This is a genomic window from Pseudomonas sp. NPDC012596 (genome assembly GCF_042902325.1).
In the GTDB taxonomy this organism is placed as follows: domain Bacteria; phylum Pseudomonadota; class Gammaproteobacteria; order Pseudomonadales; family Pseudomonadaceae; genus Aquipseudomonas.
The window spans coordinates 1-57,465 of record NZ_JBIBEB010000009.1; the positions used below are offsets into that span (position 1 = coordinate 1).

Sequence of the window (57,465 nt, forward strand, 5' to 3'; positions counted from 1 at the left end):
CTGACAACTATGGCCTATCAGGCCATGGCACGTTGCAACAAATGTGGGAGCGGGCTTGCCCCGCGAAGCGCCGCGCGGGCGGCGCTCGATCTCAAAGGCGCTCAAGATCCCAAGGCAAGCGCCCCGCGAAGCGCCGAGCGATTTGCGCACCCCCTCAAATCTCCAGCCGAGCGCTTTACCCCCCCCCCCCCCAATCCCAACCCTTGACGTCAATTTTTTGTTTTGCCGCTTTTGCCACTCGGCAATTGCCGCTTTGCCTTCCCCAGGCGGAAGCACTTTGCCGCTTTTCTGGCATCACTCCCGCAATCATCCGCCGCCCAGCCCAGTGTTTCCGGGGTTTCTGAACATTGGCACAGCCCTTGCTATAGCTTGGCCAACGATCTTCCGGTCAACCTTCGAAGGTTTCCCCGACATGAGCATCAGTTTCGACAAGGCGCTTGGCATCCATGAAAAGGCCCTGGGCTTCCGCGCCCAGCGCGCTGAAGTGCTGGCCAACAACATCGCCAACGCCGACACGCCCAACTACAAAGCGCGTGACATGGACTTCTCTTCGGTGCTCGCCGCCGAAAGCCAGAAGCAGCAAACCGGTGGCCGCTTCGCCATGGACCGGACCAACAGCCGTCACATCGAGGCTGAAGGCCTGGCGATGGCCGACGACACGCTGCAGTACCGCACGCCGACCCAGCCGTCGATCGACCAGAACACCGTGGATGCCCAGATCGAGCAATCGAACTACACGGAAAACGCCATCGGTTTCCAGGCCAGCTTCACCTTGCTCAACAGTAAATTCAAAGGGCTGGTTTCGGCCCTGCGCGGAGAATGACCATGTCCCTTTCCAGTGTCTTCAACATTGCCGGTAGCGGCATGAGTGCGCAGAACACCCGCCTCAACACCGTTGCCTCCAACATCGCCAACGCCGAAACCGTCTCGTCGAGCATCGACCAGACCTACCGCGCACGTCATCCGGTGTTCGCCACCACCTTCCAGAATGCCCAGGCCGGTACCAGCCAGTCGCTGTTCGAAGACCAGGGCGAGGCGGGGCAGGGCGTGCAGGTCAAGGGCATCATCGAAGACCAGAGCAACCTGGAGGCGCGCTACGAGCCCAACCACCCGGCGGCGAACAAGGACGGCTACGTCTATTACCCGAACGTCAACGTGGTTGAGGAGATGGCCGACATGATCTCCGCCAGCCGGGCGTTCCAGACCAACGCCGAGCTGATGAACACCGCCAAGAACATGATGCAGAAAGTCCTGACCCTGGGTCAGTGATAAGGAATCCAGACCATGGCAGTCGATAGCACCAGCGGTGTAAACCTTAATGATGTCCTCACGGCATCGGGCGTCGGTGGCACCACCAAGAAAACCACGGATACCGCCTCCCAGACGGGCACCGATACGCTCGGCAAGGATGCATTTCTGCAGTTGCTGGTTACCCAGATGCAGCACCAGAACCCGCTGGACCCGCAGGACAATGGCGAGTTCGTGGCCCAGCTGGCGCAGTTCAGCAGCCTGGAAGGCATCACCACGCTGAACGATTCGGTCAGCAGCATCACCAACGCCATGGCTTCGTCCCAGGCATTGCAGGCTTCGTCGCTGGTCGGCCGCTCGGTGGTCGTGCAGAACGACAAGGCCGTGGTCGATACGGCCGAGAGCTTCAATGCGCAGTTCGTCGTACCGCAGGCGATCAGCGAAGCGAAGATCACCATCAAGGACAAGGACGGCAACACCGTCAAGACCATCGAGTTGGGCGAGCAGAAAGCCGGTTATGCCGACTTCATCTGGGATGGCACCAACAACAGTGGCGAGAAGGTCGACCCGGGCACCTACACCTTTACCGCCAGCACTACCGTGGACGGGCAGGCAGTGCAGATGAACACGCTGCTGCCGGCCAAGGTGACCAGCGTCAGCTTCAATGCAACCGGCGAAATGGTGCTCAACCTCGCGGGTGTCGGTAAGGTTTCCCTCTCCGACGTACAAACTATCGGTATCTAAGGCCCGCCAGCGCGGAGCAGGAGCGAATTCATGTCTTTCAATATCGGCCTTAGCGGTCTGTACGCAGCCAACAAGCAACTCGACGTTACCGGCAACAACATCGCCAACGTCAACACCACCGGCTTCAAGTCCTCGCGCGCCGAGTTCGCCGACGTTTACGCAGGCGCCAACCGCCTGGGCGTGGGCAAGAACCAGGTCGGTAACGGCGTGCGCCTGGCAGCTGTTTCTCAGCAGTTCACCCAGGGTGATGTGAACACCACGGGCAACGTGCTGGACATGGGCATCCAGGGGCAGGGCTTCTTCGTGCTGTCCGACAATGGCTCGAAGGTCTATACCCGAGCCGGTAGCTTCCAGGCCGACAAGGACAACTTCGTGATCACCTCGGACGGCCTGCGCCTGCAAGGCTACGCGGCCGATTCGTCCGGCAAGATCCAGAAGGGTGTACTGACCGATCTGCAGATCGATACGTCGGCGCTGCAGCCCAAGGCTACCAGCCTGATTGATCAGGGCATCAACCTGAATTCCTCGTCCAAGGACATCCCGCTGGAAGTCGACGATGGTACCGGCGCCATGGTCCCGAACCTGCCGTTCGACCCTACTGACGAGACGACCTACAGCAAGTCGTTCCCGACCAAGGTGTACGACAGCCAGGGTAACGAGCACACCATGGAGCAGTACTACCGCAAGACCGGCACCAACGAGTGGACGTCCTACACCCTGATCGACGGTCGCAACCCGTTCGACCCGTCTTCCACCGCGCCGCTGACCGGCACCATCAGCTTCAACAGCGATGGTTCGGTGAAGAGCATGGCGGCCGACAACACCGGCCACCCGGCAGGCTCGTCGTTCACCGTGACCAACAACACCTTCACCATGACTGGCTGGGTGCCAGCAGTGGAAGATGCCTCGGGCAACTGGGCGTCCAACGGGGCGGCCGGCAATGCCGATGGCATCAAGCTGTCGATGAACAGCACCACCTCCTACAATACCGAGACCGCGCGCATGTCGCAGTCCCAGGATGGCTTCGCCACCGGTATCCTGTCGAGCCTGAGCATCGATGCCACGGGCGTGCTGTTCGCCAGCTTCAGCAATGGCCAGTCGCGCGCCATCGGTCAGGTTGCCCTGGCCAGCTTCGCCAACGAGCAGGGCCTGCAGCAGATTGGCGGTACTCGCTGGACCGAGACCTACAACTCGGGCATTCCGGGCATCGATGCACCGAAGACCGGTACTTTGGGTAGCGTTGAGTCCAACTCGCTGGAAGGCTCGAACGTCAACCTGACTCAAGAGCTGGTCGAGCTGATCAAGGCGCAGAGCAACTACCAGGCCAACGCCAAGACCATCTCTACCGAAAGCACCATCATGCAGACCGTCATCCAGATGGCCTGATGGTCGCGGGTTGATGGCGTGAGGACGAACCCCTTTGTCGTGAAGGGGTTCGTCGTTTTTGCGGGAGTGTTCATGAAAAGGTTGCTTGTCGCGTTGCTCGCCGCCTTGTGCCTGTATCAGGCACAAGCCGGCACTGCGCCCTGGTGGCGCTGGGAGAGTCAGGTAGATGGACGCCTGGTGTGCTCGCAGTGGTCGCCGGGGGAGGGCTGGAAGCGGTTTGCCGGGCCTTACAACAATGGTGGGTGCCGGGATCGTTGAATCTCGTGCCGGTCTCTTCGCGGGGCAAGCCCACAGGGAGTTGTGTTGCGCCCTCAAACCTGTGGGAGCGGGCTTGCCCCGCGAAGCGGCCGGTACAGGTTTGCCGCAATCGGCAATCCGGCGCCGGATAACCGGCGTCCCCCTCACCACTCTCACCCGCAAAAGCCCGTAATCACGGGCTTTTTCACGATTTCCAAAAGTTGGTTCGGAACTTGCTTTAGTGCCTGCACAGCAACGGCGAGCGGCAAGCGATCGCCAGTGCAGCGGAGGATGACTGTGGACAAGATGCTTTACGTGGCCATGACCGGCGCCAGCCAGAACGCGCTGGCGCAGAAGGCCCACGCCAACAACCTGGCGAACATTTCCACCAATGGCTTTCAGCGCGACCTGGAGCAGGCGCGCTCGATGCCGGTGTTCGGCGACAGCTTTCCGTCGCGGGCGTTTGCCATGACCGAGCGTCCCGCCACCGACTTCAGCGAAGGGCCGATGGTCGAGACCGGGCGTGACCTGGACGTGGCCGTGGCCGGTCAGGGCTTCATTGCCGTGCAGGCACCGGACGGCAGTGAAGCCTATGTGCGCACCGGCAGCCTGAACATCGACGCCCTGGGTGTGCTGCGCGCCGGCAACGGCATGCCGGTGATCGGCAACGGCGGCCCTATCGCCATTCCGCCAGAACAGAAAGTCGAAGTGGGCGCGGACGGCACCATCAGTATCCGCTCCATGGGTGAAGACCCGCGGGTGATGGCCGAAGTCGACCGCATCAAGCTGGTCAACCCGGACATCAAGGGCATGACCAAGGGCCTGGACGGTTTGATCCACACCAGCAACGGCCAGCCAGCGGCGGCCGACGCCAACGTCAAAGTGGTGTCGGGCTTCCTGGAAGGCAGTAACGTCAACGCCGTTGAAGAGATGACCTCGGTGCTGGCGCTGTCCCGCCAATTCGAACTGCACGTGAAGATGATGAACGCGGCCAAGGAAGGCGACGAAGCCATGGCGCGTGTTTTGCAAATCGGCTAACCACACTTGAACGGGTGCCGTAAAACAGGCGCACGAGGAGAATACTGATGCTTCCGGCTCTTTGGGTCGCTAAAACCGGCCTGTCCGCCCAGGACACCAACCTCACGGTCATTTCCAACAACCTGGCCAACGTTTCGACCACCGGCTTCAAGCGTGATCGCGCCGAGTTCCAGGACCTGTTGTACCAGATCAAACGCCAGCCAGGCGCGCAATCCACTCAGGACAGCGAGCTGCCGTCCGGCCTTCAGGTCGGTACTGGTGTGCGCATCGTCGGCACCCAGAAGAACTTCCAGACCGGCAGCCTGCAGACCACCGAAAACCCGCTGGACATGGCAGTCAACGGGCGCGGCTTCTTCCAGATTCTGCAGCCGGACGGCACTGTTTCCTACACTCGTGACGGTACTTTCCACCTGAACTCCGACGGCCAGATCGTCAATGCCGATGGCCTGGCGCTGGAGCCGGCAGTGGTGGTGCCGAACGACGCCCAGACCTTCACCGTCGGCCAGGACGGCACCGTGTCGATCACCACCGCCGGCAACCCGGCCGCCCAGGTCATCGGCAACCTGCAGACCGCCGACTTCATCAACCCGGCCGGCCTGCAGGCAATCGGTAACAACCTGTTCCTGGAGACGGCCGCCAGCGGCGCGCCACAGGTCGGCACCCCTGGCCTGAACGGCTTCGGCACCACCCTGCAGCAGACCCTGGAAAACTCCAACGTCAGCACCGTGGAAGAGCTGGTGAACATGATCACCACTCAGCGCGCCTACGAGATGAACTCCAAGGTCATCTCCACCGCCGACCAGATGCTGTCGTTCGTCACCCAGCAGTTGTAAGCCCTAGCCCTTGTTACACCGTGAGGTAAGCGTCATGAATCGTCTGTTGTCCGTATTCGCCCTGGGGGGGGCGGTGTTGCTGGCTGGTTGCGTCGCACCGACGGCCAAGCCCAACGACCCGTACTACGCGCCGGTATTGCCGCGCACCCCGTTGCCGGCAGCGGCCAACAACGGTTCGATCTACCAGGCCGGTTTCGACCAGAACCTGTACAGCGACCGCAAGGCGTTTCGGGTGGGTGACATCATCACCATCACGCTCAACGAGAAGACCTCGGCGAGCAAGAACGCCGGCTCGCAGATCCAGAAGAACAGCAAGGCAGACATCGGCCTGACCTCGCTGTTCGGCGCCTCGCCGAACACCAACAACCCGTTCGGCGGCGGTGATCTTTCGCTCGAGGCTGGCTACAGCGGCGACCGCACCACCAAAGGTGACAGCAAGGCCACCCAGGGCAACACCCTGACCGGCTCGATCACCGTGACCGTTGCAGAGGTGCTGCCCAACGGCATCATCGCCGTGCGCGGTGAAAAATGGCTCACGTTGAACACTGGCGAGGAGCTGGTGCGCATTGCCGGCCTGATCCGCGCCGACGATATCGCCACCGACAACACCGTGCCGTCCACCCGTGTGGCCGATGCGCGCATCACCTATTCGGGCACCGGCTCGTTCGCCGATGCCAGCCAGCCCGGGTGGCTGGATCGTTTCTTCCTCAGCCCGCTTTGGCCTTTCTGAGTACGGATGAACATGTTCAACGTCAGGCAGCTGATTGCCGCAACCTTGCTTCTGTCCTGTGCGTTCGGTGCCCATGCCGAGCGCCTGAAGGACATCGCCAGTATCTCTGGCGTGCGCTCCAACCAGTTGATCGGTTACGGCCTGGTGGTGGGGCTCAATGGCACGGGTGACCAGACCACCCAGACGCCATTCACCCTGCAGACCTTCAACAACATGTTGTCGCAGTTCGGCATCAAGGTGCCGGCAGGCTCCGGCAACGTGCAGCTGAAAAACGTCGCTGCGGTGTCGGTGCATGCCGACCTGCCGGCGTTCGCCAAGCCCGGCCAGGTGGTGGACATTACCGTTTCGTCGATCGGTAACTCCAAGAGCCTGCGTGGCGGCAGCCTGCTGATGACCCCGCTCAAGGGTATCGATGGCAACGTCTACGCGGTCGCCCAAGGCAACCTGGTGGTCGGCGGTTTCGATGCCGAAGGCCGCGACGGCTCGAAGATCACCGTCAACGTTCCGTCGGCCGGTCGCATCCCGGGTGGTGCTTCGGTGGAGCGTGCCGTGCCGAGCGGTTTCAACCAGGGCAACAGCCTGACCCTGAACCTCAATCGCCCCGACTTCACTACGGCCAAGCGTATCGTCGACAAGGTCAACGAGCTGCTCGGCCCAGGTGTCGCCCAGGCCGTGGATGGCGGTTCGGTGCGCGTCAGTGCGCCGATGGACCCGACCCAGCGCGTGGACTACTTGTCGATCCTCGAAAACCTCGAGATCGACCCCGGCCAGGCGGTGGCCAAGGTCATCATCAACTCGCGCACCGGCACCATCGTCATCGGCCAGAACGTGAAAGTTTCGCCGGCGGCGGTGACCCATGGCAGCCTGACCGTGACCATTACCGAAGACCCGATCGTCAGCCAGCCAGGGCCGTTCTCCAATGGCGAGACCGCCGTGGTACCGCGCTCGCGGGTCAACGCGCAACAGGAAGCCAAGCCGATGTTCAAGTTCGGCCCGGGTACCACGCTGGATGAGATCGTCCGCGCGGTGAACCAGGTCGGCGCGGCGCCCAGCGACCTGATGGCGATCCTTGAAGCCCTGAAACAGGCCGGCGCCTTGCAGGCCGACCTGATCGTGATCTGAGGACGCCACCCATGAACTCGAAAAGCCTGGTGTCCAGCGCCGCCGACAGCGGCGCCTACACCGACCTCAACCGCCTGAGCTCGCTCAAGCACGGTGACCGCGACAGCGACGCCAACGTGCGCAAGGTGGCCCAGGAGTTCGAGTCGCTGTTCATCAGCGAGATGCTCAAGGCCTCGCGCAAGGCCAGCGATGTGCTGGCCGACGACAACCCGATGAACACCCAGACGGTCAAGCAGTACCGCGACATGTACGACCAGCAGTTGGCCGTGAGCATGTCCCGCGAGGGCGGGGGTATCGGCTTGCAGGACGTGCTGGTACGCCAGCTGTCGAAGAACAAGAGCACGCCGGCCAACACCAGCCCGTTCCCGCGCAACGAGGGCAGTGCGCCGGCGTTGTGGGGCAACAAGGTGGCCGAGCCGGTGCATGCCGCTCAGTCGGCCAGCCGCAACGATGTCGCCGCGCTCAATTCGCGGCGCCTGGCCTTGCCGGGCAAGCTTACCGACCGCCTGCTGGCCGGTATCGTGCCGTCGGCAACCCACCCTGCAGCCACTACCAATACCGCCGCCGTGCCGGCCCGTGACGGGCAGCAGGTCGCGCAGAGCTTCGCGGTGCCCGAGCGCGGCCTGCGCATCACCGGCCGCGCCGTGGCGCAGCCGCCCCTGGCGCCGAAGAAGGCCTTCAGCGACAGCGACGAATTCGTCGCCACCATGCTGCCGATGGCCGAACAGGCGGCCAAACGCATTGGTGTCGACCCGCGTTACCTGGTGGCCCAGGCGGCCCTGGAAACCGGCTGGGGCAAGTCGGTCATGCGCAACAGCGACGGCAGCAGCAGCCATAACCTGTTCGGCATCAAGGCCTCCGGCAACTGGGAGGGCGATTCGGCGCGGGCGATCACCAGCGAATTCCGCGACGGCCAGTTCGTCAAGGAGACGGCGGCGTTCCGTTCCTACGACTCGTATCAGGACAGCTTCCACGACCTGGTCAGCCTGCTGCAGAACAATTCCCGCTATCAAGAAGCGGTGAAGGCGGCCGATAAACCAGAACAGTTCGTGCAAGAGTTGCAGAAGGCCGGGTATGCCACCGACCCGAATTACGCCAGCAAGATCTCGCAGATCGCAAGACAGATGAAGTCGTACGAGAGCTACGCAATGCTCGGTACCACAACGAAACTTTAAGGGCATGGAACCATGGCGAGTCTGATCAATATTGGTATGTCGGGGCTTGGCGCCGCGCAGTCGGGGATGTACACCCTCGGTAACAACATCGCCAACGCCGACGTCGAGAGCTACTCGCGCCAGCAGAACGTGCAGAAGACCAAGGGCGGCCAGCAGGTCGGCCAGGTCTTCATCGGCAGCGGCACCACGCTGGCCGACGTGCGCCGGGTGTACAACGCGTTCCTCGAGAACCAGTTGCGCACCACCACTTCGCTGAGCAGCGAGGCTTCCTCGTACCTGAATCAGATCACCCCGCTGGATACCTCCCTGTCCGGCAGCGACACCGGCATCACCGCCGCGCTGCAGAGCTTTTTCAGCGCCATGCAGGATGCCGCCGCCAAGCCGACCGAGGACGCCTCGCGCCAGCTGCTGCTGACCAGCGCCCAGTCGCTGGCCAAGCGCTTCAACACCCTGTCGGCGCAGCTCAATCAGCAGAACAGCAACATCAACAGCAACATGGCGTCGCTGGCCGACCAGGTGAACAGCCTGACCAAGACCATCGCCGACCTCAACGAACAGATTTCCCGCGTAAGCGCCGTTTCCGGCCAGCCCAACGACCTGCTCGACCAGCGCGACGGCGCGGTGCGCCAGCTGAGTTCGTTGATCGGCACCGATGTGGTCGAGCGTGAAGGCAACTACGACATCTACCTGAAAAACGGCCAGGCACTGGTACTGGGCAAGACCACCCAGACCCTGGGCGTGCAGGCCAGCGCTACCGACCCGACCCGCATGAGCCTGATCCTCAACCGCGGTTCGACCAAGATGGACGTCACCAGCAGCGCCACCGGTGGCGAGCTGGGCGGGTTGATCCGCTATCGCAGCGAAACCCTCGACCCTGCGCTCAACGAGCTGGGCCGCGTGGCCCTGGTGGTGGCCGATGCGATCAACAGCCAGCTGGCCCAGGGCATCGACAAGAACGGTGACTTCGGCGCCACGCTGTTCGGCGACATCAACAGTGCCGCCGCGATCAGCCAGCGCAGCATTGCCAAGACGGGCAACAGCGCCGGCTCCGGCAACCTCGATGTAACCATCAAGGACACCGGCAAGCTGTCCACCAGCGACTACCAGGTGACCTTCACCAGCGACAAGCAGTACACCGTGCGTAAGCTGCCCGACGGCACTGACATGGGTAGCTACAGCCTCGACGACGACCCGGCACCGGTGATCGACGGTTTCAGCCTGTCGCTCAATGGCGGTGCCTTGAGTGCCGGCGACAGCTTCAAGATTACCCCGACGCGCAACGCGGCGGCCAGCATCGATACCGTGCTCACCGACCCCAAGCGCCTGGCGCTGTCGTCGCCGCTGACCGCCACCAGCGGCTCGGGCAACAAGGGCACCGGCGTGATTACCCAGCCGACGCTGACCTCGCAGCTGGACATCTACGATGCCGCCCAGCGCACCCAGCTGCAAAATGGCCTGAAGTACTCGACCCCGGTCAAGCTGGTGTTCGGTGACGAAGCCATGTCGCCCCAGGCCTACAAGATGTACGACGCCAAGGGTACCGAGATCGGCAGCGGCACCATCGTGCCCGGCCAGGAAAACAAGCTGCAGCTGTCGGTGCCGATGGTCGATGCCAACGGCAACTCGCTGGGCGGTAACTTCACCTTCGAGATGAGCGTCACCGGCGCCCCGAAGAACGGCGACAGCTACACCGTGGCGCTGACCGCCGCGGGCTCGGCGGACAACCGCAACGGCCAGTCGATCATCGACCTGCAGACCAAGGCCACGGTCGAGGTCGGGGCCGACGGCAAGGGCATCAGCATCACCGATGCCTACGCCAAGCTGGTGTCCAACGTCGGCGGCAAGGCCGGCCAGGCGCAGATGGACAGTGACGCCACCACGGCCTTGCAAACCTCTGCACTGGACAGCCGCAACGGCTTGTCGGGCGTTTCGATCGACGAAGAGACCGGCAACCTGATCAAGTTTCAGCAGTACTACACCGCGTCGTCGCAGATCATCAAGGCGGCCCAGGAAACCTTCGCCACCCTGATCAACAGTCTTTAAGGAGCCGTAGATCGTGAGCGTACGCATCTCTACTTCGCAGTTCTACAACACCAACAGCGCCAACTATCAGAAGAACTTCGCCAATACCGTGAAGACCCAGCAGGAGGCCAGCGATGGCATCCGCGTGCGGTCGGGCAAGGACGACCCGGTGGGCGCGGCGCGGTTGCTGCAGCTGGAGCAGCAGCAGAATATGCTGAAGCAGTACCAGGGCAACATCACCAGCGTACGTAACGCCCTGGGCACCGCCGAGAGCACGTTGAATTCGATCGGCACCATCCTGCAGCGGGTCAACGAACTGGCGGTGAGCTCCGGCAACCCCTCGTTCACCGACCTGGACCGTAAGGCCAACGCTGATGAGCTTGCCTCGCTTGAAGACCAGCTGTTCACGCTCATGAACAGTAGGGATGAAAACGGCAAGTACCTGTTCTCTGGCTCCAAGGGTGATACCCAGCCCTATGTGCGCAATGCGGACGGCACCTACAGTTACCAGGGTGACCAGAGCCAGCTGAAGCTGCAGGTCGGCGACATGATCAGCCTGGCGTCCAACGAGACCGGCTACGACGCCTTCGAGCAGGCACTGAACACCAGCCGCAGCGAGACGCATCTGACCTCGCCGGCTGTCGATGATGGCCGTGTCACCTTGTCGAACGGCCAGGTTTCGGGCAGCTCGACCTACAACGACCGCTTCCGCAGTGGCGAGCCTTACAGCGTCGAATTCACCAGCAGCACCGAATTCAAGATCACCGATGCCAGCGGCAACGATGTAACCCTGGAAGCGACCCAGAGTGGCAAGTTCGACCCGAACGGCGAGAACACCATGATCAACTTCCGCGGGGTAGATCTGCGCCTGGATATCAGCTTCAAGGCCGGCGACGAAGCCGACCCCGATGCAGCCATCGCGGGCCATACCTTCACCCTGGGTTCCAAGGCTGACGAAATCACCGGTACTCGCAGCCCGGGTAATGCCTCTTCGGCCCAGGTGGCTGGTGCTAAAATCATCGACCAGGACGTGTACAAGGCAGCATTCCCGGAAGGGGCGGTGCTCAAGTTCACCAGCGCCACCGATTTTGAGTTGTATGCCTCACCAGTCAGTGCCAACAGCAAGCCGATTTCCACCGGTACCCTGAGCGGCAACACCGCCACGGCCATGGGTGTCGAGTTCGAGTTGTCGGGCGCGCCGACCGCCGGCGACTCCTTCGCCGTCAAGGTCGATACGCATCAGACCCAGAACGTGCTGGATACCATCGGCCAGCTGCGCGCTGCGCTCAATACCCCGGTCGATGGTGATCCCGAGGCAAGTCAGAAGCTCAAGGCTTCGCTGGATTCGGCAATTGGCAACGTTGCCAGCGCTACCAACCAGGTGACGTCCTCCATCGCGGCGATCGGTGGGCGTGGTCAGGCACTCGACGTACAGGCCGAAACCAACGAAGCCCTGAGCACCGAGAATCTCAAGACACAGAGTTCGATTCGCGAGAGCGACCCCGCTGAAGTCATGGTGCGCCTGCAGTTGCAGACCAACATGCTGCAGGCCTCGCTGCAGGCTTACGCCAAGGTTGCCGGGTTGTCGCTGGTCAACTACATCTGATAGCGCCCTGTGCGTATTCAATCGTGCGCCGCCACCGTCAGGTGCGGCGCACTTTTTTTTCAAGGTCGTCAACGTGAACGAAAAGCCGCTCGTCAGTATTGTCATCCCTGCCTACAACCCGCGTTTCTTTGCCAAGGCCTTGCACAGCGCATTGAGCCAGACCTGCGAGGACCTGGAGGTGCTGGTCTGTGATGACAGTGAAGGCGACGAGATCGAGGCTATCGTGCGCACAGCACAGGCGCAGGCAGCTGCGCGCCTGCGCTATGAGCGCAATGTGCAGCGCAGGGGCTTCGTCGATAATTTGCTGCACGGCGTGACCCTGGCAAGCGGCACCTTGGTCAAGGTGCTGTGTGACGATGACTGCCTGTTCCCGCAGTGCGTGGAGCGCCAGGCCAACGTGCTGCAGGCGCACGATGAAGTTGGCCTGGTACTGTCCCAGCGGGTGATGGCCGACGAAAACAACTTCATTCTGCCGATGCGCTTGGCCAACGCGCGTTTCGCCAATGTCGACAGCTTGTTCAAGGGTGAAGACATGCTGGCCCTGCTCGACGGTCGGCCTGTCAATTTCCTCGGTAACTTTTCTGCCGCGCTGATGCGTCGCGAGCAGGCGTTGCAGTGGCTGCAGGCGCTGACCGCCGAGGGCCAGAGTTTTGTCGCGTTGCTTGACCTTGCGCTGTTCGCCTGCCTGATGCGCCGTGCCAACATGGTCATGCTCAGCGAACCTGGACTGCTCGAGCGCTTGCACCCGCAGCGTATGAGCAAGCAACCAGGGGTGGCTCAGGGCGCACCGCAGGAATGGCGCTGGCTGTTGCAAATGGTCGCGGCGCGGAGTGGCGAAGCGGCGCCGGCCAGTGGTTGGGTGCGCTATGTGCCGCTCGTCGAGGTGCAGCAGCAACCCCGGCAGTGGCAGGAGCTTTGCGTGGCGCGCGTCCTCAGCAACTGGGTAACGCGACTCAATGGCCGGGTTGGCAGCGACTGTGAAAGTTACGCCGAGCTCTACCAGCAGTGGTTGGCGGCGCGCCAGTTCAGCCAGACGCAACGCCGCTTGTTGCCGCAGACCGTGGCCGCTTGGCCGCGCCAACCACGCATCGTGCCGGTGGTGCTGGATGCCCAGGGCGATGACCAGGCGCTGGGGCGGACGTTCGCCAGCCTGGCTGAGCAACTGTATCCGGTGCACGCCTGCGTGCTGCTGGGTGACCGGCTGCCAACCACCGATATTCCGCTCGTTCATCAGCCGCTGCAAGCGGACTGGTCGCGCCAGCTCAACCAGCTGTTGCCCTCACTGCACGATGCCGACTGGATCTACCTGCTGCGCTCAGGGGATCGTTTGAGCGAATCAGCAGTCTTGCTGCTCGCAGAGCGAGTGGCCGTATTCCCTGAGGTGGCTTGCGCCTACAGCGATGAAGGTGCATGGCTCGACGACACGCCAGGTGAGCCGGTGTTCAAACCTGCGTTCAACCTCGATCTGTTGCGCAGCTATCCCTACGTGGGGCGTAACCTGGCCTTCGCCCGTCAAGCCGTTTTGGAGTTGGGCGGGTTCGACCCTGCATTCGGCGAACTGGCTTCGCATGACTTGCTTTGGCGACTGGTTGAAAGCCGTGGCCCGCAGGTGATCGACCATATTGCCGAAATCCAGGTGCAGTCGGCGATGAGCTTCGCCCAATGGCTCTCGCTGCCGGACGTGATATCCCAGAGCGAGCCGGTATTGGCTGCGCACTTGAATCGGCTGGGTGTTGCCCACCAGATACGTCACGACGAGCTGGCGCTGCTCAACCGTGTCGATTACCTGCATGGCAGCCAGCCGCTGGTCTCGGTCATCATCCCGGTGGGTGAGGATCTCGAACGCCTGCAGGCATGCGTCCAGAGCCTGATCGAGCGCACTGCCGACAGCCGCTATGAGCTGTTGTTGGTGGCGGGGGCAAGGGTCCAGGCAGGTATTGCGCAATGGCTGCAGGCTATGGCGGAGTTGGGCGCAGGCATGCTGCGGGTACTTCAGCAGCCTGGCGGCCAGCGTGAACAGCTGATCGATGCTGCAGCGGCGCAGGCCCGCGGCGAATACCTGCTGCTGCTGGACCCATCACTGCAGGTGCTTGACGGCCAATGGCTCAACGAACTGCTGCAGCACGCCCAGCGTCCGGAGGTCGCGGTGGTGGGCGCGAAGCTGGTCGATGCCCAGGGCCGCGTGGTCGAGGCCGGTCGCGTGCTGGGCGTGTCCAGTGGCGCAGGCCCGGCTTTCGCAGGTGAAGACATGCAAGCGCGCGGTTACCTGCAGCGTCTGCAGGTGGTGCAGGATTGGAGCGCCGTCGGTGGTGACTGCCTGATGGTGCGCAAGGCCGTGTACGACGGTGTTGGCGGGCTAGCAGGGCAGGAGCTTGGGCATGGGCTTGCCGAGCTGGACCTGTGCCTGCGCGTCGGGCGTCAGGGTTACCTGGTGGTCGGTACGCCTTATGCGGTGATGCTCAAGGCCGAACGAGTGGTGGCCGAGGCGCAACCGAGCCATGAGCAGCAGCTGGAACAGCAGCAGGTGTTCTGCGAACGCTGGCTGAGCAAAGTCATACGCGACCCGGCCTACAACCCGAGCCTGGGTTTGGCCAGTGCCGACTTCAGCCTGGAGCCGAGCCTGCGGGGCAGTTGGAATCCGTTGTGCGCCCGGGCTTTGCCATCGGTGCTGGGGCTGCCGCTCAACGACACTGCGGTGGGTCATTATCGAGTCAGTGAGCCGTTCAGCCAGCTCGAGGCTGCCGGGCGGGTGGTCGGGCGCATAGCCTTTGAATCGCCCAGCGTTGTGCAGCTGGCGCGAATGGACCCTGACGTGATCATTCTGCAATTGCGCCATGCCGAAGACTCGGTGCGGGATATCGAACGCATCAAGCGTTTCTCCAACGCCCGTCGTATCTTCGAGATGGACGATTACGTGCTGAGCGCGCCGAAAAAAAATACCCATGCGCGTAACAAACCTGCCGATATCGAACAGCACCTGCGCCGCGGTATCGGGTTGTGTGACCGGCTGGTAGTGACTACCCAGGCACTGGCCAACGCACTCTCGGATATGCATCAGGATATCCGGGTGGTGCCGAACATGCTGGCACCGCGCCTGTGGGCCAACCTGCCGCCAAGCCGCCGCGGCACGTCCGGCAAGCCGCGTGTTGGCTGGGGCGGGGGAACCAGCCACAGCGGCGACCTGGAAATTATTGCCGAGGTGGTGCGCGAGCTGGCCGGTGAGGTGGAGTGGGTATTCTTCGGCATGTGCCCGGAAGGTCTGAAACCGTACATTCACGAGTATCATCCAGGTGTCCCGCTGCACCTCTATCCGGCCAAGCTGGCAAGCCTGAACCTCGACCTGGCATTGGCGCCGCTGGAGTTTCATATCTTCAACGACTGCAAGAGCAACCTGCGTCTGCTGGAGTATGGTGCTTGCGGCTATCCCACCATCTGCACCGACACCGAAGCCTACCGTGGCTACCTGCCCTGCACGCGGGTCTACACCAACAGCACCGAGGAGTGGCTGCAGGCGATCCGTTCCCACTTGGCCGACCCGGCTGCCAGCTATCGTATGGGCGATGACTTGCGTGAGGCCGTGATGCGCGATTTCGTGCTGCGTGACGACAACCTGCGGCACTGGGAGTGGGGCTGGTTGGCGGATTAAGTTTCACCCGGGCCGCTTGGTGGCCCCTGTTTTTTCTGGCCCGCACAGGTTGGCGCATTTCCTGCAGTACCCCATCGATATCGCCATAAAACCTTCGCCCTGGCGGTGCCGGAGGCGCGAAGTACATGAGGAAATCGATGAAGGCAGTCATTCTGGCGGGTGGTCTCGGTACGCGAATCAGCGAAGAGTCGCACCTCAAGCCAAAACCGATGATCGAGATCGGTAGCAAGCCAATTCTTTGGCACATCATGAAGCAGTATTCGGCGCACGGTATCCACGACTTCGTGATCTGCCTCGGCTACAAGGGCTACGCGATCAAGGACTTCTTCGCCAACTACTTCCTGCATACCTCCGACGTGACGTTCGACATGCGCGCCAACCGCATGGATGTGCACCAGAACTACAGTGAGCCATGGCGCGTGACCCTGGTTGACACGGGTGATGAAAGCATGACCGGTGGCCGCCTGCGCCGTGTGGCGCGCTACGTGGAGAATGACGACGCGTTCTGCTTCACCTACGGTGATGGCGTGTCGGACATCAATATCGCAGCACTGGTCGATTTCCATCACAGCCACGGCAAATTGGCTACCGTCACTGCCGTACAACCCCCGGGGCGCTACGGCGCGCTGCAGCGCGAAGGCAACCTCGTGCGTGGCTTCAGCGAGAAGCCGCGAGGGGATGGCGGCTGGATCAACGGCGGCTTCTTTGTGTTGTCACCCAAGGTCATCCCCTACATCGCCGATGATGCCATGCCGTGGGAGTCCGAGCCGCTGAACACCCTGGCTGAAGAGGGTCAGCTGATGTCGTTCGAGCACGATGGCTTCTGGCACCCGATGGACACCCTGCGTGACAAGAACCACCTGGAGCAACTCTGGGCCAGTGGGGAGGCGCCATGGAAGCAATGGGACTGAGCCCCGCATTCTGGGCCGGCAAGCGCGTACTGGTCACGGGCCACACAGGCTTCAAGGGCAGCTGGCTGGTGCTCTGGCTACAGAATATGGGCGCCCTTGTCACCGGATTTGCCCTTGACCCGTCCACCGAACCTAGCCTGTTCGAACTGGCACGTGCCGGGGAAGGTATCGATGATCGCCGAGGCGATGTGCGTGATCTGGGGGTGCTGCTGGAACTGGTTGCCGAAGTGCAGCCCGAGATTGTCCTGCACCTTGCCGCCCAGCCGCTGGTGCGCGAAGGGTACCGTGACCCGCTGGGCACGTATTCAACCAACGTGATGGGCACGCTCAACCTGCTTGAGGCCGTGCGCCAGGTCGGTGGCGTACGCGCTTGCGTGGTGGTCACTACCGACAAGGTCTACGCCAACCAGGAATGGGCGTGGCCTTACCGCGAAAATGAAGCACTGGGTGGGCATGACCCCTACAGCAGCAGCAAGGCCTGCTGCGAGATCCTCGCGCAATCCTACGCAGCGTCGTTTTTCCCCCCTGAACGCTTCGCCGAGCATGGCCTGAGCCTGGCCACGGCGCGCGCCGGCAACGTACTGGGTGGGGGTGACTTCTCGCCTGAGCGGCTGATCCCTGACGTGCTCAAAGCCTGGTCCGAAGGCGAGGCGGTGACCTTGCGTTTCCCCCAGGCTGTGCGCCCTTGGCAGCACGCCCTGGAACCGCTGGCCGGCTACCTGCAACTGGCGGCCAGTCTCTATGAGCAAGGCCAGCGCTATGCCGGTGCCTGGAACTTCGGCCCGGGCGAAGATGACATGTGCAGCGTCGGCGAAGTGGTGCAGCTGCTCGCCGGGCAGTGGCCGCAAGCGCCTGGGGTGAATATCCAGCCAAGTGACTTGCACGAAGCCGGCCTGCTGCGCCTGGACAGCTCGCGCGCCCGCCAGTTGCTGGGCTGGCGCCCGCGCTGGTCACTGCACGAATGCCTGGAGCGGACCCTGGGCTGGCACCTGGCCTGGCGCAAGGGCATGGACATGCGTGCGGTCAGCCTGACCCAGCTGAGCCTGTATCAGGAGGCGCTGTGAGCCAGTACACATTGCACCCCTTGCCACTGCAGGGATTGGCCCGGGTCGAGCATCGTCACCACGCGGATGCGCGTGGCGCCTTCTCGCGCCTGTATTGCGAAGACAGCCTCGAGCGCTTCGGCGCGCCGTTTCACATTCGTCAGATCAACCGCTCGCTAACCCGCGAACGCGGCAGCGTGCGTGGCCTGCACTACCAGGCCGGGCCGCAGCCGGAAAGCAAGTACATCACCTGCCTGCAGGGTGAGGTCTGGGATGTGGTGGTCGACGTGCGTGCCGGTTCCCCGACGTTTTTGCAGTGGCATGGAGAACGCCTCAAGGCCGGAGAGGGGACCAGCCTGCTGGTGCCGGCCGGTTTTGCCCATGGCTTCCAGGCGCTCAGCGATGACGCCGAGCTGCTTTACCTGCACAGCGCCGACTACGCCCCTGAGCACGAGGGCGGCCTGTCGGTCATCGACCCGCGCTTGGCGATTGCATGGCCGTTGCCTGTGATCAACCTTTCGGCCCGGGATGAAGTGCATCCTTGGCTGGATGACCGCTTTACCGGAGTGACCTTATGAATTGCCGAGGTTGTGGCAGTGCCTTGCACTTGCCGTTGATTGATCTGGGTACATCGCCACCCTCCAACGCCTACCTGTCTGCTGCTCAATTGGCTGAGGCCGAGCAATGGGTGCCGCTGAAGGTGGCGGTATGCGAGCAATGCTGGCTGGTGCAGACCGAAGACTACACGCGCGCCGAGCAACTGTTCGATGCCGACTATGCCTATTTCAGTTCCTACTCCAGCTCTTGGTTGGCGCATGCCCAGGCCTATGTGGCAAGCATGGTCGAGCGCTTCGGGCTGAACGCGGACAGCCGAGTGGTGGAAATTGCCGCCAACGATGGCTACCTGCTGCAGTACGTCGCGCGTCGCGCCATCCCGTGCCTGGGTATCGAACCGACCCGCAGCACCGCTGAGGCGGCCCGGGCCAGGGGCCTGGACATCCGCGAGGTGTTCTTTGGCCGCGAAGTGGCCGTGCGCCTGGTGGCAGAAGGTTGGAGTGCCGACCTGATGGCGGCGAACAACGTGCTCGCCCACGTGCCGGACATCAACGACTTCCTCGGCGGTTTCGCTACGCTGCTCAAGCCGGCAGGGGTGGTGACCTTCGAGTTCCCGCACCTGCTGACCCTGATGGCCGAGCACCAGTTCGACACCCTTTACCACGAGCACTATTCGTACCTGTCGCTGACGGCAGTGCAGATCCTCTGCCAGCGCAACGGCCTTGAAATTTTCGATGTGCAGCAGCTGCCGACCCATGGCGGATCGCTACGGGTGTTTGCCCAGCGTGCCGACGGCGAGCGCCGCGCAGTGACTGCAGCGGTGGCCGACCTGCTGGCTGTCGAAGACGCTGTCGGTGTGCGCACCGCCGCGTTTTACTCAACCCTGGCGCCGGCTGCAGAGCGCATCAAGTTGCAACTGCTGCGTTTTCTGCTCGAGGCCAAGGCCGCCGGCAAGCGCGTGGTGGGCTATGGCGCGGCCGCCAAGGGCAACACCTTGCTCAACTATGCCGGGGTCAAGGCTGACCTGTTAGCCTGGGTCGCCGATGCCAGCCCGCACAAACAAGGCAAGTTCCTGCCGGGAAGCCGCATCCCGGTGGTTGCGCCCGAGCGCCTGGCCGAGGAGCAGCCCGACTACGTGCTGGTGCTGCCGTGGAACCTGCTGCGCGAAGTGAGTGAACAGCAAGCCGGCATCCGTGAGTGGGGCGGGCGTTTCGTGATCGCCGTGCCCGAGCTGACCGTGCTATGACAGGGCGGCAGCATGTGCTGGTGACTGGCGCCACCGGTTTTGTCGGGCGGCATCTGGTGGCCGAGCTGCTGGCGCGCGGCTGTCGTGTGCGGGCGTTGGCCCGTGATGCGCTGCGGGCGCAGGCCATGCCCTGGTTCGACCAGGTGCAGTTTGTGGCCGCCGACCTGCAGCAGGCTACGCCGGGGCAGGTCGCCAGCTGGGTCGAGGGAGTCGATGCAGTGGCCCACCTGGCCTGGCCAGGGCTGCCTAACTACCAGGGGCTGTTCCACCTGGAGCAGAACCTGATGGCCGACTACCACTTCATCAAACAGGCCGTGTTGGCGGGGGTGCCCCAGGTCCTGGTGACCGGCACCTGTTTCGAATACGGCATGCAGAGCGGGCCACTGGACGAGCAATGCCCAGCCCGGCCCGCCAACCCCTACGGGCTGGCCAAGCACAGCCTGCACCAGTTTCTCCAGGCATTGCAGCGCCATCATCCGTTCGCCCTGCAATGGGCGCGGCTGTTCTACCTGCACGGGGAAGGGCAGAACCCCAACAGCCTGCTGACGGCGCTCGATCGCGCGATCGATAGCGGTGCGACGTCTTTCGACATGTCCGGCGGTGAGCAATTGCGCGATTTCCAGCCGATCACGCAGGCCGCCAGCCAGCTCGCGGGGGTGCTTGGTTGCGGGCATTTTTCGGGGGTGGTCAATTGCGCCAGCGGCCAGCCGGTTGCCGTGCGTAGCCTGGTCGAGCAACGCCTGCACGAGCGCGGCGCGCGCCTGCAACTGAACTTGGGCCATTACCCGTACCCGACCCATGAGCCGATGGCGTTCTGGGCGGTAACCGACCGTTTGCAGAACTTACTGCAATCCACTATCGAGCCCGCGCGCCACTAGGGGCGCCGGGTCATCACTTTCAAGAGGCTTCACATGAGCGACAAGACGCCACAGCAGGTATTTGCCGAAGAGAGCCAGGCCGAGATCCGCGCCCAAGGCAACGATACCGCACTCTGCGAGCTGGCCAAGACGTTCTACAACGAGTCCGCCAGGCATAAGTACACCTACCACTTCAGCTGGATGGGCCGCCCGATCATCCAGTTGCCCCAGGACATGGTCGCCATGCAGGAGCTGATCTGGAAGATCAAGCCCGACCTGATCATCGAATGCGGCATCGCCCACGGCGGCTCGATCATCTATTACGCGTCGATGATGGAGCTGGTAGGGCATGGTGAAGTGCTCGGCATCGACCTGGACATCCGTGCGCACAACCGCGAGGCCATCGAAAGCCACCCGATGTTCAAGCGCATCAGCATGATCGAGGGCTCCAGCATCGATCCAGCGATTGTCCAGCGCGTGCGCGCCCTTGCCGAAGGCAAGAAAGTCATCGTCGTGCTCGACTCCAACCACACCCACGAGCACGTACTCGGCGAGCTGCGTGCCTATGCCCCGCTGGTGTCGCAAGGCAGCTACTGCGTGGTGATGGACACCGTGGTCGAGGACATGCCCGAAGACGCCTTCCCGGACCGCCCATGGGGTGTCGGCGACAACCCGCGCACGGCGGTCTGGGCCTATTTGAAAGAAACCGAGGACTTCGTCATCGATGCCGAGGTTCACGACAAGCTGCTGATCACCGTGGCCCGTGATGGCTACCTGCGCCGCGTGCGCTGAACCCTCGAACCAGCCGGACAACGGGCAGGAACACATATGCAGGCTCATGCACAGCACCCGGGCGATGCGTCGCTCAAGGATCGCCTCACCCTGGTGGTGATCACCCACAACCGCCCGGCGTTCCTGCGCCGGACCTTGTATTACTACCGCAACTACCCGGCGACCATCCTGGTGCTGGACTCATCGTTGCAGGCCGACGAAGAGGTGATGCGTGACTACCCCCAGGTCGATTACCGCCACCTGCCGCAGTTTTCCTATACCGGGCTGCAAGACAAGCTGACTTACGGCGTCAACGAGGTGCGTACCCCGTTCATGACCTTTGCGGCGGTCGACGACTTTTTGCTGCATGACGGCATGACCCGCTCGGTGGAATTCCTCGAGCAAAACCCTGACTACGGGGTGTGCCACGGCTACGGCATGATGTATCTGGGGCGTGGTACCCAGGTGGACTTCTACAAGCGCGACAACCGCGTGCAGGAGGACTACTGCGCCGAGCAGCCCGAGCAGCGCCTGCTCGAATTCATGGGCCAGTTTCTGCCGCCATTCTACGCGGTTACCCGCACCGACCTGTTGCAGCAGTGGTATGCCTTGCTGCCGCCGGGCACCAACTTCGAGTGGCAGGAAATTGGCCACACGTTCTACCTGTTGGTCAACGCCAAGGCGCGGATCCTGCCGATCCCCTATGCGGTGCGAGAAATCAACTACGGGGGCTCCGAGCACAACACCAACGTGCTCACCGTACTGGCGCTGCAGGATGAAAAATCACGCCAGGATCGCGAAGCCTTCGCCGAGTTTCTCGCCTCGATCCCGACCGCGCTGAGCGCGCAGGGGGCAGAAGCGGTCAAGCGCATCGCCCTGGAAAGCTTCAAGGCGATGGCCGAAGGCCTGCTGACCGGCGTCGCGCTGCAGGGTTGCCTGATCGTGCGCTCACATTGGAAGCTGGCCGAGCCTGAGCCACGACGTGTGTTTGGCGAACAGCAGTTCGTCGAGATGCCGTTCTACAACAAGCCGATGTTCGACGTGTTGGCTGAATGCGAATTCCTCATCCACACCATGCCTGCCGGGCGTCAGCAGCTCATCGAGCTTGAGCCGATCCTGCTGCGCCAGTGGCAACTGATGCAGGTGCATGCCAATGACGATGCCCGTACCCAGCGCAGCCGTTTGTGGGAGGCGTTGACACTAAGCCCGTTCAACCGTGCGGTGGTGGAGCGGCTCCTGGCTTCGCTGGAAGAGGCAGGTGATGAAGCCGAAGCAGCGCCGTTGCGCGGCTGGTTGCAGCGCCTGCAATCGGTGCCGGGCTTCGATAGCCAGGTATTGCTCGACAGCCTGCCATCGGGGCGGCTGCTCAAGTGGTTGCAGCGCCGTGAACCGGATGCCGAGCAGGCCCGCGCGGCCGCCGAGTTCCTGGCGCGGCAGCAAGGTGGCCCGACCTTCGGCATCCTGCTGCTTGACCTTGACGCCGATATGGCCAAGCTGCAGGCGACCTTCGACAGCCTCATGAGCAGCCATTGCCGTGCCTTCAAGGTGGTGGTGCTGACCACCGGCGACCTTCCGGCCGTGACTCGCCCTCAGCAGACCGTGCACTTCGTCAAGGTCACGGCGCAGGATTACGTTCAGCGCATGAACGAGGCGGCCAGGCAGCTTGATACCGACTGGGTCATGCTGGCCGAAAGCGGCGACCGCTTCACCGGTTCCGGTCTGCTGCGTGCGGGCTTGGAGTTGCTGGGCGTCGACGGTGTGCGCGCGGTGGCGATGGATGAGCTGCAGAGCCAGGCCGATGGTTCGCTGCGTGAGGTGTTGCGCCCGGGCGTCAACCTGGACTTGCTGCAGAGCGTACCGGGCAGCATGGCCCGCCATTGGCTGGTGCGTCGCGACTTGTGGCTCGACGCTGGCGGTTTCGATGCAAGATACCCGCTGGCACTGGAGTTCGATCTGTTGCTGCGTTTGATCGGGCAGGCCGGTACGGCCGGCTTCGCCCATCTGGCAGAGCCCTTGCTCATCTGCAAGGCACCGGGTACTGACAGCCACGATCAGGAACGTGCCGTTTTGGCTCAGCATATTGCCCAGCGTGGCTATGGCGCTTCAGTCGGTTCGGCACACCCTGGCACTTTGCAGATCGATTATCGTCACCCGCAACGCCCGGTGGTCTCGATCATCCTGCATTGCCAGGACAACTTCGATGAAATGCAGGCGTGCATGGTCAGCGTGATCCAGCGCACCCGCTACCAGAACCACGAGATCCTCATTGCTGACAACGCCAGCCGCTCGCCCGAGCTGCGCGACTGGTTGGGCAGCTTGCAGGCGGCTGGCAGCCGGGTACGGGTGATTCGCAGCGAACAGCCGTTGGTTCCCGTTGCCATGCTCAACTACGCCAGCCGCGAGGCCCGTGGCGAGTACCTGGTGCTGCTCGACAGCTCGGCCGAAGTGCTCAACGCCAACTGGCTGGAAGGGTTGCTCAACCAGGCCCAGCGCCCGGAAGTCGGCGTGGTCGGTGGCAAACTGCTGGGCGCCGATGGCAAGGTCGTCGAGGCGGGCCTGGTGTTGACGGCGCAGGCCGGTGTACGCCCGGCGTTTGCCGGTGAGGCCAAGGAGGCGCCGGGTTACATGCAGCGCCTGCAGGTAGAGCACGGTGTTTCAGCGGTGTCAGGGTGCATCATGCTGCGTGCCGAGCTGCTGCGCGCTGCGGGTGGCCTCGATGAACAGGCGCCGAGCGTGCGTGCGGCGGAGGTCGACTTGTGCCTGCAGGCGGCTGCGGCCGGGCTGTTGGTGGTGTTCACGCCGCAGGCACAAGCCGTGCGTCATGCGCAGGCCAGTGATGATGCAATGGCCTGTGCGGCAATGCGTGCGCGCTGGGCGCCTGTGCTGGCCCAGGATCCTTGCTACAACGCCAGCCATAGCCGCGACGGCAAGCTGTTCAGCATCGACGCTCAGGGCAGGGTCGAGTGGCAGGCATTGATCGGCTGACACCAACCCGCCTGCTGCGCCAAGCCATGACCGCCGCCTGGTGGTCATGGCTTTTTTATGGGTGGCGCTGTGCGCTTTGCCGAATCGACAAAAAGAGCGTGACTTGAGAGTCAGAACGCGCATCTTCACTGTATATTGTCGAAACCGGGAACCGCCGCGTCGCACCCGGGCAAGCCGTCAGGGATCGGAAGCCACCGTATCGCCTGGCGTTTTGCCGTTTGGACCATGGCGGGTATTGCGCTGTTACTGAATTGGGAAGCCATATGATTGGCATTAAAAGCATCGCCAGTTACGTGCCGACTGAAGGCGTGGACAACTACGCCCAGGGCGCGAAATTCGGCAAGGACCAGGATTTCATCTTTGGCAAGATCGGCTCGACCTTCTTGCCGCGCAAGGAAGCCGCCCAGGAAACCTCCGACCTGTGCGTAGAGGCCGCAAAAAACCTGTTCGCTGCCAATCCATCGTTGGACCCGGCAACCATCGATGCGGTCATTGTCGTCACCCAGAACGGTGACGCAGAAGGGCTACCGCACACTGCTGCGATCGTCCAGCACAAGCTCGGCCTGCCAACGGCGATCGCTGCTTTCGATATCTCGCTGGGCTGTTCCGGCTATGTCTACGGCCTGTACGCAATGAAGGGCTTCATGGAAGCCGCCGGCCTGAAGAACGGCCTGCTGATTACCGCCGACCCTTATTCGAAGATCGTCGACCCAGAAGATCGCAACACCACCATGCTGTTTGGCGATGCCGCCACTGCCACCTGGATGGGTGAAAATGCCACCTGGCAGCTGGGCAAGTCGCTGTTCGGCAGCGACGGTGCCGGCGCCGAGCACCTGCGCACCACCGACGGCAAGTTCTTCATGAATGGCCGTCAGGTGTACAACTTCGCGCTGGTCAAGGTGCCTGCACACCTGCAGCAACTGCTCGAGGCCAGCGACCTGAAATCCGATGACATCGACCTGTATTGCCTGCATCAGGGCAGTGCCGCGATCGTCGATGCCGTGTCGGCGCGGTTCGATGAAGGCGAGCACAAGCAGAAGTTCGTCAAGGACATGGTCGAGACCGGCAATACCGTGTCGTCGAGCATTCCCCTGCTGCTGGAAAAGCACGTGCTGGGCTCGCAGCATAAGCGCGTGGCCCTCAGTGGCTTCGGTGTGGGCCTGTCCTGGGGGTCGGCGATCATCGAGCGGTGTGACTGACCGTTCATCGCCGTGACCGACGCCGCCACTTCAAGGCGGCGTTTTCTTTTCTACGCTGCGGGCGTGTGGCGCCTGTAATCTGGCGTCAACTCCTTGATTTCATTGGGCTGGCAGGATGCCAGTAAATTTTTTCCAAAATCCCCTAAAGCAACCCGCCCTGACGACGATAACTATTACGAAGGTTCTCTGTGCCACACCCGGCGAATTGCCAAGGCCGGAAGCCGCAGTACCCAATCCAACGAGGAATTCGTCATGGCTTTGACCGTTAACACCAACACCACCTCTCTGGGCGTTCAGAAAAACCTGAACCGTGCTTCCGATGCACTGAGCACCTCGATGACCCGTCTGTCCTCCGGCCTGAAAATCAACAGCGCCAAAGACGACGCCGCCGGCCTGCAGATCGCTACCCGTATGACCTCGCAGATCCGCGGTCAGACCATGGCTATCAAAAACGCCAACGACGGTATCTCCATCGCCCAGACCGCTGAAGGCGCGATGCAAGAGCAGACCAACATCCTGCAGCGTATGCGTGAACTGGCAGTCCAGTCGCGAAACGACACCAACAGCACCGAAGACCGTGAAGCGCTGAACAAAGAGTTCGCGCAGATGTCCGACGAACTGAGCCGTATCGCCAACTCCACTCAGCTCAACGGCAAAAACCTGCTGGACGGTTCCGCTGGCGTCCTGACCTTCCAGGTCGGCTCCAACTCCGGTTCCAACAACCAGATCAGCATCAGCCTGGACAGCGGTTTCGACGCTGCTACCCTGAGCGTTGACTCGGCTACCATCGCCATCACCGGTTCGACCAGTGACGAAGCCGAAGCCAGCATGAACGCTGCTCTGGACGCTATCGACGCCGCTCTGCAGACCATCAACTCCACCCGTGCTGACCTGGGTGCTTCGCAGAACCGTCTGACCAGCACCGTCAACAACCTGCAGAACATCAACGAGAACGCCGAAGCCGCTCGTGGCCGTGTACAGGACACCGACTTCGCTGCTGAAACTGCCCAGCTGACCAAGCAGCAGACCCTGCAGCAAGCTTCGACCTCGGTTCTGGCCCAGGCCAACCAGCTGCCATCCGCTGTACTGAAGCTGCTTCAGTAATCGCTGATGGTGACCGGCGGGGGAGTGCACGTTGAGGCGCTTCCCCGCCTTTTCGTTGCGAGGTGGTAAGTCATGGACATGAGCGTCAAGTTGAACCTGTCCTACCCGACTGCTCGTTCGACCGAACAGGTTGGCGACAAGCCGGTTGCCCGGTCGGCCGATGCGCCCCGCGGCAGTGATACGCTGGAACCCAAGGCAGTCAGTGCTGCCGAAAAAGGAACCGATGCCGAAAAGGTCAAGAGTGCCGTTTCGGAAATCGAGAAGTTCCTCAGTTCGTCACGACGCAACCTGGAATTCTCCACGGACGAAGAATCCGGCAAGATCGTGGTCAAGGTCATCGCCAGTGAAACGGGTGAGTTGATCCGTCAATTACCCTCGGAAGAGGCGCTGCGGATCGCCCACAACCTGAGCGATGTAAACAGTCTTTTGTTCGACGCCAAGGTCTGACCGGCGGCGAATGCTTCAAGGCGAGTCCATGTCAGTCGTGCAGGAGCAGGATTGACGTTGCGAAAAGAGGGATAACTGTATGGCGAGTACCATTGTCTCCAGTATCGGCCAGGGTACCGGGCTGAATATCACCGAGATGGTCGAGGCGCTGGTCAGCGCCGACACTGCGGCGAAGAAGGCGCAGATCACCCGGCAGACCAGCAACAACACTGCGATGATCTCGGGTGTTGGCTCGCTGCGCAGTGCCCTCACGGCGTACCAGGACGCCATGAAGAAGCTCAACGATTCGAATGCGCCGGCATTCAATGCCTACGCGGCAAAATCGGCGAACGAAGCCGTGGTCAAGGTCACTTCGAGCAATACCGCAGTGGCCGGCAATTACGACATCGTGGTCAACAAGCTGGCTACCGGCTCCAAGGTTGCCAGCCAGCAGTTTGCCGGTGGTTCTACCTCGGCAATCAGCCAGGGCGAGCTGTCCGTCACGCAAGGCGGTAATACCTGGAAGCTGGATATCGCCAGCGGCGCCACCCTGGAAAGCGTGCGCGACCAGATCAACAAAGAACTCGGCGTCCAGGGTATCTCGGCCAACATCGTCAATGGTGAGGGTGGCGCGCGCCTGGTGCTCAGTTCTACTACCACTGGTGCCGGTTCCGACCTGTCGCTCAGTGGTATTCCCGAGCTGGAAATCGACGGTACCACGCAGATGTCCGGTACGGGTGCGGGTTACATCACCGCCCTGGCCCAGGATGCGGAGCTGACCATCGATGGCCTGAAGGTCACCAGTGCGAAAAACACCATCGATAATGCCATCAGTGGCATGAAGCTGGAGCTCACGGGCGTCAGCACCCAGTCTGGGGGTGTCGGCAACCCTACCCAGGTAACCGTGGCGGCGGACAACGAGGGGCTGCAGAAATCGATCCAGGCGTTCGTCGATGCCTACAACACCCTGCAGAAGACCATCACCTCGCTGACCAGTACCAGCCGCGATGCGGACGACAACCTGGTGCTCGGCCCGCTGACCAACGACCCGACCACCCGTTCGTTGCTCAACGATGTGCGCAAGGTGCTCAGCGAAGTCGGCGCCGGTGATCAGCTGACCAGCTTGAGTCAGCTCGGCATCAACACCACCAAGGACGGTACTCTGGAGTTCAACTCCACCAAGTTCACCACCGCCATGAACGACAAGAAGCTGGGCGCCGAGGTGCAGGAGCTGTTCACCGGCACCAACGGTATCTTCGAGCGGATGAACAAGGTAATCGACCCGTACAATGCCACCGACGGCAGCCTGGCCACGCGTAAAGCCAGCCTCGACAAGGTAGCCAAGAACCTTGCCGACCAGCAGACAGCGCTGGACCGTCGTACGGAGTCGCTGACCGAGTCGTTGACCAAGAAGTATGTCGCGATGGATACCAATGTGGCCAAGCTCAACGCCCAGGCCAACCAAATCAAGGCTGTCTTCGATGCCTTGAACGCCCAGGCCAAGAATTCCTGATCGGCGCTGAGTGACAAAAGCCCGGCTGCGTCCATGCGACGCGCCGGGCTTTTTGTTTTGGCCCTAAAGTTTTTTGACGTACCGGCGATACACAGGGTACAAGCAACCTTTTTCGCTGCAACGAGGTAGATCCATGAACCCGATGTTGGCCCTTCGGCAATACCAGAAAGTCAACGGCGCTGCGCAGACCTCCGAGGCCAGCCCGCACCGTTTGGTACAGATGCTCATGCAGGGCGGTCTTGACCGCATGGCGCAGGCCAAGGGCGCCATTGCGCGCAATGACATCGCCCAGAAGGGTATCCTCATCGGCAAGGCCATCGACATCATCGGCGGCCTGCGCGAAGGCCTGGACCTGGAAAACCACGCCGACAGCCTGGCCGAACTGGACAGCCTGTACACCTACATGAGCCGCCGTCTGATCGAAGCCAACGTGAAAAGCGACCCGGCGATCATCGACGAAGTCGCGCGCCTGTTGATTACCGTCAAGGAAGGTTGGGATGCGATCGGCGACCAGTCGCCGGCCCCCTGAACAAGGAGGATGCCATGAGCGATGTGATCACCCGTATCGAACAGACCCGCGAATTGCTGCTGGGCGCCCTGGCGAACCGAGACTGGGATGCGGTGGGTGAACTGGACCTGGAATGCCGCCTGCGTATCAACGATGTGCTTACCGAGGCGCAAGGGCAGGAGGCGGATGTGCGCGACAGCCTGGAGCAGTTGCTGGACGTCTACCGGCAGTTAATCGAGGTTGCAAGTGGCGAACGTCAATCAATAGTCGACGAGATGACCCAAATCCGTCAGGCGAAAAACGCGGCTAAGGTATACCATCTGTTCAGTTGACCACAGATGTCCTAAAAGTCGTGCGCCATTAATTTGACTGTATGTGTTTTTTTGACTTTACTAGTGGCTGTTTTCGAATTTCAGACGTCCGACCACTGACCATTCAGTCAGAATGATGTCGAGCACGCCTTCGGGCGCCGATATGACTAGGGAAGTTGCTATTGCATGTGGCGTGAAACCAAGATTCTCCTGATCGATGACGACAGCGCCCGCCGCCGCGATCTGGCGGTGGTCCTGAACTTCCTCGGCGAAGAAAACCTGCCCTGCTCGAGCCAGGATTGGCAGCAGGCGGTGGAGCCGTTGTCTTCGAGCCGTGAAGTGCTCTGCGTGCTGATCGGAACCGTAAATGCTCCAGGCAATGTGCTGGGGTTGCTTAAGACAGTGGCTGGGTGGGATGAGTTCCTTCCGGTGTTGCTGATTGGTGAAATTTCTTCTTCGGATTACCCGGAGGAGCTTCGCCGTCGCGTGCTGTCCAACCTCGAAATGCCGCCGAGCTACAGTCAGCTGCTCGATTCCCTGCACCGTGCCCAGGTCTATCGCGAGATGTACGACCAGGCCCGTGAGCGCGGGCGCCAGCGCGAGCCCAACCTGTTCCGCAGCCTGGTCGGTACCAGCCGTGCCATCCAGCATGTGCGGCAGATGATGCAGCAGGTGGCCGATACCGACGCCAGCGTGCTGATCCTGGGTGAATCTGGCACCGGCAAGGAGGTGGTGGCGCGCAACCTGCACTACCACTCCAAGCGCCGAGATGCGCCGTTCGTGCCGGTCAATTGCGGGGCGATACCGGCGGAGCTGCTGGAAAGCGAACTGTTCGGCCATGAGAAGGGGGCTTTCACCGGCGCCATCACCAGCCGCGCAGGGCGCTTCGAGCTGGCCAATGGCGGCACCCTGTTCCTCGACGAAATCGGCGACATGCCGCTGCCGATGCAGGTCAAGCTGCTGCGCGTGCTGCAGGAGCGTACCTTCGAGCGGGTCGGCAGCAACAAGACCCAGAGCATCGATGTGCGCATCATCGCCGCGACCCACAAGAACCTCGAGACCATGATCGAGGATGGTACCTTCCGCGAAGACCTGTATTACCGGCTGAACGTGTTCCCGATCGAGATGGCGCCGCTGCGTGAGCGCGTGGAAGACATCCCGCTGCTGATGAACGAGCTGATTTCGCGCATGGAGCACGAGAAGCGCGGTTCGATCCGTTTCAACTCCGCAGCAATCATGTCGCTGTGCCGACATGGCTGGCCGGGCAACGTGCGCGAGCTGGCCAACCTGGTCGAGCGCATGGCCATCATGCACCCGTATGGGGTGATTGGTGTGTCGGAGCTGCCGAAGAAATTCCGCTATATCGACGACGAAGACGAGCAGCTGGTCGATAGCCTGCGCAGCGACCTGGAAGAGCGGGTGGCGATCAATGGCCACGCGCCGAGTTTTTCCAGTCACGCCATGCTGCCGCCTGAGGGCCTGGACCTGAAAGACTATCTCGGTAGCCTTGAGCAGGGCCTGATCCAGCAGGCACTGGACGATGCCAACGGTATCGTGGCGCGTGCGGCTGAACGTTTGCGTATTCGCCGCACCACCTTGGTCGAGAAAATGCGCAAGTACGGCATGAGCCGCCAGGGTGGCGAGGAGCAGGCGGAGGATTGAGGTGGGATTCTGGGGGCTAGTCGCGAGTGCTCTCGCGCCCTTGAGATCGAGCGCCGCGCGGGCGGCGCTCGATCTCAAGGGCCCTAAAAATCCCAAGGCAAGCGCTTCGCGAAGCGCCGCGCGGGCGGCGCTCGATCTGCGCATCGCTGCAACCCTCAAGACAAGCGCCCAATCCCCCGAAATCTAAAAACCCCATCCCCGGCACGGCTATTGCTACACCGCTGGCACCACACCGTTTTTATGACGGTCAGCCACGCGAGAGAGCACGATGCCCCAGGCCGCCCACTTTTCCCGAGTCCCTGATCCGCAGGGGCGTACCCCGGTCGAACAGGAGAGTCGACAGGGGCTGGAACAGGCATTTGCCCTGTTCAACCAGGTATCCACCCAGCTCAACCAGTCTTACAGCATGCTCGAAGCCCGCGTCAGCGAGCTGAAAGGTGAGCTGGCGGTGGTCGGCGCCCAGCGCATGGCCGAGCTGAACGAGAAGGAGCGCCTGGCCAATCGCCTGCAGAACCTGCTCGACCTGCTGCCCGGTGGTGTGATCGTGATCGATGGTCAGGGCCTGGTGCGCGAAGCCAACCCGGCGGCCTGCGAGCTGCTCGGTGAGCCCTTGCTGGGCCAGCTGTGGCGCCAGGTGATCGCCCGCAGCTTTGCGCCGCGCAAGGATGACGGGCATGAGGTATCGCTGCGCGACGGCCGGCGCCTGTCCATCGCCACCCGTTCGCTGGATGCCGAACCCGGCCAGCTGGTGCTGCTCAATGACCTGACTGAAACCCGTCGCCTGCAGGACCAGTTGGCACGCCATGAGCGCCTGTCGTCGTTGGGGCGCATGGTCGCCTCGCTGGCCCACCAAATCCGTACGCCGCTGTCGGCGGCCATGCTCTATGCCAGCCACCTGGCCGATACCGAGCGCGAGCTTGCGCCAGAAACCCGCCAGCGGTTCGCGGGCAGCCTCAAGGAGCGCCTGCACGAACTGGAGCATCAGGTGCGCGACATGCTGGTATTCGCCCGCGGCGAGCTGCCGCTGGGTGACCGCTTGACCCCAAAGAGCCTGTTCCAGGCGTTGCAGCAGGCTGCCCAGCCCCATGTGCAGGGCCACGCCGTGCGCTGGCAGTGCGACAGCCGCCTGGGTGAGCTGCTGTGCAACCGCGACACCCTGGTCGGTGCCTTGCTCAACCTGGTCGAGAATGCCCTGCAGGCCAGCGATGGCCCGGCCCGGCTCAAGGTGCACCTGTTCCGCCGCGAGCACACCCTGCACTTGTGCGTCAGCGACGCAGGCAGTGGTATCGATGCCGATCTGCTGGGGCGGCTGGGTGAACCCTTTCTGACCACCAAGGCCACCGGCACCGGGCTGGGCCTGGCCGTGGTCAAAGCCGTGGTGCGTGCGCACCAGGGCACCCTGCGGCTGCGTTCGAAGGTGGGGCGTGGCACCTGTGTGACGGTTGAGTTGCCGTTGATTGGCGGCCAGACGGAGGCGCTGTAATGGTTATCAAGGTGCTGCTGGTCGAGGATGACCGCGTATTGCGCCAGGCGTTGGGCGACACCCTGGAAATCGGCGGTTTTGCCTACCATGCCGTGGGCAGTGCCGAGGAGGCGTTGCAGGCTGTAGACGACGACGCGTACAGCCTGGTGGTCAGTGACGTGAACATGCCGGGCATGGACGGGCACGCGTTGCTGGCCCGGCTGCGCCGCCATCATCCGCACTTGCCGGTGCTGCTGATGACCGCCCACGCTGCCGTGGAGCGCGCTGTGGAGGCCATGCGCCAGGGCGCTGCCGATTATTTGGTCAAGCCTTTCGAGCCCAAGGCCCTTTTGAGCCTGGTCGAGCGGCACGCCGCCGGGCGCCTGGGCGCATCCGACGACGAGGGGCCGGTGGCCTGCGAAACGGCCAGCCGACAGTTGCTGGAGCTGGCCGCACGGGTCGCACGCAGCGATTCGACCGTGCTTATCTCGGGTGAATCGGGCACGGGCAAGGAAGTCCTGGCGCGCTTCATTCACCAGCAATCGCCACGCGCCACGCAGCCGTTCGTTGCCATCAACTGTGCGGCGATCCCTGACAACATGCTCGAGGCGACCTTGTTCGGCCACGAGAAGGGCGCCTTTACCGGTGCCATTGCGGCGCAGGCCGGCAAATTCGAGCAGGCCGAAGGCGGTACCTTGCTGCTCGACGAGATTTCCGAAATGCCCCTCGGCCTGCAGGCCAAGCTGCTGCGAGTGCTGCAGGAGCGGGAGGTTGAGCGGGTAGGTGGGCGCAAGCCGATTGCCCTGGATATCCGCGTGCTGGCCACCACCAACCGCGACATGGCTGGCGAGGTGGCGGCCGGGCGCTTCCGCGAAGACCTGTACTACCGCCTTTCGGTCTTCCCCCTGGCCTGGCAGCCGCTGCGTGAGCGCAGTGGCGATATTCTGCCGCTGGCCGAGCGCTTGCTGGCGCGGCATGTGGCGAAGATGAAGCACGCACCTGTGCGCCTCTCGGCTGCGGCGCAGGCCTGCCTGCAGGCCTATGCCTGGCCGGGCAACGTGCGCGAACTGGATAACGCCTTGCAGCGTGCGTTGATCCTGCAGCAGGGCGGGGTGGTCGAGGCGGCAGATTTTTGTCTGGCCGGCGCCATTCCGTTGTCGGCGGTTGCGCCCGTCGCGGCCACGCCTGCGGTGGTCGAGGATGCAGGTGATTCCGCTGGCCTGGGTGATGACATGCGCCGCCATGAATTCCAGATGATCATCGACACCCTGCGTGCCGAGCGCGGCCGCCGTAAGGAGGCTGCCGAGCGCCTGGGTATCAGCCCCCGAACCCTGCGCTACAAGCTGGCGCAAATGCGCGATGCGGGGCTTGATGTGGAAGCCAGCCTGTACGGCTGATGCATTGAATTAACCGATCGCGGGGCGGGCTGGCACTCTTGTTGCTAGCTCAGGGCTATCCGCCGCATGAGTGTCAAAAAAATGCGGCCGCCGGAGAGAGAAGGTCATGAGCCAAGGTGTTGAATTCAATCGTCTGATGCTGGACATGCGGGCCATGCAGGCCGATGCCATGTCGTTGCCCAAAGCCACTGCTGCGCCTGAACTGGCGCCTGGCCAGAGCAGCTTTGCCGACATGCTTGGCCAGGCCATCGGCAAGGTCCATGAAACACAGCAGGCGTCGACCCAGCTCGCCAATGCCTTCGAAATCGGCAAGAGCGGTGTCGACCTCACCGACGTGATGATTGCTTCGCAGAAAGCCAGCGTTTCGATGCAGGCGCTGACCCAGGTACGCAACAAGCTGGTCCAGGCGTACCAAGACATCATGCAGATGCCGGTTTGAGGACGGATGTAAACCATGGCTGAAGCAGTCGTCGATAACGCACCCGCCAAGAGTGGCCCGCCAGCGTCCAAGCCGCCGCTGTTCGGCATGTCGTTCCTGGAAAACATCTCGCAGATGCCCATGCTGCGTCAGGTCGGCCTGCTGGTCGGGTTGGCTGCGAGCGTGGCGATCGGCTTCGCCGTGGTGCTGTGGTCGCAGCAGCCTGACTACCGGCCGCTGTACGGCAGCCTGGCCGGCATGGACACCAAGCAGGTCATGGATACCCTGGCCGCTGCAGACATCCCCTACAACGTCGAGCCCAATTCCGGTGCCCTGCTGGTCAAGGCCGACGACCTCTCCCGTGCGCGCCTCAAGCTGGCAGCCGCGGGCGTGGCGCCAGGCGACGGCAATGTCGGTTTCGAGCTGCTCGACAAGGAACAGGGCCTGGGTACTAGCCAGTTCATGGAGGCTACCCGTTACCGCCGCAGCCTTGAAGGCGAGCTGGCGCGCACCGTTTCCAGCCTGAACAACGTCAAGGCGGCCCGCGTGCACCTGGCGATCCCGAAAAGCTCGGTGTTCGTGCGTGACGAGCGCAAGCCAAGCGCCTCGGTACTGGTCGAGCTGTATCCGGGCCGCGCCCTGGAAGCCGGCCAGGTAATGGCGATCGTCAACCTGGTCGCCACCAGTGTGCCGGAGCTGGACAAGTCGCAAGTCACCGTGGTCGACCAGAAGGGCAACCTGCTCTCCGAGCAGCTGCAGGACACTGCGCTGACCATGGCCGGCAAGCAGTTCGACTACAGCCGCCGCATGGAGGGCATGCTGACCCAGCGTGTGCACAACATCCTGCAGCCGGTGCTGGGCAACGACCGCTACAAGGCCGAAGTGTCCGCCGACCTGGACTTCAGTGCGGTGGAATCCACCTCCGAGCAGTTCAACCCTGACCAGCCGGCGCTGCGCAGCGAGCAGGCCGTCAACGAACAGCGTGCCAGCAGCTCCGGCCCGCAAGGCGTGCCCGGTGCCCTGAGCAACCAACCGCCGGCAGGTGCAGCAGCGCCGGAAAATGCCACCGCCGCAGCCCCTGCCGCCGGTGCCGTCCAGCCAGGCCAGCCGCTGGTGGATGCCAACGGCCAACAGATCATGGACCCGGCCACCGGCCAGCCGATGCTTGCGCCATACCCGGCCGACAAGCGCGTGCAGACCACCAAGAACTTCGAACTGGACCGCTCCATCAGCCATACCCGCCAGCAGCAGGGCCGCCTGACCCGCCTGTCGGTCGCGGTGGTGGTCGATGACCAGGTCAAGCTTGACGCCAGCGGTGAAGCTACCCGCGCGCCATGGGGCGCCGAAGACCTGGCACGCTTTACCCGCCTGGTGCAGGACGCCGTGGGCTTCGATGCCAGCCGTGGCGACAGTGTCACGGTGATCAACGTGCCGTTCGCCGCCGACCGTGGCGAAGAGATCGCCGACATCGCCTTCTACCAGCAGCCGTGGTTCTGGGACATCGTCAAGCAAGTGTTGGGCGTGGTGTTCATCCTGGTACTGGTGTTCGGCGTGCTGCGCCCGGTACTCAACAACATCACTGGCGGCGGCAAGCAAGCTGCTGCGACGGACAGCGACATGGAACTGGGCGGCATGATCGGTCTGGATGGCGAACTGGCCAACGACCGCGTCAGCCTGGGTGGCCCTACAAGCATTCTGTTGCCAAGCCCCAGCGAGGGTTACGAGGCACAGCTCAACGCAATCAAAGGCCTGGTGGCCGAAGACCCAGGCCGCGTGGCCCAGGTCGTGAAAGAGTGGATCAACGCCGATGAGTGACAACCGAGCCGTTACCGCCAAGCTGAGCCGCACCGACAAGGCGGCGATTCTCCTGCTCTCGCTAGGTGAGACCGATGCTGCCCAGGTGTTGCGCCACATGGGCCCGAAAGAAGTGCAGCGGGTTGGCGTGGCCATGGCGCAGATGGGCAACGTGCACCGTGAACAGGTGCAGCAGGTAATGAGCGAGTTCGTCGAGATCGTCGGCGACCAGACCAGCCTGGGCGTGGGCTCCGACGGTTACATCCGCAAGATGCTCAACCAGGCCCTTGGCGAGGACAAGGCCAACGGCCTGATCGACCGCATCCTGCTCGGTGGCAACACCAGCGGCCTTGACAGCCTCAAGTGGATGGAGCCGCGTGCCGTGGCCGATGTCATCCGCTACGAGCACCCGCAGATCCAGGCCATCGTGGTGGCGTACCTCGACCCCGACCAGGCCGGTGAAGTGCTGAGCAACTTCGACCACAAGGTGCGCCTGGACATCATCCTGCGTGTGTCGTCGCTCAATACCGTGCAGCCGGCGGCGCTGAAGGAGCTGAACCAGATCCTCGAGAAGCAGTTCTCGGGCAACTCCAATGCTGCCCGTACCACGTTGGGTGGCATCAAGCGTGCCGCCGACATCATGAACTTCCTCGACAGCTCTGTGGAAGGTGCACTGATGGACTCGATCCGCGAAATCGACAACGATTTGTCCGAGCAGATCGAAGACCTGATGTTCGTCTTCAACAACCTGGCCGATGTCGACGACCGCGGCATCCAGGCGTTGCTGCGCGAAGTGTCTTCCGATGTGTTGGTGGTGTCGCTCAAGGGCGCCGACGAGCGGGTCAAGGACAAGATCTTCAAGAACATGTCCAAGCGTGCGTCCGAGCTGCTGCGCGACGACCTCGAAGCCAAGGGCCCGGTGCGCGTCAGCGACGTGGAAACGGCGCAGAAGGAAATCCTCACCATCGCCCGACGCATGGCCGAGGCCGGCGAGATCGTGCTCGGTGGCAAGGGCGCCGAGGAAATGATCTGATGCATCGGGCAATGCGCCCTCCTGTGGGAGCGGGCTTGCCCCGCGAAGTAGGCGCCGCGGTGAATGGCACCGGCTTTGCCGGTGTTCGCGGGTCAAGCCCGCTCCTACAAACACTGCATCGGCAGTTGTTGAGTACCTGAGAACATGCCCACCAAAGAATCCCACCCCAGCGACCTGATCCGTGCCCGCGACCTCGAAGGCGTCGACATCTGGGCGCTGCCCAGCTTCGACCCCGAGCCCGAGCCGGTACCCGAGCCTGAGCCGGAAATCATCGAAGAAGAAGTCGAGGAAGTGCCGCTGGAGGAAGTCCAGCCGCTGACCCTCGAAGAACTCGAAGCGATTCGCCAGGAGGCCTACAACGAAGGCTTCGCCACGGGCGAGCGCGAAGGTTTTCACAGCACCCAGCTCAAAGTTCGCCAGGAGGCCGAAGAGGCCCTTGCTGCCAAGCTCGCCGGCCTCGAACAGCTGATGGGGCACCTGCTCGAACCCATCGCCGAGCAGGACACGCACATTGAAAAGACCCTCGTGCACCTGGTCGCGCACATGGCCCGCCAGGTCATCGGCCGCGAATTGCGCAGCGATTCCAGCCAGATCACCCACGTGCTGCGGGAAGCCCTGAAGCTGCTGCCGATGGGCGCGGACAACATCCGCATCCACCTCAACCCGCAGGACTTCGAGCTGGCGAAGGCCTTGCGCGAGCGCCATGAGGAAAGCTGGAAGCTGCTCGAGGATGACGCCCTGCTGCCGGGTGGTTGCCGTATCGAGACGGCGCACAGCCGCATCGACGCCACCATGGAAACGCGCATCGAAAAGGCCGTGGCACAATTGTTCGACCAGTTGCACGACCAGGCCCTGCACCCGGCAGCGCCGGATGTCTCGATCGATCTGGGCGCCAACGATGCGCCTTGACCGTACCAGCTTCGGCAAACGCCTGGGCGGCTACGCCGAGGCGATCAAGTTGCCGGTGCAGCCGGTGGTCGAAGGCCGCCTGCTGCGCATGGTCGGCCTTACCTTGGAGGCCGAGGGCCTGCGCGCCGCCGTGGGCGCGCGCTGCCTGGTGATCAACGACGACACGTACCACCCGGTGCAGGTCGAGGCCGAAGTGATGGGTTTCGCTGGCAGCAAGATTTTCCTCATGCCGGTCGGCAGCATTGCCGGCATCGCCCCCGGCGCTCGGGTGGTGCCGCTGGATGACAGCGGTCGCCTGCCAATGGGTATGAGCATGCTCGGCCGGGTGCTGGACGGCGCCGGTCGCGCCCTGGACGGCAAGGGCGGGATGAAGGCCGAGGATTGGGTGCCGATGGACGGCCCGATCATCAACCCGCTCAACCGTGACCCGATCAGCCAGCCGCTGGACGTGGGCATCCGCAGTATCAACGGCCTGCTGACGGTCGGCCGGGGCCAGCGCCTAGGCCTGTTCGCCGGTACCGGTGTGGGCAAGTCGGTGCTGCTGGGCATGATGACCCGCTTTACCGAAGCCGAAATCATCGTGGTCGGCCTGATCGGTGAGCGGGGCCGTGAGGTGAAGGAGTTCATCGAGCACATCTTGGGTGAAGAAGGCCTCAAGCGCTCCGTGGTGGTCGCATCGCCGGCTGACGATGCGCCGCTGATGCGTTTGCGTGCCGCCATGTACTGCACGCGTATCGCCGAATACTTTCGCGACAAGGGCAAGAATGTCTTGCTGCTGATGGACTCGCTGACCCGGTTTGCCCAGGCCCAGCGTGAAATCGCCCTGGCCATCGGTGAGCCGCCGGCCACCCGTGGCTACCCACCGTCGGTGTTCGCCAAGCTGCCCAAGCTGGTGGAGCGTGCCGGTAACGGCGAGCCGGGCGGTGGTTCGATCACCGCGTTCTATACCGTGCTGTCCGAAGGCGACGATCAGCAGGACCCGATTGCCGACGCCGCGCGGGGTGTGCTCGATGGCCACTTCGTGCTGTCTCGCCGGTTGGCTGAGGAAGGCCACTATCCGGCGATCGACATCGAAGCGTCGATCAGCCGGGTCATGCCCCAGGTCGTCGATGCCGACCATTTGCGCCAGGCTCAGAAGTTCAAGCAGTTGTGGTCGCGGTTGTCGCAAAGCCGCGACCTGATCAGTGTGGGGGCGTATGTGGCCGGCGGCGATCCGGAAACCGACCTGGCCATTGCCCTGCAGCCAAAACTGGTGGACTTCCTGCGCCAGGCGCTCGATGAGAACGTCGGCATGGGCCAGAGCCGTCAGCAGCTTGGGGCGATCTTCATGCCCCCGGCGAACGGCGGCTAAGCCATGAGCGTGCAAAGCCGTGCCGCGCGCCTGGTGCCGGTGGTGAACATGGCCGAGGAAGCCGAGCGCAAGGCGGCGCAGCGCGTGGGGCATTTTCAGCAGTTGGTGGTGCAGGCGCAGGCCAAGCTTGCGGAGCTGGAGTCGTTTCGCGAGGGCTACCAGGCGCAGTGGATCAGCCGCGGTGGCCAGGGCGTCAACGGTAGCTGGCTGCTTAACTACCAGCGTTTTCTGGCCCAGCTGGAAACGGCCATGACCCAACAGCGCCAGAGCCTGACCTGGCACCAGAACAACCTCAAGAACGCCCGTGGTACCTGGCAGCAGGCCTACGCCCGGGTGGAAGGGCTGCGCAAGCTGGTGCAGCGTTACCTGGACGAGGCGCGGCGCGCGGAAGACAAACGCGAGCAGCGCTTGCTGGATGAGTTGTCGCAGCGGTTGCCCAGGCAGGGCCACATCTAGCTGCAAGCTTGCAGCTGGCCCTGCCGCCTGCTAAACCTTGAAGAGTTGCATTCGCCATCATCGAAGGAATCGCTAGCATGGCAGTCGAAACTGATTTTTCGCAGGACGGGAAAAAGCTCACGATCAAGATCAAGGGGCGCTTCGATTTCGGCAAGCATCAGGAGTTTCGCGATGCTTATGAAAGCCAGCCCAGGCGGCCAGACTCGGTGGTCGTCGACCTCAAGGACACCACCTACCTGGATAGCTCGGCGCTGGGCATGTTGCTGCTGTTGCGCGATCACGCGGGCGGCGACAATTCGGACGTGCGCGTGGTGCACGCCAGTTCCGACGTGCGCAAGATCCTCGCCATCTCCAATTTCGAAAAACTGTTCGATATCAGTTGAGCGCCCCGATGTCGGCTGAGCAGCCGCTGACCGTGCTGGTGGCCGAAGATGGCGCCACGGATCGCCTGTTGCTGGCGCAAATCGTCCGGCGCCAGGGCCATCAGGTGTTCACCGCCGAAAATGGCGAACAGGCAGTGGCGCTGTTTGCCGAAAAGCGCCCGCAACTGGTGCTGCTCGATGCCTTGATGCCAGTAATGGACGGTTTTGAAGCGGCGCGGCAGATCAAGGCGCTGGCCGGCGAAGCGCTGGTGCCGATCATCTTCCTGACCTCGCTGAACGAGGAGGAGGCCTTGGTGCGCTGCCTGGAGGCTGGCGGCGACGACTTCATGGCCAAACCGTACAGTGCGGTGATTCTGGCCGCCAAGATTCGCGCCATGGACCGCTTGCGGCGGCTGCAGGCAACCGTGTTGGCACAGCGCGACCTGATCACCCGGCATCACCATCACCTGCTCAACGAGCAGCGTGTGGCCAAGGCGGTGTTCGACAAGGTGGCCCATTCTGGCTGCATCACGGCGCCGAACATTCGTTACCTGCAATCGCCCTATGCCTTGTTCAACGGTGACCTGCTGCTGGCGGCGTTTACCCCGTCGGGCGACATGCATGTGCTGCTCGGCGATTTCACCGGCCATGGGCTGCCGGCGGCCGTCGGCGCCATGCCGCTGGCGGAGGTGTTCTACGGCATGACCGCAAAGGGCTACGGCCTGGCGCACATGCTTCGCGAGATGAACGCCAAGCTCAAGTGCATCCTGCCGGTGGACATGTTCTGCTGCGCGCTGTTGCTCAACCTGAGCGTGCAGCGCGGTACCGTGGAGGTGTGGAACGGTGGCATGCCGGATGGTTACCGGCTGTCGGCCGACGGCGAAGTGATTGCCAGCCTGACCTCACGCCATTTGCCGCTCGGCGTCCTGGCGGCGGAGCGCTTCGATGACAGCACCGAAGTGCTGCCGCTGGCGGCGGGGGAGCGCCTGTTGCTGTTGTCCGACGGTGTCGTGGATACGGCGGATGAACAGGAACGCCTGTTTGGCGTCGAGCGCCTGCGCACGGTGCTGGCGGCCAATCGCGACCCGGTGCAGCTGTTCGACGAGGTGATGCAGGCGCTGGAACGCTTTGGCGGGGCCCCGCGGGATGATATCAGCCTGTGCGACATCCGCATGTTCACCGTCGAGGAGCGCGTGCCGGCGCCGACCCTCTATTCTGACAGTGGGCGCTCCAGTCCGCTGGACTGGTCGCTGGGGTTCGCGTTGCGCGGGCAAAGCCTGAAGCGCTTCAACCCGGTGCCTTACCTCGTGCAGTTGCTGCAGGAAATCCATGGCCTGCGGCCGCTTACCGGCGCCTTGCACAGCGTGCTCAGCGAGCTGTACTCCAATGCCCTGGAACATGGAGTGCTGGGCCTGGATTCGCGGCTCAAGCGTGATGCGCATGGCTTTGCCGACTACTATCAGGAGCGCGCCCGGCGTTTGGACGCCTTGGCCGACGGTTTCGTGCGCATCGACCTGAAAGTGGAACCGCTGGCTACAGGTGGGCGTCTGATCATCGAGGTTCGCGACAGTGGCGCGGGGTTCGATGTGCAGCAGGTGCTGTCGCGTCCCGCCCGCGAGCAAGGCTTGAGCGGTCGCGGCCTGAAACTGGTAGGGCAGCTTGGCAGCAGTGCCGGTTGGCGCGAAGGCGGCCGTTGCGCCTGGGTGCAGTTCGACTGGTAGGCCGCCTGGCCGGCAGTTTGGCGGCTGAGGCATAATCCGGCTTGATCAAGGAGTGAACAAGTGACTGACATGCATATTGACCATAAGGTGCTCAGTGACCTGCAGGAGGTCATGGAAGACGGCTACCTGCAATTGCTGGAAACCTTTCTGGAAGATTCCGAGCGGCGCCTGAGCCAGTTGCACGGTGCCAGGAATGCCGATGAGCTCGGCATGGCCGCGCACAGCTTCAAGGGCAGCAGCAGCAATATGGGTGCTGTGGGCCTGGCGCAGCTGTGCCATCAGCTCGAAGAACGGGTCAAGGAGCGCCCGCTGTATGGCATCGAGGATCTGATCAACCGTATCGACGAGGAATACCTGGAAGTGCAGCGGTTCTACCGGGGTGAGCGCGCGCGGGTTTCTGCAGGCTGACGCGTAGTTGGCGTGACTTTTGCCTGTCTGTGTCCAGACGATATTCCTGTTTCTGGCGCGGAGACCCATCAATGCCTGTCGCACCCAATCCATTACTGCAAGCCAACACCCTGAGCAAGCCGTCGCGTGCGGGTTCCTCGCTGGTGGACAAGCCGCTGCATGCGGCGGGCGGGCAGGGCGGCGGCTTCGACCAGGTCATGGCCGGGCAGGGGCGTGACAAAGGCGTGGGGCGCGATGACAAGGTCGCCCAGGCCAAGCCCAAGGACAAGCCCGACGTTGCCCAAGGCGGCAAGAAGGAGGCTGTCGACAAACCGACGGTTGCCGATGACGGCAAGAAATTGCCAGCAGACGATCAGGCCCACGCCAGCACTGATGCTGCAGCGGGCGAAGAATCCAACTCCCTCGACGCCAACCTGGTGGCGGGGCAGGTCACTGATGCGCAGCCGGGGGCGCAACTGCTGCAGGCTCAGGCCGAGGCGGTGGCCCCAGTGCTGGCGGCTGTCCAGCAGCCCATCAGCGAGGCGTTGCCGGAAGAACCGGCGGCGCAAACCTTCGACCCCGACGCCGACGCCCTGGCCAATATGCCCGCCCTGCGCCTGGCGCTGGAGCAAAGCGCACAGGCCAAAGGCACGACCTCGGCCCATGCCACCGACCCTGCGCAAGCCGACGATGGCCAAGCCGCCGTCAATCCATTGGCGACCCTGATGGACAAGATCGAAGACGAGGCGGGGCAGTCGGAGACTGGTGACAAGGCATTCGGTGCACTGCTGGACGATGGCCTCAAAGATACCAAGAGCGCGGGCAGCGATACCCGTATCGACGACTTCGCCAACCGCTTGGCCAGCCTGACCCAGGCTGCCACGGCCAAAACCGCCAATGCCGTGCCGGTGAGCAGCAACCCGTTGCATCAGCCGTTGCCGATGAACCAGAACGCCTGGGCCGAAGGCCTGGTCAACCGGGTCATGTACTTGTCCAGCCAAAACCTCAAGTCGGCCGACATCCAGCTGGAGCCGGCCGAGCTCGGGCGGCTGGACATTCGTGTCAACCTGGCGGCGGACCAGGCGACCCAGGTGACCTTCATCAGCGGCCACGCCGGTGTGCGTGATGCGCTGGACAGCCAGGTGCATCGCCTGCGCGAACTGTTCGCCCAGCAGGGGCTGGCGCAGCCGGACGTCAACGTCGCCGACCAGTCGCGCGGGCAGCAACAACAGCAGGCGCAGCCGGACGGCTCGCAGTTGTCCGGGGTGGCGGCGCGGCGGGCGCAGGGTGGTGCCGGTGGCGAGCAGGGTGAGCTTGCCGATGCCGCCCGTCCGGTCGAGCAGCAGGTCGTCATCGGCGACAGTGCGGTTGATTTTTACGCTTGAAGGGTGTGGTGGGATTGAGATCGAGCGCCGGCCGTGCGGCGCTTCGCGAAGCGCTTGGCTTGGGATCTTTAGCGCCCTTGAGATCGAGCGCCGCCCGCGCGGCGCTTCGCGGGGCAAGCCCGCTCCCACATTTGTTGCAACGTGCCATTCCAGTCAGGCCATGGTTGTCCGCCTTGGCGCATGGCTGAAGACTGGTGGGGCGCCGGCAGCGCCAACCGAGAAATCACGTCGTGCCACAAGGCTGACAACTATGGCCTATCAGGCCATGGCACGTTGCAACAAATGTGGGAGCGGGCTTGCCCCGCGAAGCGCCGCGCGGGCGGCGCTCGATCTCACCGTCGCCACAACATACATGCCATGCGCCCACAACAGCCAAACCTGGCATAACACTTGCTCAAGCCACGTCATCCTCCTTTGAAACCCAGATGGACGACGGATTATTGGCATGGCGAAGAGCGACGCAGTGAAAGACCCCGCCACTAAAGGCAAACTCAAGCTGATCCTGCTGCTGGTACTGGCCCTGTTGCTGGCGGTCGGCCTGTCGGTGGGCGCTACCTGGTTCTTCATGCACAAGAGCGAACCCGCCACACCAACCGACCCGGCAGCAGCGAACGTCAAGCCAGCGGCGCTGTATGAGGCCCTGTCCCCAGCGTTTGTGGTCAACTTCAACCAGAACGGTCGCCAGCGCTACATGCAGGTGAGCATCACCCTGCAAGGCCGCAACCAGGCTGACATGGACGCCCTGAAGGTGCACATGCCGGTGATTCGCAACAACCTGGTGATGATGTTCTCCGGGCAAGGCTTCGACACCTTGGCCAGCAGCCCCGTGGGCCAGGAAATGCTGCGCCAGAAAGCCACCGCGGTGGTGCAGGAAGTGGCGCAGAAGGAAGTCGGCAAGCCGGTGGTAGACCAGCTGCTGTTCACCAATTTCGTATTGCAGTAGGAGTCCGTTATGGCCGTACAGGACCTGCTGTCCCAGGATGAGATCGATGCCCTGTTGCACGGCGTCGATGATGGGCTGGTACAGACCGAGAGCGCTGCCGAGCCTGGCAGCATCAAAAGCTACGACCTGACCAGCCAGGATCGGATCGTGCGCGGTCGCATGCCGACCCTCGAGATGATCAACGAGCGTTTCGCGCGCTATACCCGCATTAGCATGTTCAACCTGCTGCGCCGCTCGGCGGACGTGGCGGTTGGCGGCGTGCAGGTGATGAAGTTCGGCGAGTACGTGCATTCGCTGTACGTGCCGACCAGCCTCAACCTGGTCAAGATCAAGCCGCTACGCGGCACCTCGCTGTTCATCCTCGATGCCAAGCTGGTGTTCAAACTGGTGGACAACTTCTTCGGCGGTGACGGGCGTCACGCCAAGATCGAAGGCCGCGAATTCACCCCCACCGAGCTGCGGGTGGTGCGCATGGTGCTGGACCAGTGCTTCGTCGACCTCAAGGAAGCCTGGCAGGCGATCATGCCGGTCAACTTCGAGTACATGAACTCCGAGGTCAACCCGGCCATGGCCAACATCGTCGGGCCGAGCGAGGCGGTGGTGGTGTCGACCTTCCATATCGAACTGGACGGCGGCGGCGGCGACCTGCACGTGACCATGCCGTACTCGATGATCGAGCCGGTGCGCGAAATGCTCGATGCCGGTTTCCAGTCCGACCTGGACGACCAGGACGAGCGCTGGGTCAAGGCCCTGCGCGAGGACGTGCTGGACGTCTCTGTGCCGCTGAGCGCCACGGTTGCCCGCCGCCAGCTGAAACTGCGCGATGTGCTGCACATGCAGCCCGGCGACGTGATACCGGTGGAGCTGCCGGAGCACCTGGTGCTGCGCGCCAACGGCGTGCCGTCGTTCAAGGCGCGCCTGGGTTCGCACAAGGGCAACCTGGCGCTGCAGATCATCGACCCGATCGAACGCCGCTGACGGCGTGCCGGTCGCTCACTACGAATTGAATGCCTGTCGAGGACATCATGGCTAACGAAAACGAGATCACCTCCCCAGAAGACCAGGCCCTGGCCGACGAATGGGCCGCGGCGCTGGAAGAAACCGGTGATGCCGGCCAGGCTGACATCGATGCGCTGCTGGGCGGCGACAGCGGCAATGCCGGCGCTGGCCGGCTGCCGATGGAAGAGTTCGCCAGCTCGCCGCGGCCGAAGGAAAACGTCAGCCTCGAAGGCCCGAACCTGGACGTGATCCTGGACATTCCGGTGAACATCTCCATGGAAGTGGGCAGCACTGAGATCAACATCCGCAACCTGCTGCAGCTCAACCAGGGTTCGGTCATCGAGCTCGACCGCCTGGCCGGTGAGCCGCTCGACGTGCTGGTCAACGGCACGCTGATCGCCCATGGCGAAGTGGTGGTGGTCAACGAGAAGTTCGGCATCCGCCTGACCGACGTGATCAGCCCCAGCGAACGTATCAAGAAGCTGCGCTGAGTGAAGCGTACGATGCGGGCCCTCACGGCCCTGGCCACGCTGCTTGCCAGCGAAGCGGTGATTGCCGCCGCCACACCGGCGGTGCCGGTAACGCCACCGCCAGGCGCACCCGGCAGCCTGGGTGGGCAGCTGGCGCAGATGGTGCTCGGCCTGCTGCTGGTGGTGGGCCTGATCTTCTTCCTGGCCTGGCTGCTGCGCCGCATGCAGGGCGCTGCGCCCAAGGGAGGCCAGGTGATCGAGATCGTCGGTAGCCGCGCCCTTGGCCCGCGCGACCGGCTGTTGCTGGTGCAGGTCGGCAAGGAGCAGATCCTCATCGGCCATACCCCTGGCAGCATCGAGGCCTTGCACGTCATGGCCGAACCTGTGGAAGTAGCCGCCAGCGCCCGTCAGGCGACGCCGGAATTCGCCCAGCGGCTGATGGAGCTGATGGGCAAGGATCAGAAGGACAAGAAGTGATGATCGGCGCGCTGCGCATCATGTTCACCCTGGCGCTGCTGTTGGCCGCGCCGTTGGCCCTGGGCGCCGACCCGCTGTCGATCCCGGCCATTACCCTGTCCAATGGGCCGGACGGGCAGCAGGAATATTCGGTCAGCCTGCAGATCCTGATGATCATGACGGCGCTGAGCTTCATTCCAGCGTTCGTCATCCTGATGACCAGCTTCACCCGCATCATCATCGTCTTCTCGATCCTGCGCCAGGCGCTGGGCCTGCAGCAGACGCCGTCGAACCAGGTGTTGACCGGTATGGCGCTGTTCCTGACCCTGTTCATCATGGCACCGGTGTTCGACCGGGTGAACCAGGACGCCGTGCAGCCGTACCTGAAGGAGCAGATGACCGCCCAGCAGGCCATCGACAAGGCCCAGGGGCCGCTGAAGGACTTCATGCTGGCGCAAACCCGCCAGAGCGACCTGGACCTGTTCATGCGCCTGTCCAAGCGCACCGATATCGCCGGGCCCGAGCAGGTGCCGCTGACCATTCTGGTGCCAGCGTTCGTCACCTCGGAGCTCAAAACCGCGTTCCAGATCGGCTTCATGATCTTCATCCCGTTCCTGATCATCGACATGGTGGTCGCCAGCGTGCTGATGGCCATGGGTATGATGATGCTGTCGCCGTTGATCATCTCGCTGCCGTTCAAGATCATGCTGTTCGTCCTGGTCGATGGCTGGGCGCTGATCATGGGCACTTTGGCCGGCAGTTTCGGCGGCGTCTGACGCTGCCAAGGAGAGCCTTGCATGACACCTGAAGTAGCCGTCGACCTGTTCCGCGACGCCCTCTGGCTGACCACGCTGATGGTGGCCGTGCTGGTGGTGCCGAGCCTGTTGGTCGGCCTGGTGGTGGCGATGTTCCAGGCCGCCACACAGATCAACGAACAGACCTTGAGCTTCCTGCCACGCCTGCTGGTGATGCTGGTGACGCTGATCGTTGCCGGGCCGTGGCTGACGCAGAAGTTCATGGAGTACATCACCGGCCTGTACACCAGCATCCCGCAGCTGATCGGTTGAAGCAGCCATGCTGGAGCTGACCGACGCGCAGATCGGCACCTGGGTCGCCACCTTCATGCTGCCGCTGTTCCGGGTGACCGCGGTGCTGATGACCATGCCGATTTTTGGCACCCGCATGCTGCCGGCGCGCATTCGCCTGTACGCGGCGGTGGCTATCACCGTGGTGATCGTGCCGGCCTTGCCGCCATTGCCCGAGTTCGACCCGCTAAGCCTGCGCGGCCTGTTGTTGTGTGGCGAGCAGATAATTGTCGGGGCATTGTTCGGCTTCTCATTGCAGTTACTGTTCCAGGCCTTTGTCATCGCCGGGCAGATCGTCGCGATTCAAATGGGCATGGCCTTCGCCTCGATGGTCGACCCGGCCAACGGTGTCAACGTGGCGGTGGTCAGCCAGTTCATGACCATGCTGATCAGCGTACTGTTCTTGCTCATGAACGGCCACCTGGTGGCGTTCGAGGTACTGACCGAGAGCTTTACCACCTTGCCGGTCGGCAATGCGCTGGTGGTCAACCATTTCTGGGAGATGGCCGGGCGCCTGAGCTGGGTGTTCGGCGCCGGTCTGCTGCTGATCCTGCCGGCGATTGCGGCGCTGCTGGTGGTGAACATTGCCTTCGGCGTGATGACCCGTGCCGCGCCGCAGTTGAACATCTTTTCCATCGGCTTCCCGCTGACCCTGGTGCTGGGCCTGGGCATTTTCTGGGTTGGCCTGGCCGATGTGCTTTCCCACTACCAGGCATTGGCCAGTGAGGCGCTGCAATGGCTGCGTGATCTGGCAAGGGCACGCTGAACATGGCAGAGAGCGAGAGCGGTGCCGACAAGACGGAAGACCCCACCGACAAGCGCAAGCGCGATGCGCGCGAAAAAGGGGAGATTGCCCGCTCCAAGGAGCTGAATACGGTGGCAGTGACGCTGGCCGGTGCGGGTGCGTTATTGGCCTTTGGTGGGCACTTGGCCGAGACGCTGCTGGCGCTGATGCGCCTGAACTTTTCGCTGACCCGGGAGGTGCTGACCGATGAGCGCTCCATGGGCCAGTTCCTGCTCGCCTCGGGCAAGATGGCGATCTGGGCAACACAGCCGATCCTGGTGCTGCTGTTCTTCATTGCGCTGATCTCGCCCATCGCGCTAGGTGGGTTCATCTTCTCGGGCAGCCTGCTGCAGCCAAAATTCAGCCGCATGAACCCATTGTCGGGGATCAAGCGGATGTTCTCGATGAACGCATTGACCGAGCTGCTCAAGGCGCTGGCCAAGTTCTTCATGATTCTGATCGTTGCGCTGGTTGTGCTGAGCAACGACCGCCAGGCATTGCTGGCCATCGCCAACGAGCCGCTGGAGCAGGCGATCATCCACAGTGTGCAGGTGGTGGGCTGGAGTGCGCTGTGGATGGCGGCAGGGCTGCTGATCATTGCGGCGGCGGATGTGCCGTTCCAGCTGTATCAGACCCACAAGAAGCTGAAGATGACCAAGCAGGAGGTCAAGGACGAGTACAAGGACAGCGAGGGCAAGCCCGAGGTCAAGCAACGTATTCGTCAGTTGCAGCGCGAAGTATCGCAGCGGCGCATGATGGCCGCAGTGCCCGAGGCGGATGTGATCATTACCAACCCGACGCACTATGCCGTGGCCCTGCAGTACGACCCCGAGAAGGGTGGGGCGGCGCCGTTGCTGCTGGCCAAGGGTACCGACTTCATTGCCTTGAAGATTCGCGAGATCGGCGTGGAGCACAAGGTGCAGATTCTTGAATCACCGGCCCTGGCGCGGGCGATCTACTACTCCACCGAAGTCGAGCAGGAGATCCCGGCGGGGCTGTACCTGGCGGTGGCGCAGGTGCTGGCTTACGTGTTCCAGATTCGCCAGTACCGTTCTGGCAAGGGCAAGCGACCGGAGCCGTTGAAGGAAGATTTGCCGATTCCGCCGGACCTGCGCCGCGACAGTTGACGGTGTATCAGGGCTTCTCCCTCTCGAAGAGAGGGCGATGCCAGCTAGTCAAATGTCCTGCGTGTCTTCCTGATATTTTTGTCAGTTGCTGGCGCAAAGGTACTATGCAAGGCTCGCACTTCCGATCAATGAGTCTTTCCCATGAACAAGTCTCGGAGTGAAGCAGCATTGTTTTTGGCTGGGGGTGGGCGGCAGTGCTACGCATTCACACCCTACGGTTTTGATCGGCGTGTATTCACAGCGCCTTCAGCGTTGGCATTCAATGGCCAGATGGTAGATGTGCTTACGGAGTTGTATTTGTTGGGCGCAGGTCATAGGGCTTACAGCCCTGTTCTAATGAGATTCCTCAGCGGCGATAAAGCTAGTCCGTTTGGTGCAGGTGGCATCAATGCCTACGCGTATTGCGCATGCGATCCGGTGAACTACACGGATAACACGGGGCGTACCAGGCAGTTACCGCCGCGTGAGCAATGGATGAGTCCAGCCTTCGTGGAAGGAAAACTTCAGAACTCAGGTAGACCCCATGTCCCTTACCGTGAGAGACGCAAGTCGTTCGGAGGCTTTGATAGCCCTCAAGATCAAGCGCTTGTTGGGTACCATGCTACACCCAGCGAATTTGCGCCTAGTATGGTTGCGGGCGGGCGTGATGCCACATTCGCTGCGCTCAGAAACGGGCAAGGAAGTATTGGTGTCGATCCTAAGTATTTTGCTCATGGCACGAAAGAGTTCGGCGAAGCCTTTTACATCGGTGAATGGGGGGTTGCTAAGTTCTACGCAGCCAAGCGGGCCGGACAGAAGCAAGCCAAAACAGTCATTTTGAGTGTGTTTGTAGGCAACCCGGCAAGTATGGTGCCAGGGCGGGACTATCACGCTGGGTTGCTCAAGCATCCTGCAAAACCGCCCCATCCTGAAACGCCGTTTTTCTTGCAGATCGGATTGACCACACGCGTAGCGTTCCGTATCACGCTGAAGGCCGAGGATACGCGTGGCGAAAAGCCTTACCGGCTCCCTTCCGCCGAATGGTGAGATATGCGGCGGCCCGGAACCCTGCAAACTCTATAGATCCACCGTTGAGCAAAGTTGGAAGGCTTCTTGCAGAGCCACGCCCAAGCGCCCCTTGGCGTCAAAGTTTTGCATGAAGAGGAATCGCGGTGGATCGCACTCAGTTAATCAGCAACGCGCGCCATAACCTGGCCGGCCTCGGTCGGGGCAACCTGGGTGTGCCGCTGTTGCTGCTGGTGATGTTGGCAATGATGATGTTGCCGATACCGCCGTTCCTGCTCGACGTGTTCTTCACCTTCAACATCGCGCTGTCGATCGTGGTCCTGCTGGTCTGCGTGTACGCACTGCGCCCGCTCGATTTCGCCGCGTTTCCGACCATCCTGCTGGTGGCAACGTTGCTGCGCCTGGCGCTGAACGTGGCGTCCACGCGGGTGGTCATGCTGCACGGTCAGGAGGGGCATGGCGCTGCAGGTAAGGTGATCCAGGCTTTCGGTGAAGTCGTGATCGGCGGCAACTACGTCGTCGGTGCGGTGGTGTTCGCCATCCTCATGATCATCAACTTCGTGGTAGTGACCAAGGGTGCCGGGCGTATTTCCGAGGTGAGCGCACGCTTCACCCTCGACGCCATGCCCGGCAAGCAGATGGCCATCGACGCCGACCTCAATGCCGGCCTGATCGACCAGGCCCAGGCCAAGTCGCGCCGCGCCGAGGTGGCCCAGGAGGCCGAGTTCTACGGTTCGATGGACGGTGCCAGCAAATTCGTGCGCGGCGACGCCATCGCCGGCTTGCTGATTCTGTTCATCAACCTGATTGGCGGCATGCTCATCGGCATGCTGCAGCACAACATGTCGTTCAGCGACGCGGGCAAGGTCTACGCCCTGCTGACCATCGGTGACGGTTTGGTGGCGCAATTGCCATCACTGCTGCTGTCTACCGCCGCCGCAATCATGGTCACCCGGGCTTCGGGCTCCGAAGACATGGGCAAGCTGATCAACCGGCAGATGTTCGACTCGCCCAAGGCGCTGGCGGTGTCGGCGGGGCTGATGATCGTCATGGGGCTGGTGCCGGGCATGCCGCACGTCGCCTTCCTCAGCCTCGGCCTGCTGGCTGGCGGCGGCGCCTACCTGGTGTGGAAGAAGCAGCAGAAGGTCAAGGCCGACGCGCTGCAGGAAGCGCAGCGCCAGCAGGACCTGCTGCCCTCGCCACAGCGCGCGATGGACACCAAGGAGCTTGGCTGGGACGACGTGACGCCGATCGACATGATCGGCCTGGAAGTCGGCTATCGCCTGATCCCGCTGGTCGACCGCAACCAGGGTGGCCAGTTGCTGGCGCGGATCAAGGGGGTGCGCAAGAAGCTCTCCCAGGACCTGGGCTTCCTCATGCCCACCGTGCACATTCGCGACAACCTCGACCTGCAGCCCAGCGCCTACCGCCTGACGCTGATGGGCGTGATCCTGGCTGAGGCCGAGATCTACCCGGACCGGGAGCTGGCGATCAACCCAGGCCAGGTGTTTGGCACCCTCAACGGTATCGCTGCACGCGACCCGGCGTTCGGCCTGGAAGCGGTGTGGATCGATATCGGCCAGCGTGCCCAGGCGCAGTCGCTGGGCTACACCGTGGTCGATGCCAGCACTGTGGTTGCCACGCACCTCAACCAGATCCTGCAGAAGCACTGCCACGAGCTGATCGGCCACGAAGAGGTTCAGCAATTGCTGCAGGTGCTGTCCAAGGCATCGCCTAAACTTGCTGAAGAGCTGGTGCCGGGTGTCATTTCCTTGTCGGGGCTGCTCAAGGTCCTGCAAGCGTTGCTCGCCGAGCAAGTGCCGGTGCGAGACATCCGCAGCATTGCCGAGGCTATCGCCAACAACGCAGGCAAGAGTCAAGATACCGCCGCGCTGGTGGCGGCAGTGCGCGTCGGATTGTGTCGCGCCATCGTGCAAAGCATTGTCGGCGTTGAGTCGGAGCTGCCTGTGATCACCCTTGAGCCAAGGTTGGAACAGATTTTGCTCAATAGTCTGCAAAGGGCCGGGCAAGGTCAGGAAGACGGTGTTCTTCTTGAACCGAGCATGGCCGAAAAGCTGCAGCGTTCGCTGATCGAAGCGGCCCAGCGCCAGGAGATGCAAGGCCAACCGGCCATCCTCCTGGTCGCAGGCCCGATCCGCGCCATGCTGTCGCGCTTCGGTCGCCTGGCTGTACCGAATTTGCATGTTCTGGCGTATCAGGAAATACCGGATAACAAGCAAGTCACCATCGTTGCCACCGTGGGCCCCAACGGCTGAGGTAGTGGGTTATGCAAGTTAAGCGTTTTTTCGCCGCCGATATGCGTCAGGCCATGAAGCTGGTTCGTGATGAGCTGGGCTCCGACGCCGCCATCATCGGTAACCGCCGCATCGCCGGCGGTGTCGAGCTGACGGCCGCGCTGGACTACAAGCTGTCCGCCCTGGCCCCGCGCGTGCCCAACCCCGAGCTCGAACAAGAGCTGCGCAAGACCCAGACTCGCATCGCCACTGCCCAGGCCGAACTGGACAACCGCAGCGAGGCCAGTGAAGGCGACCGCCAATTGTTTGCCGGGCAATCGCTGACCGCCTCGGAGCCATTGATCGAGCCGCACGTGGAGGCGCCGCCAGCAGCTGCCGCCGCTGCCCCGGCCCCGGTCGACCCGCGCCTGTTCGACGCCATGCGCTCTGAACTGTCGGGCCTGCGCGAACTGCTCGAAGTGCAGCTCGGCTCACTGGCCTGGAACCAGCTGCAAGGCAGCAAGCCGGCACAGGCCAACCTCTGGCGCCGGCTGCAGCGCATCGGCCTGTCTGGGCCGATTGCCCGCGAACTGCTCGAGCTCACCGCCGAGATCGAAGAGCCGCGCCAGGCCTGGCGCATGTTACTGGCGCACCTGGCGCGGATGATCGAAGTGCCCGAGATCGAACCGATCGAAGAGGGTGGTGTGATCGCCATGGTCGGCCCCGCCGGCATGGGCAAGACCACCACCCTGGCCAAGCTGGCGGCGCGTTATGTGCTCAAGTATGGCCCGCAGAACCTGGCCCTGGTGAGCATGGACAGCTTCCGCATCGGCGCGCAGGAACAGCTCAAGACCCTGGGGCGTATCCTCAATGTGCCGGTGACTTATGTCGACCCGGGCCAGTCGCTGGCCCAGGCGCTCGAGCCGCTGCTGCGCAAGCGTGTGGTGCTGATCGATACCGCAGGCCTTCAGGCCAGCGACCCGGCCCTGCGCTTGCAACTGGAAAGCCTGGCTAGCCGAGGCATTGCCTCGAAGAACTACCTCGTGCTGGCCACCACCAGCCAGAAACAGGTGCTGACCGCCGCCTACCACAGCTACAAACGCTGCGGCCTGGCCGGTTGCATCCTGAGTAAACTTGATGAAACGGCAAGCCTCGGCGATGTGCTGAGCCTGGCCATCAGTCATGAACTGCCCGTGGCCTATCTGACCGATGGCCCGCGCATTCCTGACGACCTTCACCTGCCGCGGGCGCACCAGTTGGTGACCCGGGCGGTGAATGTGCAGTTGCAGGACGAGCCCAGCGAAGAGGCCATGGCCGATATGTTCGCTGATCTCTATCACAACCCACGACGAGCGGGTTGATGATGAAGCGTTTGCAAAATACCTACACCAAGGGGGCTGCAGTACTCCCCCACGTGTGGCTTGGGTCCAAGCGAGACAAGGTAAACAACGAACATGGGTAGCATGCATCCCGTACAGGTGATCGCCGTAACCGGTGGTAAAGGTGGCGTCGGCAAGACTAACGTTTCAGTGAACCTGTCCCTGGCGCTGGCCGAACTCGGCCGCCGGGTCATGCTGCTGGACGCTGACCTGGGCCTGGCCAATGTCGACGTGTTGCTGGGCCTGACCCCGAAACGCACCCTGGCCGATGTCATCGAAGGGCGCTGCGAGCTTCGCGATGTGCTGTTGCAGGGGCCGGGCGGTGTGCGCATCGTGCCGGCCGCCTCCGGCACCCAGAGCATGGTGCACCTGGCCCCGGCCCAGCATGCCGGGCTGATCCAGGCATTCAGCGAAGTCGGCGACAACCTCGATGTGCTGGTGATCGACACCGCGGCAGGCATTGGCGATTCGGTGGTCAGCTTCGTCCGCGCGGCGCAGGAAGTGCTGCTGGTGGTGTGTGACGAGCCGACCTCGATCACCGACGCCTACGCGTTGATCAAACTGCTCAACCGCGACTATGGGATGAACCGTTTCCGCGTGCTGGCCAACATGGCGCAGAGCCCGCAGGAAGGGCGCAACCTGTTCGCCAAGTTGACCAAGGTCACCGACCGTTTCCTTGACGTCGCCCTGCAGTATGTCGGCGCCGTGCCGTACGACGAGTGCGTGCGCAAGGCGGTGCAGAAGCAGCGGGCAGTCTATGAGGCCTTCCCTCGCTCCAAGTGCGCGCTGGCCTTCAAGGCCATTGCGCAGAAGGTCGATAGCTGGCCATTGCCGGCCAACCCGCGCGGGCACCTGGAGTTCTTCGTCGAGCGCCTGGTGCAACCCACCAGTGCAGGGCCAGTCCTATGAGTGCGAGCGGTTTCAAGATGTACAGCAAGGCGTCGAAGGACGCCCAGTACGAACTGATCGAACGCTACGCCCCGCTGGTCAAGCGCATTGCCTATCACCTGCTGGCGCGTTTGCCGGCCAACGTGCAGGTCGAAGACCTGATCCAGGCCGGCATGATCGGTTTGCTGGAAGTCGCCAACAAGTATGACGCCAGCAAGGGCGCCAGCTTCGAGACCTACGCCGGTATCCGCATCCGCGGGGCGATGCTCGATGAGGTGCGCAAGGGTGATTGGGCACCGCGTTCGGTGCACCGCAACACCCGCATGGTCAGCGACGCGATGCGCGCCGTGGAAGCCAGAACCGGCCGCGACGCTAAAGATCATGAAGTTGCTGCCGAACTCCAGTTGAGTCTCGATGATTACTACGGGATTTTGAACGATACCTTGGGTAGCCGCCTGTTCAGTTTCGACGACCTTTTGCAGGACGGCGAGCATGAAGGGTTGCACGAGGATGGCGCCAGTGGCCAGGTCGAGCCGTCGCGCGACCTGGAAGACGAGCGCTTCCAGGCTGCCCTGACCGATGCCATCGCCAACCTGCCCGAGCGGGAGCGGCTGGTCCTGGCGCTGTACTACGACGAAGAGCTGAACCTCAAGGAAATCGGTGAGGTGCTGGGCGTCAGCGAGTCGCGTGTCAGCCAGCTGCACAGCCAGTGCGCCGCGCGCCTGCGCAGCCGCCTGGGGGAATGGCGGGCGCGCTGAGCCCGGGGTCGTTGCAGTCGTTTTCACGTTGTACCGAATTGATTGAATGCGCGCTCGGGGCCGAGCGCGTTTGAGACTGCTTGGAGGTCTAATTGAACAAAGACATGAAAATCCTCATCGTTGACGACTTTTCGACGATGCGGCGGATCATCAAGAACCTGCTGCGTGATCTGGGCTTCACCAATACCGACGAAGCCGATGACGGCACCACGGCGCTGCCGATGTTGCAGGCCGGGCATTACGACTTCCTGGTGACCGACTGGAACATGCCTGGCATGTCCGGCATCGACCTGCTGCGCAAGGTGCGCGCGGACGAGCGCCTGAAGGCCATGCCAGTGCTGATGGTGACTGCCGAAGCCAAGCGCGACCAGATCATCGAAGCGGCCCAGGCCGGGGTGAATGGTTACGTGGTCAAGCCGTTCACCGCTCAGGTGCTCAAAGAAAAGATCGAGAAGATCTTCGAACGCGTCAACGGCTGAGTCCGGTCAGGGGGCGCCATGGAATCAACACAAACGTCTTTGGGGGAGTTCGAATCGACCCTGAAGAAGCATGCCCAGGAGTTGGTCGAAAGCCTGGAGAAGGGGCGGTTCGGCGAGGCGGTGCAGCTGATTCATCAGCTTAACCAGACCCGCGACCGTGGCCTGTACCAGGAAGTCGGCAAGCTGACCCGCGAGCTGCACAGCGCGATCGTCAGCTTCCAGATCGACCCGCACATGCCGCAGGCCGAGGAAGTTTCGCAGATTACCGACGCCACCGAGCGTTTGTCCTATGTGGTCAAGCTCACCGAAGGGGCTGCCAACCGCACCATGGACCTGGTGGAGGAAAGTACGCCGGTGCTGGGTGACCTGGCCGCTGAGGCGCAGAGCCTGAGCGTCGACTGGCAGCGCTTCATGCGCCGCGAGGTCGCCGCGCCGGAATTCCGTGAGCTGGTCAAACGCGTCGACAGTTTCCTGACGCACAGCGCCGAAGGTAACCGCAAGGTCGCTGGCCACCTCAATGACATTCTGCTGGCCCAGGACTATCAGGACCTGACCGGGCAGGTGATCAAGCGCGTGACTGCGCTGGTGACCGAAGTCGAAAGCAATCTGCTCAAGCTTGTGCTGATGGCCAGTCAGGTCGACCGTTTTGCCGGTATCGAACATGACCACCAACAGCTGCGTGCTGAAAAAGATCAAGAAAAATATCCGGCTCGGGGTGAAGGTCCGCAGATTCATGCCGATAAGCGTGAAGACGTCGTGTCCGGTCAGGACGATGTCGATGATCTGCTGTCCAGCCTGGGTTTTTAAGGAGCACCTTTGATGAGCTTCGGCGCCGATGAAGAAATCCTTCAGGATTTCCTGGTAGAAGCCGGCGAAATACTTGAGCAACTGTCCGAGCAACTGGTCGAGCTGGAAAGCCGGCCCGACGATGCCGACCTGCTCAATGCCATTTTTCGCGGTTTCCACACTGTAAAAGGGGGCGCCGGCTTCCTCCAGCTCAACGAGCTGGTGGAGTGCTGCCATATCGCCGAGAACGTATTCGACATCCTGCGCAAAGGTGAGCGCCGGGTTGACGCCGAACTGATGGACGTGGTGCTCGAAGCACTGGACACGGTCAACAGCATGTTCGGCCAGGTGCGCGAACGCAGCGAAGTGACCCCGGCCACGCCTGAGTTGCTGGCAGCCCTGGCGCGCCTGGCCGAGCCGGGCAGTGCCCAGGCCGCTGCGCCGGTGGTGGAGGCTGCACCTGTGCAGGCGCAGCCTGCCGCCGAAGCGGATATCACCGATACCGAATTCGAACAGCTG

55 protein-coding genes (1 of these 55 only partly in view) are annotated in these 57,465 nt (G+C 62.8%); all 55 read left to right on the forward strand.

Annotated features, from left to right (window positions below):
* Nucleotides 1-412: 412 nt before the first annotated feature.
* Nucleotides 413-823, forward strand: a complete 411-nt coding sequence (gene flgB / locus ACFY68_RS12745; RefSeq protein WP_346615046.1) for a flagellar basal body rod protein FlgB — start codon at nt 413-415, stop codon at nt 821-823.
* A 2-nt stretch (nt 824-825) separates the two neighbouring features.
* A complete protein-coding gene (gene flgC, locus ACFY68_RS12750; RefSeq protein WP_346615047.1) occupies nt 826-1,269 on the forward strand; it encodes a flagellar basal body rod protein FlgC in 444 nt (147 codons plus the stop codon).
* A 15-nt stretch (nt 1,270-1,284) separates the two neighbouring features.
* Nucleotides 1,285-1,992: a flagellar hook assembly protein FlgD gene (flgD, locus tag ACFY68_RS12755; RefSeq protein WP_387527572.1), complete on the forward strand. Its 708-nt coding sequence runs from the start codon at nt 1,285-1,287 to the stop codon at nt 1,990-1,992.
* A 30-nt stretch (nt 1,993-2,022) separates the two neighbouring features.
* Nucleotides 2,023-3,378, forward strand: a complete 1,356-nt coding sequence (gene flgE, locus ACFY68_RS12760) for a flagellar hook protein FlgE (protein WP_387527575.1) — start codon at nt 2,023-2,025, stop codon at nt 3,376-3,378.
* A gap of 72 nt (nt 3,379-3,450) precedes the next feature.
* A complete protein-coding gene (locus ACFY68_RS12765) occupies nt 3,451-3,636 on the forward strand; it encodes a hypothetical protein (protein ID WP_387527578.1) in 186 nt (61 codons plus the stop codon).
* Between the two features lie 276 nt (nt 3,637-3,912).
* Nucleotides 3,913-4,653, forward strand: a complete 741-nt coding sequence (gene flgF, locus ACFY68_RS12770; RefSeq protein WP_387527581.1) for a flagellar basal-body rod protein FlgF — start codon at nt 3,913-3,915, stop codon at nt 4,651-4,653.
* A 47-nt stretch (nt 4,654-4,700) separates the two neighbouring features.
* On the forward strand, nt 4,701-5,486 hold the full coding sequence (gene flgG, locus ACFY68_RS12775; protein ID WP_387527584.1) for a flagellar basal-body rod protein FlgG: 786 nt from the start codon (nt 4,701-4,703) through the stop codon (nt 5,484-5,486).
* A gap of 34 nt (nt 5,487-5,520) precedes the next feature.
* On the forward strand, nt 5,521-6,216 hold the full coding sequence (gene flgH, locus ACFY68_RS12780) for a flagellar basal body L-ring protein FlgH (RefSeq protein WP_387527586.1): 696 nt from the start codon (nt 5,521-5,523) through the stop codon (nt 6,214-6,216).
* Nucleotides 6,217-6,228: 12 nt separating this feature from the next.
* The gene (locus ACFY68_RS12785) at nt 6,229-7,338 is read left to right on the forward strand and encodes a flagellar basal body P-ring protein FlgI (RefSeq protein ID WP_346615054.1); all 1,110 of its coding nucleotides are present in this window, start codon (nt 6,229-6,231) and stop codon (nt 7,336-7,338) included.
* Nucleotides 7,339-7,349: 11 nt separating this feature from the next.
* Nucleotides 7,350-8,513 carry a flagellar assembly peptidoglycan hydrolase FlgJ gene (gene flgJ / locus ACFY68_RS12790; RefSeq protein ID WP_387527591.1) on the forward strand — a complete coding sequence of 388 codons (1,164 nt, stop codon included), beginning with the start codon at nt 7,350-7,352 and terminating at the stop codon, nt 8,511-8,513.
* 12 nt (nt 8,514-8,525) lie between these two features.
* Complete coding sequence (gene flgK, locus ACFY68_RS12795; RefSeq protein WP_387527594.1) at nt 8,526-10,556, forward strand: flagellar hook-associated protein FlgK; 2,031 nt, start codon at nt 8,526-8,528, stop codon at nt 10,554-10,556.
* A gap of 13 nt (nt 10,557-10,569) precedes the next feature.
* Entirely contained in the window at nt 10,570-12,141 is a 1,572-nt protein-coding gene (locus tag ACFY68_RS12800; RefSeq protein WP_387527597.1) for a flagellar hook-associated protein 3, read from the forward strand.
* A gap of 73 nt (nt 12,142-12,214) precedes the next feature.
* Nucleotides 12,215-15,787, forward strand: a complete 3,573-nt coding sequence (locus ACFY68_RS12805; RefSeq protein ID WP_387527600.1) for a glycosyltransferase — start codon at nt 12,215-12,217, stop codon at nt 15,785-15,787.
* A gap of 137 nt (nt 15,788-15,924) precedes the next feature.
* Nucleotides 15,925-16,698, forward strand: coding sequence for a glucose-1-phosphate cytidylyltransferase (gene rfbF / locus ACFY68_RS12810; protein WP_387527603.1), 774 nt, complete (start codon nt 15,925-15,927; stop codon nt 16,696-16,698).
* Nucleotides 16,680-17,762, forward strand: coding sequence for a CDP-glucose 4,6-dehydratase (gene rfbG / locus ACFY68_RS12815; protein ID WP_387527606.1), 1,083 nt, complete (start codon nt 16,680-16,682; stop codon nt 17,760-17,762). The genes rfbF and rfbG overlap by 19 nt, the downstream gene beginning before the upstream one ends.
* Nucleotides 17,759-18,319, forward strand: coding sequence for a dTDP-4-dehydrorhamnose 3,5-epimerase family protein (locus ACFY68_RS12820; protein ID WP_387527609.1), 561 nt, complete (start codon nt 17,759-17,761; stop codon nt 18,317-18,319). Before rfbG ends, ACFY68_RS12820 begins: the two co-directional genes overlap by 4 nt.
* Nucleotides 18,316-19,542, forward strand: a complete 1,227-nt coding sequence (locus tag ACFY68_RS12825; RefSeq protein ID WP_387527611.1) for a methyltransferase domain-containing protein — start codon at nt 18,316-18,318, stop codon at nt 19,540-19,542. The genes ACFY68_RS12820 and ACFY68_RS12825 overlap by 4 nt, the downstream gene beginning before the upstream one ends.
* Nucleotides 19,539-20,420, forward strand: a complete 882-nt coding sequence (locus tag ACFY68_RS12830; RefSeq protein ID WP_387527614.1) for an NAD-dependent epimerase/dehydratase family protein — start codon at nt 19,539-19,541, stop codon at nt 20,418-20,420. The genes ACFY68_RS12825 and ACFY68_RS12830 overlap by 4 nt, the downstream gene beginning before the upstream one ends.
* Nucleotides 20,421-20,453: 33 nt before the next feature.
* Nucleotides 20,454-21,191 (forward strand): cephalosporin hydroxylase family protein, encoded by a 738-nt coding sequence (locus tag ACFY68_RS12835; protein ID WP_387527617.1) that lies wholly within the window; start codon nt 20,454-20,456, stop codon nt 21,189-21,191.
* Nucleotides 21,192-21,227: 36 nt separating this feature from the next.
* Nucleotides 21,228-24,155 (forward strand): TIGR00180 family glycosyltransferase, encoded by a 2,928-nt coding sequence (locus ACFY68_RS12840; RefSeq protein WP_387527620.1) that lies wholly within the window; start codon nt 21,228-21,230, stop codon nt 24,153-24,155.
* 263 nt (nt 24,156-24,418) lie between these two features.
* The gene (locus ACFY68_RS12845; RefSeq protein WP_387527623.1) at nt 24,419-25,354 is read left to right on the forward strand and encodes a ketoacyl-ACP synthase III; all 936 of its coding nucleotides are present in this window, start codon (nt 24,419-24,421) and stop codon (nt 25,352-25,354) included.
* Between the two features lie 252 nt (nt 25,355-25,606).
* Nucleotides 25,607-26,458, forward strand: coding sequence for a flagellin domain-containing protein (locus ACFY68_RS12850; RefSeq protein WP_387527626.1), 852 nt, complete (start codon nt 25,607-25,609; stop codon nt 26,456-26,458).
* A 72-nt stretch (nt 26,459-26,530) separates the two neighbouring features.
* Complete coding sequence (locus ACFY68_RS12855) at nt 26,531-26,905, forward strand: flagellar protein FlaG (protein WP_387527629.1); 375 nt, start codon at nt 26,531-26,533, stop codon at nt 26,903-26,905.
* A 79-nt stretch (nt 26,906-26,984) separates the two neighbouring features.
* The gene (fliD, locus tag ACFY68_RS12860; protein ID WP_387527632.1) at nt 26,985-28,397 is read left to right on the forward strand and encodes a flagellar filament capping protein FliD; all 1,413 of its coding nucleotides are present in this window, start codon (nt 26,985-26,987) and stop codon (nt 28,395-28,397) included.
* 133 nt (nt 28,398-28,530) lie between these two features.
* Nucleotides 28,531-28,926 carry a flagellar export chaperone FliS gene (gene fliS / locus ACFY68_RS12865; RefSeq protein ID WP_387527634.1) on the forward strand — a complete coding sequence of 132 codons (396 nt, stop codon included), beginning with the start codon at nt 28,531-28,533 and terminating at the stop codon, nt 28,924-28,926.
* Between the two features lie 14 nt (nt 28,927-28,940).
* Entirely contained in the window at nt 28,941-29,237 is a 297-nt protein-coding gene (gene fliT / locus ACFY68_RS12870; protein ID WP_346615069.1) for a flagellar protein FliT, read from the forward strand.
* Between the two features lie 165 nt (nt 29,238-29,402).
* Nucleotides 29,403-30,878, forward strand: a complete 1,476-nt coding sequence (gene fleQ / locus ACFY68_RS12875; RefSeq protein ID WP_387527636.1) for a transcriptional regulator FleQ — start codon at nt 29,403-29,405, stop codon at nt 30,876-30,878.
* Between the two features lie 268 nt (nt 30,879-31,146).
* Nucleotides 31,147-32,361, forward strand: coding sequence for a sensor histidine kinase (locus ACFY68_RS12880; protein WP_387527638.1), 1,215 nt, complete (start codon nt 31,147-31,149; stop codon nt 32,359-32,361).
* Nucleotides 32,361-33,737 (forward strand): sigma-54-dependent transcriptional regulator, encoded by a 1,377-nt coding sequence (locus tag ACFY68_RS12885; protein WP_387527640.1) that lies wholly within the window; start codon nt 32,361-32,363, stop codon nt 33,735-33,737. Before ACFY68_RS12880 ends, ACFY68_RS12885 begins: the two co-directional genes overlap by 1 nt.
* 106 nt (nt 33,738-33,843) lie before the next feature.
* Nucleotides 33,844-34,176, forward strand: a complete 333-nt coding sequence (fliE, locus tag ACFY68_RS12890) for a flagellar hook-basal body complex protein FliE (protein ID WP_346613980.1) — start codon at nt 33,844-33,846, stop codon at nt 34,174-34,176.
* A 15-nt stretch (nt 34,177-34,191) separates the two neighbouring features.
* Nucleotides 34,192-35,970, forward strand: coding sequence for a flagellar basal-body MS-ring/collar protein FliF (fliF, locus tag ACFY68_RS12895; protein WP_346613981.1), 1,779 nt, complete (start codon nt 34,192-34,194; stop codon nt 35,968-35,970).
* Nucleotides 35,963-36,982, forward strand: coding sequence for a flagellar motor switch protein FliG (gene fliG, locus ACFY68_RS12900; RefSeq protein WP_346613982.1), 1,020 nt, complete (start codon nt 35,963-35,965; stop codon nt 36,980-36,982). The genes fliF and fliG overlap by 8 nt, the downstream gene beginning before the upstream one ends.
* Nucleotides 36,983-37,126: 144 nt before the next feature.
* Nucleotides 37,127-37,891, forward strand: a complete 765-nt coding sequence (gene fliH / locus ACFY68_RS12905) for a flagellar assembly protein FliH (RefSeq protein ID WP_387527643.1) — start codon at nt 37,127-37,129, stop codon at nt 37,889-37,891.
* A complete protein-coding gene (gene fliI / locus ACFY68_RS12910; RefSeq protein ID WP_387527645.1) occupies nt 37,881-39,242 on the forward strand; it encodes a flagellar protein export ATPase FliI in 1,362 nt (453 codons plus the stop codon). Before fliH ends, fliI begins: the two co-directional genes overlap by 11 nt.
* 3 nt (nt 39,243-39,245) lie before the next feature.
* Entirely contained in the window at nt 39,246-39,698 is a 453-nt protein-coding gene (gene fliJ / locus ACFY68_RS12915; protein ID WP_346613985.1) for a flagellar export protein FliJ, read from the forward strand.
* Between the two features lie 77 nt (nt 39,699-39,775).
* Entirely contained in the window at nt 39,776-40,081 is a 306-nt protein-coding gene (locus ACFY68_RS12920; protein ID WP_346613986.1) for an STAS domain-containing protein, read from the forward strand.
* 8 nt (nt 40,082-40,089) lie between these two features.
* Nucleotides 40,090-41,781 (forward strand): SpoIIE family protein phosphatase, encoded by a 1,692-nt coding sequence (locus ACFY68_RS12925; RefSeq protein ID WP_387527648.1) that lies wholly within the window; start codon nt 40,090-40,092, stop codon nt 41,779-41,781.
* Nucleotides 41,782-41,841: 60 nt separating this feature from the next.
* A complete protein-coding gene (locus tag ACFY68_RS12930) occupies nt 41,842-42,189 on the forward strand; it encodes an Hpt domain-containing protein (protein WP_387527650.1) in 348 nt (115 codons plus the stop codon).
* A 71-nt stretch (nt 42,190-42,260) separates the two neighbouring features.
* The gene (locus ACFY68_RS12935; protein ID WP_387527651.1) at nt 42,261-43,553 is read left to right on the forward strand and encodes a flagellar hook-length control protein FliK; all 1,293 of its coding nucleotides are present in this window, start codon (nt 42,261-42,263) and stop codon (nt 43,551-43,553) included.
* 445 nt (nt 43,554-43,998) lie between these two features.
* Nucleotides 43,999-44,496, forward strand: coding sequence for a flagellar basal body-associated protein FliL (fliL, locus tag ACFY68_RS12940; protein WP_387527654.1), 498 nt, complete (start codon nt 43,999-44,001; stop codon nt 44,494-44,496).
* 9 nt (nt 44,497-44,505) lie between these two features.
* Nucleotides 44,506-45,474: a flagellar motor switch protein FliM gene (gene fliM / locus ACFY68_RS12945; protein WP_054900051.1), complete on the forward strand. Its 969-nt coding sequence runs from the start codon at nt 44,506-44,508 to the stop codon at nt 45,472-45,474.
* A gap of 47 nt (nt 45,475-45,521) precedes the next feature.
* The gene (fliN, locus tag ACFY68_RS12950; protein ID WP_346613991.1) at nt 45,522-45,986 is read left to right on the forward strand and encodes a flagellar motor switch protein FliN; all 465 of its coding nucleotides are present in this window, start codon (nt 45,522-45,524) and stop codon (nt 45,984-45,986) included.
* Nucleotides 45,987-45,998: 12 nt separating this feature from the next.
* A complete protein-coding gene (gene fliO, locus ACFY68_RS12955; RefSeq protein ID WP_387527658.1) occupies nt 45,999-46,442 on the forward strand; it encodes a flagellar biosynthetic protein FliO in 444 nt (147 codons plus the stop codon).
* Nucleotides 46,442-47,197 (forward strand): flagellar type III secretion system pore protein FliP, encoded by a 756-nt coding sequence (gene fliP, locus ACFY68_RS12960; RefSeq protein WP_346613993.1) that lies wholly within the window; start codon nt 46,442-46,444, stop codon nt 47,195-47,197. The genes fliO and fliP overlap by 1 nt, the downstream gene beginning before the upstream one ends.
* 21 nt (nt 47,198-47,218) lie before the next feature.
* Complete coding sequence (gene fliQ / locus ACFY68_RS12965; RefSeq protein ID WP_346613994.1) at nt 47,219-47,488, forward strand: flagellar biosynthesis protein FliQ; 270 nt, start codon at nt 47,219-47,221, stop codon at nt 47,486-47,488.
* Between the two features lie 7 nt (nt 47,489-47,495).
* The gene (gene fliR / locus ACFY68_RS12970; RefSeq protein WP_346613995.1) at nt 47,496-48,272 is read left to right on the forward strand and encodes a flagellar biosynthetic protein FliR; all 777 of its coding nucleotides are present in this window, start codon (nt 47,496-47,498) and stop codon (nt 48,270-48,272) included.
* Nucleotides 48,273-48,274: 2 nt separating this feature from the next.
* Nucleotides 48,275-49,417, forward strand: coding sequence for a flagellar biosynthesis protein FlhB (gene flhB, locus ACFY68_RS12975; RefSeq protein WP_387527663.1), 1,143 nt, complete (start codon nt 48,275-48,277; stop codon nt 49,415-49,417).
* 141 nt (nt 49,418-49,558) lie between these two features.
* A complete protein-coding gene (locus tag ACFY68_RS12980; RefSeq protein ID WP_387527666.1) occupies nt 49,559-50,443 on the forward strand; it encodes an RHS repeat-associated core domain-containing protein in 885 nt (294 codons plus the stop codon).
* Between the two features lie 125 nt (nt 50,444-50,568).
* The gene (gene flhA, locus ACFY68_RS12985) at nt 50,569-52,698 is read left to right on the forward strand and encodes a flagellar biosynthesis protein FlhA (protein ID WP_387527669.1); all 2,130 of its coding nucleotides are present in this window, start codon (nt 50,569-50,571) and stop codon (nt 52,696-52,698) included.
* A gap of 11 nt (nt 52,699-52,709) precedes the next feature.
* On the forward strand, nt 52,710-54,017 hold the full coding sequence (gene flhF / locus ACFY68_RS12990) for a flagellar biosynthesis protein FlhF (protein WP_387527672.1): 1,308 nt from the start codon (nt 52,710-52,712) through the stop codon (nt 54,015-54,017).
* Between the two features lie 93 nt (nt 54,018-54,110).
* On the forward strand, nt 54,111-54,944 hold the full coding sequence (gene fleN, locus ACFY68_RS12995) for a flagellar synthesis regulator FleN (protein WP_054900044.1): 834 nt from the start codon (nt 54,111-54,113) through the stop codon (nt 54,942-54,944).
* Nucleotides 54,941-55,681 carry an RNA polymerase sigma factor FliA gene (fliA, locus tag ACFY68_RS13000; protein WP_387527675.1) on the forward strand — a complete coding sequence of 247 codons (741 nt, stop codon included), beginning with the start codon at nt 54,941-54,943 and terminating at the stop codon, nt 55,679-55,681. Before fleN ends, fliA begins: the two co-directional genes overlap by 4 nt.
* A 104-nt stretch (nt 55,682-55,785) precedes the next feature.
* Nucleotides 55,786-56,160, forward strand: coding sequence for a chemotaxis response regulator CheY (locus ACFY68_RS13005; protein WP_346614000.1), 375 nt, complete (start codon nt 55,786-55,788; stop codon nt 56,158-56,160).
* An 18-nt stretch (nt 56,161-56,178) separates the two neighbouring features.
* Complete coding sequence (locus ACFY68_RS13010) at nt 56,179-56,967, forward strand: protein phosphatase CheZ (protein WP_387527678.1); 789 nt, start codon at nt 56,179-56,181, stop codon at nt 56,965-56,967.
* 12 nt (nt 56,968-56,979) lie between these two features.
* Nucleotides 56,980-57,465, forward strand: the 5' portion of a protein-coding gene (locus ACFY68_RS13015) for a chemotaxis protein CheA (protein ID WP_387527681.1). It continues 1,728 nt past the right edge of the window; only the first 486 of its 2,214 coding nucleotides appear in the window; it begins with the start codon at nt 56,980-56,982; its stop codon lies beyond the right edge, outside the window.

Excerpts from the sequence above, each read along its gene's own strand:
- flgB (WP_346615046.1), top strand. The coding sequence starts at position 413 with ATGAGCATCAGTTTCGACAAGGCGCTTGGCATCCATGAAAAGGCCCTG.
- flgC (WP_346615047.1), top strand. The coding sequence starts at position 826 with ATGTCCCTTTCCAGTGTCTTCAACATTGCCGGTAGCGGCATGAGTGCG.
- flgD (WP_387527572.1), top strand. The coding sequence starts at position 1,285 with ATGGCAGTCGATAGCACCAGCGGTGTAAACCTTAATGATGTCCTCACG.
- flgE (WP_387527575.1), top strand. The coding sequence starts at position 2,023 with ATGTCTTTCAATATCGGCCTTAGCGGTCTGTACGCAGCCAACAAGCAA.
- ACFY68_RS12765 (WP_387527578.1), top strand. The coding sequence starts at position 3,451 with ATGAAAAGGTTGCTTGTCGCGTTGCTCGCCGCCTTGTGCCTGTATCAG.
- flgG (WP_387527584.1), top strand. The coding sequence starts at position 4,701 with ATGCTTCCGGCTCTTTGGGTCGCTAAAACCGGCCTGTCCGCCCAGGAC.
- flgH (WP_387527586.1), top strand. The coding sequence starts at position 5,521 with ATGAATCGTCTGTTGTCCGTATTCGCCCTGGGGGGGGCGGTGTTGCTG.
- ACFY68_RS12785 (WP_346615054.1), top strand. The coding sequence starts at position 6,229 with ATGTTCAACGTCAGGCAGCTGATTGCCGCAACCTTGCTTCTGTCCTGT.
- flgJ (WP_387527591.1), top strand. The coding sequence starts at position 7,350 with ATGAACTCGAAAAGCCTGGTGTCCAGCGCCGCCGACAGCGGCGCCTAC.
- flgK (WP_387527594.1), top strand. The coding sequence starts at position 8,526 with ATGGCGAGTCTGATCAATATTGGTATGTCGGGGCTTGGCGCCGCGCAG.
- rfbF (WP_387527603.1), top strand. The coding sequence starts at position 15,925 with ATGAAGGCAGTCATTCTGGCGGGTGGTCTCGGTACGCGAATCAGCGAA.
- rfbG (WP_387527606.1), top strand. The coding sequence starts at position 16,680 with ATGGAAGCAATGGGACTGAGCCCCGCATTCTGGGCCGGCAAGCGCGTA.
- ACFY68_RS12825 (WP_387527611.1), top strand. The coding sequence starts at position 18,316 with ATGAATTGCCGAGGTTGTGGCAGTGCCTTGCACTTGCCGTTGATTGAT.
- ACFY68_RS12830 (WP_387527614.1), top strand. The coding sequence starts at position 19,539 with ATGACAGGGCGGCAGCATGTGCTGGTGACTGGCGCCACCGGTTTTGTC.
- ACFY68_RS12835 (WP_387527617.1), top strand. The coding sequence starts at position 20,454 with ATGAGCGACAAGACGCCACAGCAGGTATTTGCCGAAGAGAGCCAGGCC.
- ACFY68_RS12840 (WP_387527620.1), top strand. The coding sequence starts at position 21,228 with ATGCAGGCTCATGCACAGCACCCGGGCGATGCGTCGCTCAAGGATCGC.
- ACFY68_RS12845 (WP_387527623.1), top strand. The coding sequence starts at position 24,419 with ATGATTGGCATTAAAAGCATCGCCAGTTACGTGCCGACTGAAGGCGTG.
- ACFY68_RS12850 (WP_387527626.1), top strand. The coding sequence starts at position 25,607 with ATGGCTTTGACCGTTAACACCAACACCACCTCTCTGGGCGTTCAGAAA.
- ACFY68_RS12855 (WP_387527629.1), top strand. The coding sequence starts at position 26,531 with ATGGACATGAGCGTCAAGTTGAACCTGTCCTACCCGACTGCTCGTTCG.
- fliD (WP_387527632.1), top strand. The coding sequence starts at position 26,985 with ATGGCGAGTACCATTGTCTCCAGTATCGGCCAGGGTACCGGGCTGAAT.
- fliS (WP_387527634.1), top strand. The coding sequence starts at position 28,531 with ATGAACCCGATGTTGGCCCTTCGGCAATACCAGAAAGTCAACGGCGCT.
- fliT (WP_346615069.1), top strand. The coding sequence starts at position 28,941 with ATGAGCGATGTGATCACCCGTATCGAACAGACCCGCGAATTGCTGCTG.
- fleQ (WP_387527636.1), top strand. The coding sequence starts at position 29,403 with ATGTGGCGTGAAACCAAGATTCTCCTGATCGATGACGACAGCGCCCGC.
- ACFY68_RS12880 (WP_387527638.1), top strand. The coding sequence starts at position 31,147 with ATGCCCCAGGCCGCCCACTTTTCCCGAGTCCCTGATCCGCAGGGGCGT.
- ACFY68_RS12885 (WP_387527640.1), top strand. The coding sequence starts at position 32,361 with ATGGTTATCAAGGTGCTGCTGGTCGAGGATGACCGCGTATTGCGCCAG.
- fliE (WP_346613980.1), top strand. The coding sequence starts at position 33,844 with ATGAGCCAAGGTGTTGAATTCAATCGTCTGATGCTGGACATGCGGGCC.
- fliF (WP_346613981.1), top strand. The coding sequence starts at position 34,192 with ATGGCTGAAGCAGTCGTCGATAACGCACCCGCCAAGAGTGGCCCGCCA.
- fliG (WP_346613982.1), top strand. The coding sequence starts at position 35,963 with ATGAGTGACAACCGAGCCGTTACCGCCAAGCTGAGCCGCACCGACAAG.
- fliH (WP_387527643.1), top strand. The coding sequence starts at position 37,127 with ATGCCCACCAAAGAATCCCACCCCAGCGACCTGATCCGTGCCCGCGAC.
- fliI (WP_387527645.1), top strand. The coding sequence starts at position 37,881 with ATGCGCCTTGACCGTACCAGCTTCGGCAAACGCCTGGGCGGCTACGCC.
- fliJ (WP_346613985.1), top strand. The coding sequence starts at position 39,246 with ATGAGCGTGCAAAGCCGTGCCGCGCGCCTGGTGCCGGTGGTGAACATG.
- ACFY68_RS12920 (WP_346613986.1), top strand. The coding sequence starts at position 39,776 with ATGGCAGTCGAAACTGATTTTTCGCAGGACGGGAAAAAGCTCACGATC.
- ACFY68_RS12925 (WP_387527648.1), top strand. The coding sequence starts at position 40,090 with ATGTCGGCTGAGCAGCCGCTGACCGTGCTGGTGGCCGAAGATGGCGCC.
- ACFY68_RS12935 (WP_387527651.1), top strand. The coding sequence starts at position 42,261 with ATGCCTGTCGCACCCAATCCATTACTGCAAGCCAACACCCTGAGCAAG.
- fliL (WP_387527654.1), top strand. The coding sequence starts at position 43,999 with ATGGCGAAGAGCGACGCAGTGAAAGACCCCGCCACTAAAGGCAAACTC.
- fliM (WP_054900051.1), top strand. The coding sequence starts at position 44,506 with ATGGCCGTACAGGACCTGCTGTCCCAGGATGAGATCGATGCCCTGTTG.
- fliN (WP_346613991.1), top strand. The coding sequence starts at position 45,522 with ATGGCTAACGAAAACGAGATCACCTCCCCAGAAGACCAGGCCCTGGCC.
- fliO (WP_387527658.1), top strand. The coding sequence starts at position 45,999 with ATGCGGGCCCTCACGGCCCTGGCCACGCTGCTTGCCAGCGAAGCGGTG.
- fliP (WP_346613993.1), top strand. The coding sequence starts at position 46,442 with ATGATCGGCGCGCTGCGCATCATGTTCACCCTGGCGCTGCTGTTGGCC.
- fliQ (WP_346613994.1), top strand. The coding sequence starts at position 47,219 with ATGACACCTGAAGTAGCCGTCGACCTGTTCCGCGACGCCCTCTGGCTG.
- fliR (WP_346613995.1), top strand. The coding sequence starts at position 47,496 with ATGCTGGAGCTGACCGACGCGCAGATCGGCACCTGGGTCGCCACCTTC.
- flhB (WP_387527663.1), top strand. The coding sequence starts at position 48,275 with ATGGCAGAGAGCGAGAGCGGTGCCGACAAGACGGAAGACCCCACCGAC.
- ACFY68_RS12980 (WP_387527666.1), top strand. The coding sequence starts at position 49,559 with ATGAACAAGTCTCGGAGTGAAGCAGCATTGTTTTTGGCTGGGGGTGGG.
- flhF (WP_387527672.1), top strand. The coding sequence starts at position 52,710 with ATGCAAGTTAAGCGTTTTTTCGCCGCCGATATGCGTCAGGCCATGAAG.
- fleN (WP_054900044.1), top strand. The coding sequence starts at position 54,111 with ATGGGTAGCATGCATCCCGTACAGGTGATCGCCGTAACCGGTGGTAAA.
- fliA (WP_387527675.1), top strand. The coding sequence starts at position 54,941 with ATGAGTGCGAGCGGTTTCAAGATGTACAGCAAGGCGTCGAAGGACGCC.
- ACFY68_RS13005 (WP_346614000.1), top strand. The coding sequence starts at position 55,786 with ATGAAAATCCTCATCGTTGACGACTTTTCGACGATGCGGCGGATCATC.
- ACFY68_RS13010 (WP_387527678.1), top strand. The coding sequence starts at position 56,179 with ATGGAATCAACACAAACGTCTTTGGGGGAGTTCGAATCGACCCTGAAG.